Raw genomic sequence first — 57,671 nt, forward strand, 5'->3', positions numbered from 1 at the left:
ACCCCGCCGACGCTGCGGGGCGCTGTGGCACCCGATCTCGCGGCGAGGCCGAGGACTCGCGTACCGAAGTACGCTTCGCCCTCGCCCTCCCCACGATCTCGGGCACCACAGCGCCCCTCGCTGACTTACTGCGCCAACCCGCGCGCCCATTATGCGCCCTGCGGGCGCATGGGCGGGTCGCTTCGCTCCCGCCCGACCCCCCGCGCGGTTGTTCTCGCGCTGCGCGCGAGGCACGGGTCGCTTCGCTCCCGCGCGTTTCGCGCTTGTGCGCGAACGAATGTTTCACGTGAAACATTCGCCTCGATCCCCATCTCATCAGGAGGTCCCTATGTCGTTCGATCCTATCGCCTACATCAACGAGCCGCGCTGGTTGGAGTCGCGGCTGGGGCTCGACCGCATTCGCGAGCTGCTCGACCGGCTGGGCCGGCCGCAGGATCGTCTCAAGTTCGTCCACGTGGCGGGCACGAACGGGAAGGGCTCGACCTGCGCGTACCTGGCCTCCATCCTCCAGGCAGCGGGGCTGCGCACGGGGCTGTTCACCAGCCCGTACCTCATCACGTTCGAAGAGCGCATCCGCGTGGATGGCGCCAACATCACGCTCGACGAGCTGACCGAGGCGACGCTGCTCGTGAAGGGGCAGGCCGAGGCTATGGCCGACCATCCCACCGAGTTCGAGCTGATGACGGCGGTGGCGCTCGTGCACTTCGTGCGCCGAGGCTGCGATATCGTGGTGCTCGAAGTGGGCCTCGGCGGGCGCCTCGATTCGACGAACGCCATCGACGCGCCCGAGGCGGCCGTCATCGCGCGCATCGGCCTCGACCACACGAAGCTGCTCGGCACCACGCTGGCCGCCATTGCGGGCGAGAAGGCCGGCATCGTGAAGCCGGGGTCCGCCGTGGTGTCGTGGCCGCAGGACGCCGAAGCGATGGCCGTGGTCGAGCAGGCGGTTGCGGCGGCGGGCGATACGCTCACCGTGCCCGATTTCGCGTGCTTGAACGTGGGCCCGGTGGATTGGGGCGCTTCCGGCGCGCCCGCGCGCTCGTTCTCGTACGGGCGCTTCGCCGACCTGCGCACGAAGCTGCTGGGATCGTACCAGCCGGCGAACGCGGCGCTGGCCATCGAGGTGACCGAAGCGCTGCGCACGCGCGGATGGGCCGTCGACGACGACGCGGTGCGTCAGGGCGTCGCAGGCGCCGCCTGGCCGGGGCGCTTCGAGATCGTGCGCGCGGGGGAGGGCGAGCCGACCGTCGTCGTGGACGGCGGGCACAATCCCCAGGGCGCCCGCGCGCTCGTGGATTCGCTGGCCGACGTGTTCCCCGGTCGCAAGCCTGTGTTCATCATGGGGGTGCTGGAGGACAAGGACTACCCGGCCATGCTGGAAACCGTGATGCCGCTCGTCGGGGGGTTCGTGGCGGTGACGCCCGACAACCCGCGCGCGCTTTCCGCCGACAGGCTGGCGCGCGCCATCCGCTGGACGGGGCAGGACGTGCTGGGGTGCTCGGCGCACATGCGGCCTCTCGTCGCGCGCGACATGGCCGACGCGCTGGCGAAGGCGCGCGAGCTGGCGGGGGCCGACGGCCTCATCTGCGCGTTCGGCAGCCTGTACTCGGTAGGCGCGCTGAAAGAGCAGCTGGAGGGGTAGACGTCTTCTGCCCGGGCGCTGCGGGGGGGGGTCGGAATGCGTGCGTTGGGACAGCCCTTCCCCATGGCGCGAAAGGGCGTCTGCGGTCTAGCGACCGCACGTTGCGCCGATTCGGCAAGGAAGCGGCATGCGATCGGCGCGGAGCAAGACGCGCGCATGCCGAAGCTTCCGCCGCGCTAGGGAAGAGGATAGGCCTCTATTCCCTATTCTGCAGCAGGTCGATCAATTCCTGCTTCGAATGCACGTCGAGCTTCGTGTAGACGTTCTTGGCGTGCGTGCGCACCGTGTTCTCCGACAGGCACAGCGCCTCGGCGATGTAGGACTTGCTGCGTCCCTGGGCGATGAGCAGCGCCACTTCCGTCTCGCGCTCCGAGAGGTCGAACGCGTCGCGGAACCACTCCTGCGGGTCCGGCTGGGCCTGCGCGCTCGGCATCGCCGCGGGGGCCGGCGTCGAGGCTCCCGCCCCTTCCATCTCCGCTCGCCTCGCCTCGCGCGCCGCGCTCACCGCGCTTCGCCGGGCGGGAGCCGCCACGTCTTCGGTGAACAGCGGCCGCAGCTTCAAAATGCCGTCCGACAGCAGCAGCGCCATGCTGGCGGCCAGCGCGAACACCACGATGCCGATGACGGCGGTCACCGCGTACGACGAGGCCCCCATCGCGCCCAGCACCATGATCAGCACGCGGCCCGCGTCGCGCGACAGCACGCGCGACGCCCAGGCGAACCCATACACGGCGTACACGTCGGTGGTGGTGTGGCGCGCCACGTCCTGCAGCGTGATCCACAGCACGCCCAGCATGAGCGTGTCGGCGATGTTGACGGTAGCGATGGCCAGCCCCGTGAAGTGCCCGGGGAACACCGACAGGATCAGCATGCCCGCGGCCACCAGCATGATCTCGATGCGCCAGAGGAACGAGAAGCTCAGCCGCTTGCGCTTCACGATGAACCACCAGATGATGAACAGGCTGATCACCACGACGCCCATCTGGTGGACGACGCGTTGCAACGCGTCCATGGGCACGGGCTCGCCGGCGGGGAAGCCGCGCGAGATGCCCAGCGCCAGCCCGAACACGGCCAGGCCGCCGAAGATGAACAGCATGGTGCTGCGCGGCTCTTTGTCGTAGATCGGCTCGGGCGCGGGCTGCGGTCCCACGTCGGTCTTCATGGCGCGCTGGTAGCACAAGAGGGCGATGGTCGGCATGAACATGCTCACCGTGTAGCTGAGCGCCTCGGGCAGGAAGCTGAGCGCCAGGCCGCCGAGCGATCCGAGGGCCAGCGACAAGAACCCGTACAGCACCGACTGGCGCAATCCCAGCCGCACGTACGCCGCCGTCCACATGCCGCCGCCCAGCGCGCCGCCGATGCCGGCGCACACGCTGGCCACCGCCAAGATATCGACGGCACCGGTTTCCTTGCCCGCCAGGATGAGCACGGTGGAGAACGTCATGACGGCGAAGCCGAGCCACGCCACCGCCGTGCGGTTGCCCTTTGAGAACGGCTTGCGCAGCGCGATGGCCGCGCCGATGACCATCACCAGGCCGTACGCGAGGTTGTTGACCACCGTGAACAGCCCGTCGTCGCTTTGCGTGTACGACGCGAACAGGTTCACCTGCAGCCAGACGCGCGTGGCCGCCAGCCCCAGAAACGACGGCAGGAAGGCGCCGCCCATGAGGGCGCGCATCTGATTCGTTCGAGCGGTTGCGCTCGCGTGCGGCATCGATCCTCGATTCTTGCAGGGGGACGAAGTACGGCAACCAGTATATACGAGCACGCCCGAGCGCGTGCACTACGCGTAGAGCACGCCTCACACCTTCCGGGTGAAACCCGGCGGCATCGGGTGTTTTTCACCCGGAAGGTGGCTTCTGAGGTGCGCGCATCGTGCGTAGAGTGCAGGGCATGAAGCATCACCCTAGGGAGGAAAGGATCAATCATGACGGGAATCAAGACGGGACGCACCGCCACTGCTGCCACCGAGACGACGATGGCTTCCATGCCGCTGACGCGCCGGCAGTTCGCCCAGGCGCTGACGGGCGGTTTGGCCACCATGGCGCTGGGCAGCCTGTTCGGCTGCGCGCCGCAGCAGGCCGCGGCCGCCGAGGCGTACGAGACGGTGGACTTCGACGTGGTGGTTCTGGGCGGCGGCGGTGCCGGCGTGACGGCGGCGGGCCAGGCTGCGGCGGCCGGCGCGAAGACCGTGCTGCTGGAGAAGATGGCGTGGCTGGCCGGTTCCAGCTCGCTGGCCCTCGGCACGTTCTACGGCGCGGGCACGCAGCTGCAGAAAGCCGCGGGCATCGAGGACGATCCGTCGGGGCTGCTCGACTACTTCCTGTCGCGCGGCGGCGACAAGCTGGACTACGACGTGCAGAAGTTCTGCGCCGAGCACTTCGGCGAAACCATCGACTGGCTGACGGGCGAGCTGGGCGTGCCCTTCAAGGAGACCGTGTCGAAGAAGGGCAAGGACCCGGTGCCGCGCGGCCATAACTGCGTCAACAACGCCATGGACGCGTTGAGCGCCGTCACGGCGTACGCTCAGGAGCACGGCGCCGAGTTCCACTTCGGCACCACGGTGGAATCGCTCGTGGTCGATGACGGCGGCGCGGCGGCCGGCGTGCTCGCAAAGCGCGGGAACGGCTCGACGGTGCTCTACAACGCGAAGAACGTGATCGTGTCCACGGGCGGGTTCTGCCGCAACGTCGAGATGATCGATGGGTACTGCCCCGACTACTCGGGCGTGTACACCGAGGTGGGCGTCGGCTGCACGGGCGAGGGGCTGCAGATGGGCCTCGACATCGGCGCGGACTACGTGGGCCACGGCGGCACGAACGGCATCCTCGCCTGTCCCGTGGAGCCGGGCCAGTCGAAGCTCATCAGCAACAAGGCGCTGTGGATCAACTCCAAGGGCGAGCGCTTCGCCAACGAGGCCGGCCAGACGCACGACATCTACTACGACGTGGCGCACTTCGACGATCAGAAGTTCTTCGCGGTGTACGACCAGGCCATGGTGGACGCGCTTGACGAGGATCTGCGCAGCAAGCTCGACTTCGGCTTGGAGCAGGGCATGTTCGCGAAGGCCGACACGGTGGCCGAGGCGGCGGCAGCGCTCGGCATCGACGGCGCTGCGGCGCAGACGGCGCTCGACGCGTACAACGAGCTGGCCGCGTCCGGCGAGGATACCCAGTTCAAGAAGAAGGCCGAGAACCTCGTCCCGCTCGCGGAGGCTCCCTTCTACGTGCTGACGATGGGCGTGTGCACGCACGGCAGCTTCGGCGGCTATCGCGTGAACACCGAGTTCCAGGTGCTCGACACCGACGGTCAGCCCATCCCGCACCTGTACGCGGCCGGCGAAGTGTGCTGCGGCACGTTCATCTACGACGACTACCCGGCGGGCGGGTGCGGTCTGAACTGGTCCTACACCTCCGGTCGCTTCTCGGGCGCCAACGCGGCCAAGGCGGCGCTCGCGTAAGGTTTTCTGCTGGCCCGATTCTCCCTGGACAAGCGAAGGCCCGCCGATCGGCGGGCCTTCGCGGTGCTGCTGGATGGCGCTGCGTGCGCGGTCGCGCTTACAGCGAGTCGATGTACTCCACGAGGCTGCCCACGGTGTCGAGGCCCTCGGGTTCGCCGAAGTCCACGTCGCAGGCCTCTTCGAGGTCGCAGATCAGCTCCACCATGTCGAGCGAGTCGATGCCCAGCGAGTCGAACGTCGAGCTTTCCTCGACGGTGCTCGGGTCGATGTCGAGGTTCTCCTCGAGGATGGTCTTGATGGTGTCGATGGTTGCCATGCCGCTCCTATCGTCTGGTTTCGGTGGCACCCATTGTATCGGACAACGCGCGAAGAGTTAACCGACGGGCAGGAGTTCGGTAATCTCCACAAAGGTGCACACGGCAAGCTGCTCGTCGGCATCCTTCAGCTTCCCGATGACGGATTCGTCTTCCACGAGGGTCGCTTTCACCACCGAGCCCTGGTGGCGCAGCTCCTTCGTCTCGGCCGTCGGGTTCGGCACGTCGAAGGCGATCATGCCGATCTTCGCCCGCTCGAAGTTCGCCTTCGTCTGGTTTTCGGCCCAGGCGAACGCGACGTACGTTCCGTCGATCATGGCTGCGGGCACGAAGATGGCGATGTTCGGCGTGCCGTCCTCGTTCGAGGTGGAGACGACGCATTCGGTCTGGTACGCCATGACGGCGTCTTGCAGCTGCGTTTCGGTGAAGGTGGTGTACTTGTTCGTGGCCAAGCTCGCGGAGGATACCGCGTCGACCCACTCGTGCACTTCGCCTGCGCTCGCACCCGCCTCTTGCTGCGGCGCTTCGGCGGCGGCGCTTTGCTGCTGCGGCGCGCATCCCGACAGGCCCGCGCCCGCCATGATGCCGAGAGCGCCCGTTGCCGCGATACCCTGAATGAACGAGCGTCGGTTGAGCTGCTTGCCCTGAGATTGTTCTTCCATGGTTCATCCCTTCTGACAGAGGGGCGCGCATCCGCTCGCCCCGTACCCTTGCTTTCTGGATTCTGCCTCGAAGACGGCGGTTCACCTTGCCGCCTTTTGCGGTATTTCGCCCCGTTTCGTCTCTGCCCTGTTTTGCGGTATTTTTCGTTTTGGCCGTTTGAGGCGCGAGATGTGCGGGGCATCGGGGCCGTTCAACGGTTAGAATACGGAGGTACTTGACGCGAGAGGGGATCATGCAAGACAGCCGCTACACAACGCAGGCAGCAGACTACCGCCGGTTCTTCGTCAACGGTCGGACGCTGGCGCTTGCGCTGGGATACGGGCTGTTCCGGGGCGCCAATTCCCTGCTGTACTCTTCGGCGCTCGCTTCGGTTCCCACGTCCACGCTGTTCATCGCCGACATGTCGTTCTCCATGACAACCGCGCTGTCGTCGCTGCTGTGCGCGCTCGCGGTGATGGCGCTTGCGTGGAAGGGCCTCATTCTCGGCTTCCGCCTGCCCGTGGTGCTGCCGGCACTGCTGCTGCTCCTGGTTGCCGCCCCCGCCGTGGCTCCTTGGATCGCCCCCGGCTCATCGGGGGTGTTCGTGCTCCTGGCGCTGACGTACGGCGTTGCATCGACGTGCTTGAACCTCTCGTGGCTTGAGGTGGTGGCCCATCAGACGCCGGCGCGGATCGCGGGCATCCTAGCGCTGGGCATGCTGGTGAAAAGCGTGATCACGTTGGCGTGCGGCAGCCTCATGGGCGTGCCGTTCGTCGTCGCGGTGGGCGTGCTGCTCGTCGGCGCGGTCGCGTTGCTGCTGCGCGCGAGGGGCCGCGCGTGGCTCGATTCCTCCGAAGACGACGCGGCGCCCGCGACGTTCAAGGCGTATCGCCAGGGCGCGATGGGAATCGCCGACGCGTTGGTGGTCTCGATCGTCCTCGAGGCGACGGTGAGCATCCTCAACGGGTTCTTCCTCGGCGTCGCCACCGACGGGTCGGGCATCATCTCCGCCGTCGGGGCCATTTCGGCGGCGCTCGTGTTCTGCTTCGTCGTGGTCGTCGTCGCCCGCGCGGTGGACGTGGAGCGGCTGTACCGCTATCTGTTCCCGATACTGCTGGCGCTGGTGGTGCTGCTGCCGCTCACGCTGGGAAGCTGGGCTTCGCAAGCGCTCCAGGGCCTGCTGGTGCTCGTGTACGAGTTCATCTCGTTCAGCGCGCTGTACTTCATCCTGTGCCAGATACAGCGGAAGAAGCTCAAGACGTACGTGCTGTTCGCGTTCGCCACGGCGTGCATCCGCCTGTCGCAGCTGCTGTTCGGCATGGCGGGCTATTGGCTGGGAGGAGCGTCGGGCAGCGAGGCCGAGGGTTTGTACTGGATCGTCACCATCGCGGCGGTGTACGGGCTTTCCATGCTGCTGCTGTACCTGACGCGGCGGCGACCGTCGACCGACGAGAAGCGCGTGATCGTGGTCACCGAGGAGGATCGTTTCGCGGCGCGCGCCGAAGAGCTGGCGGCCGAATACCGCATCACGGCGCGCGAGTCGGAGATCATGCTGCAGCTTGCGCGGGGCCGCTCGGCCGCGTTCATCGCCGACGAGCTGGTGTGCTCGCCCGCGACGGTGCGCACGCACATGAAGAACATCTACGCGAAGCTCGGCGTGCATTCGAAGCAGGAGCTCATCGACCTGTTCGCCGACTGAGGGCGGCGCGCACGGCAAAGGAAAACGCCGGCGATGTGGAATCCGCCGGCGTTCGTTCGTGCGAGGTTGAGGAGGCGAAACCGCTTACTCCTCCGCCTGCTTCAGCAGGCCGTATCCGCCGTCGTCGCGACGGTACAGCACGTTCACGAGGCCGCTGTCGCGGTCGGTGTAGGCGAAGAAGTCGTGGCCCAAGAGGTCGATCTTCACGAGCGCTTCCTCCTCGGTCAGCGGCTCGAACTCGATCGTCTTCACGCGCACCACTTCGTCGTCGGACAGTTCCTGCATGAGCCCGTCAACGTCCAGCTCGCCGGCGGCGGAAGGCTCGATGCGGATGGTCTCGTCGGCGGCGCGCAGCTTGCGGTCGACCACCTTCGTCTTGTACTTGCGCAGCTGGCGGACGACCTTGGCGGCGGCCACGTCGATGGCGGCGTACATATCCTCTTCGTGTTCTTCGACGCGAATGATGTGGCCCTTCGTGCGCAGCGTGACTTCGCAGACGGCAGGGCGAGGATTGGCGGGGTTCTTCTCAACGAACAGCACGATTTCGGCTACGAGCGGATCGATGTCCATGACCTTCATGGAATTGCCGATCTTCTCCTCGGCGTACTCGCGCAGCGCGTCGGTTACAGGCATTTTGCGTCCGGTGACGGTAATGCTCATAGCGATCACCTCTTACCTCGTGGCGAATAAAAAAACAGCTCGGTCGTTGTCATCGCACCTGGTCATACGAGCGAATGGGTGATATGCCCTCCACGCGAATCCCAAGCCGACTCCTAACGCCTAAGCTGATGAGTACAGAATAGCGCAATTCATGATATTTTGGCCGGGCATTTTACTTTGTTGTGAAATCGATCTAAAAACGGGTAACAATCGAGCGGACGCACCAGGTAATTGGGGGATAATACGGCAAACGACGAAGCCGAAAGGGCGACATGACCGAACAGAATCAAGACGGAGCGCAGCGCATTTTCATCAACGAAGTGCAACGTCATCAGGCACGATACAGGAAACTCATCCAATTCACCCACTCGTCGACGAAGGCGGCCGGCGTCATGCTGCTGGCGGCCGTCGTGGCGCTCATCGTGGCGAACACGGGCGCGTACGAGGCGTTCTTGGAGTTCTGGCACACCGAGGCGGGCTTCTTCTTCGGCGATGCGTTCGCGGGCATGTCGCTGGCGCACGTGATCAACGATATCTTCATGGCCGTGTTCTTCCTGCTGGTGGGCTTGGAAGTGAAATACGAGCTGACGGTGGGCGAGCTGACGAACATCCGCCAGGCGCTGCTGCCCATCATGGCTGCCATCGGCGGCGTGCTGGCCCCCATCGGCATCTACCTGGTGTTCAACGCGACGAACCCCGAAACCGCCCAAGGTTGGGGCGTTCCCACCGCCACCGATATCGCGTTCGCGCTGGGCATCCTCGCCCTGCTGGGCAACCGCGTCCCCAGCGGCGTGCGCGTGTTCCTCAGCACGCTGGCCGTGGCCGACGACATCATCGCCATCCTGGTCATCGCCATCTTCTACGGCCACAGCCCGTCGATGTTCTGGCTGGCCATGGCCGCCGTCGTGCTGGTGGTGCTCGTGCTGATGAACCGCAACCACATCTACTCGCTCGTGCCGTACCTGCTGGTGGGCGCCGTGCTGTGGTACTGCGTGTTCATGTCGGGCGTGCACTCCACCATTGCGGGCGTGTTGCTGGCGTTCGTCATCCCCTCGGGGTCGCGCGTGAATCTTAAGAGCTTCATTACCTGGTCGGGCGACAAGGTGCGCGAGGCGCGCGATGCGTTCCAGCCTGAAACGCCGGTTATCGCGCAGGGCGACTACATCAAGACCGTGACGGCCCTCAGCCGCGTGGCGGGCCAGGTGGTGCCGCCGGCGACGCGTCTCGAGCACAAGCTGTACCCGTGGGTGTACTTCGGCATCCTGCCGCTGTTCGCGTTGACGAACGCCGACGTCAGCTTCATCGGCATGGACGTGGGCGCCATGCTCGCCGACCCGGTGCTGTACGGCGTCATGCTGGGCCTGCTGCTGGGCAAGCCGCTGGGCATCATGCTCATGAGCTTCATCATCGTGAAGAGCAAGCTGGCCTCGCTGCCCGAGAACGTGAACTGGTTCCATATGCTGGGCGCCAGCATCCTGGGCGGCGTGGGCTTCACGATGGCCATCTTCGTGGCGAACCTCGCGTTCACCGACGAGATGCACATCGCCACGGCGAAGCTGGCCATCCTGGCGGCGTCGCTGATCGCAGGCGTGCTGGGCTTCGTGTTCCTGCTGCTGCAGGCGAAGGCGGCGCAGAAGCGCGGGGTGGCGTACCTGTCGGCCAGCGGCGACGACGTGACGCGCCAGACGGCGGGCAGCGAAGCGGCGCGCGAGTCTGAGGAGCTGCTGCGCGAAATCGAGGACCCCGAGCTCAAGAGCGAGCTCGAAGAGGCGAAGAAGCGCGGCGGCGTGTTCGAGATCGTCGTCGACCTGGGACCGACGGGCCTGCTGGGCGGCGGCTCCATCGGCGATGTGCGCGAAGCGGTGCGCAACGAGGTGGTGCGCGTGCTCAAGGAGGAGGGCAAGGACGAGCTGCTGGAGCAGATGCAGAAGGACTTCGACGACGAGGGCAAGCCGCCGCTGCTCAGCGTGGAGGAGGCCCTGCTGCGCGAAGGCGGCGAGGAAGCACGCCAGCGCGCGCTGCGCCGCGAGGGCGAGGACGCGACGGGCATGTCGGGCGGAGCTGGCGACGCGGGCGTCCCCGGCGATTCCGACCCCGCAGGCAAACGGTGATCGCGCCGTTGCGCTATACTTTTTAGTTGACGATGGGAACTGCGTTGCGAAGGAGCGATATGGAAGCTGCCGCTATCGTGTTGGCCGCGGGTGCGGGCACCCGGATGAAGTCCAAGAAGCCGAAGGTGGCTCACGAAGTGCTGGGCAAGCCGCTCGTTCGCTGGGTGGTGGACGCCGCGCGCGACGCGGGCGTCGAGCGGGTGGTGTCCGTGGTCGGGCACGCGCGCGAGCAGGTGGAGCCGCTCGTCGCCGACACGCAGACGGTGGTGCAGGCGGAGCAGAACGGCACGGCGGGCGCCGTGGCCGTGTGCAAGGACGCGCTGGCCGACTTCGACGGCTCGCTCGTGGTGCTGTCGGGCGACTGCCCCCTTATCACGTCCGAGACTATCGCGCGCCTCGTCGCCGTGCGCGAGGAGGCGGACGCTGCTGTGGTGGTGCTCACGATGGAGCTGGACGACCCGTTCGGCTACGGGCGCATCGTGCGCGACGAGCAGGGCGCGGTGGCGCGCATCGTGGAGCAGAAGGACGCCGCGCCCGAGGAAGCCGCCATCTGCGAGTGCAACTCCGGGTTCTACTGTTTCGACGCCCGCGCGCTGTTCGCGGCGCTCGAGCAGGTGAGCAACGACAACGCCCAGGGCGAGTTCTACCTGACCGACGTGCTTGAGATCTGCCGTAACGCCGGCCGTCCAGTGCTGGCGCTCGTCTGCGAGGACCCTGCCGAGTGCCTCGGGGTGAACTCGCGCATCCAGTTGGCCGAGGCCACGAAGTTCGCGCAGCGACGCATCAACCGCGCGCATATGGCCGCCGGCGTGACCATGGTGGACCCCGAGCTCGTGTGGATCGGGCCCGACGTGACCATCGCGCAGGACGTGGAGCTGCTGCCGAACGTCATGCTCATGGGCGAAACGAGCATCGGCGAGGACAGCGTCATCGGCCCCGATTCGCGCCTGACCGACACCGCGGTGGGACGAGGCTGCGTCGTGGACGAGACGGTGGCCGTGGAGGCGCAGGTGGACGACGGCGCCACGTGCGGCCCGCGCGCGTACCTGCGTCCGGCGGCGCACCTGTGCGAGGGCGCGAAGGCCGGCACCCACGTGGAGATCAAGAAGTCCACGGTGGGGAAGGGCTCGAAGGTGCCGCATCTGTCCTACATCGGCGACACCACCATCGGCGAGGACGTGAACATCGGCGCCGGCTCCATCACCTGCAACTACGATGGCAAGAAGAAGCATGCCACCACTATCGGCGACGGCGCGTTCGTCGGCAGCGACACCATGATGGTGGCCCCGGTGAGCATCGGCGCGGGTGCCATCATCGGCGCGGGCTCGTGCATTACGAAAGACGTCGCGCCCGACGCCCTGGCCCTCACGCGCCCCGAGCAGCGCGAGATCCCCGGCTGGGCCGCCAAGAAGCGCAGTCAACAAGAATAGCATTGTCCCAATGGGGACAGTCCCCATTGGGACATCTACGCCATATCGGCTTGCAGCAGCGTGAGCGCGTCGCTGGGCGTGAGCGCGGCCACGGGGGCGTGCTTGATGAGCAGCTCGTCGCTGGTGATCAGGTACGTCGCGTTCGACCGTTGCGCCGCAGCGACGATCAGGTTGTCCTCGAGGTCGTTGTGGAGGTTGCAGAGGCCGCATGCCGTCCACAAGTCCGACTCGTCTGATCCTACGGCGGTGGCCTGTTCCCGCATGTTGCCCACGCATCCCCAAGCGATTTCGGTCGCTGCCGCCGCATCGCGTTCGGTGAGCCTGCCGTTCTCGTTGCACATGTCTCGCTTGAAGGCGTTCGCGGTCAGGTAGAACACGTCCTTGACGATGGCGGTGGGGTACAGCAGCGGATAGCCGTGCTCATGCGCGAATAGCATGAAGGACATCGCTGCGGCATGCGCTGGACGGTTGGCAAGAAAGTAGTCGAGCCAGATGTTCGTGTCGACCAGGAGGGAAGTTTGCTGGCTAGGCATCGAGGCCCCGTTCCCGAAGGCGCTCGAGCAGGGCGTAGTCGCGCATCTCTTCGTACGATGCGTTCATCGTCCAGTCGGAAGGCTTGATTCCGTGCCGCTCGTACGCATCGGCGACGATGTTCGCACCCCTGATCGTGATTTCCCGCCTCCGCGCGCGCTCCTCTTCAGCTTCTCGTTTCTCCGCTTCGTCTTCTGCGTCGAACAGGTTTTGTATGGCGCGCGGGTTGTGCGCGTTCTTCGCGGCGTAGTCCCACAGCTTGCGAACCGCCTGCGACGGCGAGTAACCGGCGCGCTCCAGCGCCGCATCGCCGCGCTCCTTGAGCGAGCGGCTGATGCGCGTGTTCATCTGCACCATATCCGTCGTCATCGCGTACCTCCTCATTCGTTGCTATACGTATAGTATAGCATGGGTGCTCGTTTGGGGCTCGTCTGCAGTTGGGGCTTTGGCGAAGAGCACCGGAGGGGCGATTCCGATTCCCGGGTTCCTCGGATGCGGTTCGATGTGTTGCAAAATCGGGCTTTTGGCAATTCGGAGACGATCGGAGGCGCTGCTCCGCAGTCGCGAAAATTGGTGACCTGGGGTTTTGTCCGAAAGAATCCCAAAAGGGAGTGCGGAGGCTGCCAAAAACCCGATTTCGCCACCTATAGCACTGCTGTTTCGAACACTTCGAACTGATGGGGAGCTTCGAGCGCATCGACGAACCGAGCTGCTGAAAGCATCCGTGCGACAATCCTCTCGGCGCGGGATTGGTGCGGAGCCTGTGAGCGACTCGTCGCGGGGATTGGTGCGGAACCTGTGAGCGAGACTGCGATACCCCCAGCTCAGCGCCATCGGTCATCCATTATTGGTGGCGTTTTCGCACCCTCGTTCACCCATAAATATCCGGGCTCATCGCGTTTTTTCACGAACAACGGACGTTTCCCCTCCGCTCGCCCGGCCGTAAGGTGAAGCTGCTCGAAGTCAGACGAGACGAGCAGAAACGGGGGAACCATGAGCAACGACACGCAGGCCGCGGCCACATCCGCATCTACAGCCGCGTCGGCCGCCGACGAGGCCGCCGCAACCGTCGACGCCATCGTCAAGCGACTCAACGCCAATCGCGCCAACACGCTGGCGCTGTGCGCCGTGCTGTCCGTGTGCGAGCAGCGCATGCCCTATCGCGATGCCGAGGCGCTCATCGACGAGCGGCCCGAACTGAGCCTCAGTACGCAGAACGCCCACGCGCTGCTGCGCATCATGGTGGACTGCGGCGGCGTGGATGCCGTCGAGGTTCCCGAGCCCGCGTACGCGCCGGGCGAGGAGAAGCAGGATCGGCCCATCGACTACACCGTGCAAACGACCGCAGCCGGCCTCGCCGCGCTCGCGCAATTCGAGCCCACGAGGCGGTTCGGTGAAACCCTGCGCGACGAACCTGCGGCCTACGCGCAAACGTACGCCACCGTGCTCGCCCTCTGCGAGGGCGGCGCGACGAAGGCCGCCATCGAGCGAGCGCTCGAAGGCGACCCCGCGCTCAGCGACCCCAAGCAGGTGTATCCCAGCTATTTCATCTCCAAATTGGAGACCGTAGGCGGTCTTGCATGGGACGGCTCGTGGAAGACGACGGATGCCGGCCGGCAGATGCTGGCCATGGTCGGGTAAAGCGCTGCCCGACCGCCCCGGCTCCGCCCGCGCGCGAGCGTCCCATTTGAGATAACCCCAAGCACCATCAGCAAAGACGAGATACAAGGAGGAGGGAACATGACACAGCCTACCATCACGCGACGCAGTTTCGTGAAGTCGGCGGCGGCGCTGGGCGCCGCATGCGGTCTGGGCGTTGCCGTGAGCGACGACCTCGTGCACGTCGATCCGGCGCATGCCGATACGGGCGGCGACGTGAAGATCGTGAAGACGGCCTGCCGCGCCTGCATCGCAAGCTGCGCCGTGCTGGCGCATGTGAAGAACGGTCGCGTCATCAAGATCGAGGGCAATCCCGAAAGCCCTATGAGCCAGGGCGGCCTGTGCGCGAAGGGCATGGCCGGCATCCAGGCGCTGTACCATCCCAACCGCAACAAGTACCCCATGCGCCGCGTGGGCGAGCGCGGCCAGAACCAGTGGGAGCGCATCACCTGGGACGAGGCCATCACCGAGATCGCCACGAAGCTCATCGAGATCGACGAGAAGTACGGCTCGGAATGCGTGGCCGTGTCCACCGGCGGTGGCGGCAACCCGCACTTCAGCAACGTGAAGCGCTTCGGCGAGGCCATCAACACGCCCAACGTGTGGGAGCCTGGCTGCGCGCAGTGCTACCTGCCACGCATGGGCGCCTCGCAGCTGTCGAACGGCATGGGCAAGCCGAACAACCTGTCCTTCAGCGACTCCAATGGTTGGGACTACTACTTCACCGACTCGCCGGTGGACTCCCTCGTGCTGTGGGGCACCGACCCGGCCAACAGCTCGGTTGCCACGGGCGGCCGCGCGCTGGCCGAGCTGCGCGCCCGCGAGCAGGGCTTGAAGACCGTGGTCATCGACCCGCGCATGACGATGGACGCCGCCAAGGCCGACGTGTGGCTGCCCATCCGCCCCGGCACCGACGCCGCGCTGCTCATGGCGTGGACGAAGTGGATCATCGACAACGAGAAGTACGACGAGGACTTCTGCACGAACTGGACCAACATGCCCTACCTCGTGAACCCCGAGACGCGCCTGACCCTCAAGCCCACCGAATGCGGCCTCGAAGGCACCGACGCCGATTACGTCATCTGGGATCCGGCGCAGGGCAAGCCCGTCGTGCTGGAGTACCCCATGAACGAGGGCGTCACCCCGCCGCTGTTCGGCACGTACGAGATCGACGGGAAGCAGTACCCCACGGGCGGCCAGCTGCTCAAGGAGAGCGTGGAGGAGTTCACGCTGGCGAAGGCGGCCGAGATCTGCTGGCTCGACGAGGGCCAGATCGAGAAGGCGCGGGAGATCTACACGACGGGCCAGTCCGGCATCATGCAGGGCGTGCCCATCGACCAATACGAGCAGTCGCAGCAGTGCGCGCTCGGCGCCCTCAACCTCGAGTACCTCATGGGCAACGTGCAGAAGCCCGGCGCCATGCTGCAAAGCTTCAAAGCCTGCCCGGCGCGCGATCAGATCCCCAACACGCCGCGCTTCCTCAAGAAGGAGAAGATGCTCAAGCGCTTGGGCGTGCAGGAGCACAAGGGCCTGCTGGACTGGGATATGGCGTTCATTCCCGCGGTGTTCAAGGCCATGAAGGACGGCGATCCCTACCAGATCCACGCATGGTTCGAGCGCTCCGGCAACAAGCACGTGGTGCTGGGCAACGCCACGTGCCTCGACGAGATCGTCCCGAACCTCGACTTCGTCTGCCACATCTTCATGTACCCGACGGCGTTCTCCGTGCTGTGTGCCGACATGCTGCTTCCCTCCGCGGAGTGGCTGGAAACCAACCTGGTCATCCCGCAGCTGAACGCCATCGTCATCCGCCAGGCGGTCACCCACCTGTTCGAGACGGTGGAGGAGGGCCTCATCTGGACGCAGATCGTGCAGAAGATGGCCGAGATGGGCAACGTGCATGCGCAGGAGGCCTTCACGGCCGAGGGCACGAACGGCATCCCGATGTACAAGAACGAGTACGAGAAGCAGAAGCTGCACCTGAACAACTTGAAGATGAGCTGGGAGGAGGCGGCCGAGAAGGGCGTGTTCGAGTGGTGCACCGAAGAGGAGTACCGCACGTACTACGGCTATAAGGCGGTTGACGAGGCCACGGGCAAGGAGAAGGGCTTCGGCACGCCTTCCAAGAAGTGCGAGGTGTACTGCGAGTCCAACACCATCCTGGGCCGCACGGGCTTCCCCTGGTCGCAGTGCTTCGAGGAGAAGAACCTGGTGCTGGAGCCGGCCTCGAAGGACTACGAGCCGCTGTGCTACTACAAGGAGCCGGCCGAAAGCCCGCTCACGGACACCGAGTATCCGCTGGTGCTGACCGAGGGCCGTCTGCCTATGTACCACCACGGCACGCTGCGCAACATACCCTACCTGCGCGAGATCTACCCCGTGCCCGAGATGTGGATCCATCCCGACGACGCGGCGACCTACGGCGTGGAGGACGGCCAGTGGTGCACCATCGCCAGCCGCCGCGGCGAGACGCACGGCAAGGCGCGCGTTACCACGGCCATCGCCAAGGGCGTCATCTACCAGGAGCGCTTCTGGGCGCCCGAGCTGCTGGACACCGACCCCGAGCGCGCTTACCGCGTGATGAACATCAACGTGCTGACCAAGAACGACGAGCCGTACAACCCCGAGTACGGCACCTATACCCTGCGCGGCTTCCAGGTGAAGGTCACGCCTGACGCCGCTGCTCCGGAAGGCGTGTGGACCGAGCCCGAGCAGTTCGAGCCCTGGATGCCGCAGCCGAGCGATCCTACCGAGGAGGTGTTCGATTATGGCGCATAACTGCATCGTGGTGAACCTCGATCGCTGCACGGGCTGCTATTCCTGCGAGATCACGTGCAAGATGGAGAACGACATCGCCCTGGGCGAGCATTGGAACAAGATGCTGCAGCGCGGGCCCTTCGGCGACTACCCGAACATGACGCGCTACCCGCTGCCCACCATGTGCCAGCAGTGCGCCGATGCCCCGTGCGTGCACGTGTGCCCCACCGGCGCCAGCTACCGCGATGGCAACAACGTGGTGCTCATCGACCGCGAGAAGTGCATCGGCTGCAAGTACTGCATGATGGCCTGCCCCTACGGCGTGCGCGATTGGAACAAGGCGTCCAAGACGGTGGAGAAGTGCACGCTGTGCGGCCACCTGACGGCGAACGGCGAGCTTCCCGCGTGCGTGAAGAGCTGCAGCGCCGGCGCCCGTTTCTACGGCGACTTGGACGATCCGAACTCCGACGTGTCCAAGGAGCTGGCGAAGTACGATGCGGCGGACATCCACGAGCTGCCGAACGTGGGCAACAACCCCTGCACGAAGTACATCATGACCAGCATGCACGGCGAGTGGATGGAAGGGGCTGAGTAGCATGGACATCCAATGGTCCCTCGTTCTGTTCACGGCGATCGCCAGCTGCGGCACATGGGTGTCGGTCGGCGTGGCCGTTGACGAGCTGCGTGGATTGACGCAGCGCACCAACCTGGTGGCTTCCGTTCTGGCGCTCGTGCTGGCCGTCGTGGGCGGCATCGCGTCGGTCACGCACCTGTCGCACCCCGACCGCATCATGGCCGTGCTGAGCCATCCCACGGCGGGCATCTTCCTGGAAGCGCTGCTCATCGGTCTGTTCATCGCGGCGGTGGCCGTGTACGTGATCCTGCTGAAGCGCGATGCGTCGGCCGGAGCCCGCAAAGCGGTTGCCGTGCTGGCCGCCGTCATCGGCATCGTGTTCAGCTTCGCCAGCGGCTACTCCTACATGATGGAGGCGCGCACCACGTGGAACACCATCACGCTGCCGTTGGGCTATCTGGGCTTCGGCGCGGCGAGCGGCTTGAGCCTGTACCTGCTGCTGGTCGCCTGCAAGAAAGAGAGCGCCGAGGCCGTGAAGCTGGCCGGCTTGGAAACCGTGATCGGCGGCGTTCTGGCGCTCGTGTCCGGTTTGGCCTTCGGCTTCGCGTCCGGCGCGGCGACGGGCGATGCCGCGGCCATCTTCTGGGTCGCACTCGTGTGCGGCGGTCTCGCGCCCCTCGTGTGCGGATGGCTGGCGCGCAGCAAGCCCGCGTCGGCCGTGACCATGGCGACCGTCGCGTTCGCCGGCGGCATCATCGGATCCATCGCGTTCCGCGCCGTCATGTGGATGGTGGGCACCGCGGTGGCCAACTACTTCGGCATCGTCCTGTAGACGATGCCGGCGGGGAAGGGGCCGTCCTGCGCGCGTGCGGAGGACGGCCCCCGACCGGGCCGCTCGATCAAGCCATACGCAACCCCCCCCCTCCCTCATGCGTATGGCTCGATCGGTCGACAACGGAACCGGTAACCAACGGGGAATGCAAGGAGAGCACCATGGAACAGCATGATCGCGAAGAGCTTGCCGAGGTGAACGCCGCGCGCAAGGGCTTTTACGAATTCCTGGCAAGCATGTACAAGCTGGAACTGACCGACGAGCAGATAGGGACGCTGACGAAGCAGGACCTGCCGACGGATGCCGAGTACGTGGGCGCGGGATACGCGACGGTGAAGGAGTACCTGCGCCATCGCGATTCGGGCACGCGCCAGGAGCTTGCCGTGGACTACGCGCGCGTGTTCTTGTGCGCGGGCATGTACGAGCAGCTGATGGCGCCGCCGTACGAGTCGGTGTACACGAGCGAGGAGCACCTGCTCATGCAGGATGCGCGCGATTCCGCGGTGGCGTTCTACCTGGGCGAGGAGCTGGGCCTGCCGGCCGACAACACCACGCCGGAGGATCATCTGTCGTTCGAGTTCCAGTTCATGGCGAAGCTGATCGAGCGCGCGGGCGCGGCGCTCGATGCTGGCGACGAGGCGCGCTACGCCGAGCTGTGCGCGAAGCAACGCGCGTTCTTCGACGAGCACCTGGCCAACTGGGTGCCGCGTTTGTGCGCTGACGTGCGCGCGTACGCGCAAACCGCGTTCTATCGGGGCGTCGCCGACATCACCGAGGGCTTTCTGCAGTTGGAAGACCAGATGATCGGCCAGAGCGCCCAGGCGGCGTAAGCCATGGCCGCGTACACGCGACGGGCGTTCGCAGGGTTCTGCGGCGCAGCGGCCGTATTCGCCGCGTTCGGCGGGGCGGTGAAGGCGGCCGACGGCGCGTCCGAAACCGCGCTCGTGCGGCCGCCGGGGGCGCAGGACGAGCTGCATCTGCTGGCCTCGTGCGTGAAGTGCGACCGCTGCCGCAGCGTGTGCCACACCGGGGTGATCGGCGTGGCGGAGGTTGGCGACGGCTTTCTACGCGCCCGCACGCCCAAGCTGAACTTCCATCGGGGAAGCTGCGACTTCTGCGGCGACTGCCAGCGCGTATGCCCCACGGGAGCCATCGGGGCGTTCGACCCGGAGGCCGACAAGATGGGCATGGCGGTGGTGCAGAAGGACCGCTGCGTGGCCTACTACCAGGGGTGCGTCGAGTGCCAGAAGGCCTGCCCGTTCGAGGCGATCGCGCTTGATGGAGACGGCCATCCCGTGGTGGACGCCGACCGATGCAACGGCTGCGGCGTGTGCGAGGACGTGTGCCCGGCGCTTGTGTACCGCAGCTTCTCGGGCGGCACGCGGCGCGGCATCGTGGTGGTGAGTCCCAGCGCGTACGCGCGACTGGGGAAGACGGTGGTGGAGGACGAGAGCGAGATGAGCGCGTGATGAAACGGAACTCCAAACTGCTGCGCACGCTGTCCGTCTTGGCGGTGATTGCGCTCGTGTGCCTGGGGCTGGCCCTGCACACCGGTACGGGCACGCCGTCGGCCTGGGGCATCTACGACATCGCGGCCATCTGTCCGCTCGGCGCGGCGGAGGCGGCGCTGGCCAGCAAGACCGTGGTGCCGCCGATGCTCATCGCGCTGGCCATCGGTATTGCGCTGGTGGTGCTGTTCGGCCGTGCGTTCTGCGCCTGGGGCTGCCCGATCCCCCTGCTGAGGCGTATCTTCGGCTTGAAGGAGCCGAAGCGCAAGCGTCGTGCGTCCGATGCGCTCGACGTGCCCGCCGCCCAGCGCGGCGGCGCGGCCGATTCGCGCAACTGGGTGCTGGGCGGCGCGCTGCTGTCCACGGCGGTGTTCGGGTTCCCGGTGTTCTGTCTCATCTGCCCGGTGGGCCTCACGTTCGCCACGCTCATCGCGGTGTGGCGCTTGTTCCAGTTCAACGAGGTGGCCCTGTCGTTGCTGGTGTTTCCGGCCATGCTCGCCCTGGAGGTGCTGGTGCTGCGCAAGTGGTGCAGCCGCTTCTGCCCGCTGGGCGCGCTGTTGTCGCTGGTGTCGCGGCTGAACAAGACGTTTCGTCCCGTCAGCAACGAGGCGACGTGTTTGCGCTCGTCCAAAGGCGAGCCCTGCCATCAGTGCGCCGACGTGTGTCCCGAGGGCATCGACCTGCACGACGCATCCGGCTCGGCGCCGATGCACGAGTGCACGAAATGCCGTGCGTGCGCCGACGCATGCCCGATGCATGCCATCTCGTTTCCGTTTCTTCCGAAACGCGTCGGCGAGGACGGCGACGGGGTCGAAGCGGGGGAGGACGAGCGGGTGTTAGAATAGGCCTTTGCGGTACGGGGAGCGCGGGCTGTTGCGAGGCCGCGTAAAGGGGAGGAACATGATGCGTGAGATGAAGGCTGGCGAAGAGCGGGATCGCGCGCGGTTTTCGGCGACGCGGCTGCTCGAGGACCTGGACGAGCAGTGGCCCAGCATGAAGTTCCTGGGCTTCGGAGCTTATTACGCGTGGATTTTCCTCAGCTACAACAGCGACGTGCTGTTCGGCTGGTCGGGGGCTTCCGTCGGGGGCAACGCCATGTCGGTGATGTACCTGGCTTCCACGACGGCGCTGGGCCTCGTGCTCATCGTGGCCGGGGCGTTCCAGAAGGTCACGGCGCGCATCGTGGAGTCGCGGCTGTCGGTGACGGTGCTGGCGGGAATGGCGACGCTGGCCACGCTGGTGGTGGCCTGGTCGGCGCCTGCCCAGGCCGGCGAGGCGCTGTACGTGGCGGGTTGCTCGCTCACCGGGGTGGGCACCGCGTTCGTCGCCTTGCGCCTGGGTTCGGTGTACAGCACGGTGGGCGCGCGCCAAGCTTTCATGTACACGGCGGGGTCGTTCATCTTCGCGGGCATGCTGTACTTCGTCTGCATCGGGCTGCCCCAGCCGGTGGGGCTGCTGATGGCGGCCAGCTTGCCGCTTCTGGCGGTGGTGTTCACCATGGCCGCGGTGCGCGCGCCGAGCGAGCCGGCGGAGGACGTCGTTCCCGTGCGCGAGCTTCCGCGCGGCTACTTCATCCGCCTCGTGGTGGCGGTGTCGGTGTTCTCGGTGATCGCGGGCGTGATCAAGGGGTTCATGGCGCTGCAGCAGCCGCTGTCGGCGGCCACGGACCAGGGCGTGATCATCGTGTTTGCCACGGCGTGCGCGGCCGTGCTGCTGTTCGTGCTGGTGGGGCTGCTGGTGCGCGAGTTCGACATCAGCCAGCTGTACTATCCCATCATCATCCTCACGTGTTTGGGCAACCTCGTGGTGCCGTTGTTCGGCGGCCTGGGCGTCATCCAGGGCGAGCTTGTGAGCATCGCGTACAACCTGTTCATCCTCATGGTGTGGTGCCTGCTGGCCAACGTGGCGAACCGCACCGACCTGTCGTACGTGCGCGTGTTCGGGTGGGGCCGCGGCGCGTCGGCGGCGGGCACCACCGTGGGCTGGTTCGCCGGGGCGTCGCTGGCGCCCGTGCTGGTGGAGAACCCCAGCAACATGGTGGCGCTTGCCATGGGCATGGTGTTCGTGCTGCTGGTGGTGTCGATGGTCATCCTCAACGAGCGCACCATCGGCATGGCGCTCAGGAAGACCCGCAACGCCCAGACCGACCAGGGGACGGGCGATTTCTTCCCTAGCGGCAGGGGGCCGGAGGGCGCTGGGGGCGCCAGCGACGGCGACGGCGCGCCGCGCGAGGGCGCCTGGACGAAAAGCTGCAACGCGCTGGCCGAGCAGGCGGGCCTGTCGCTGCGCGAGCGCGACGTGCTGTTCCTGCTGGGGAAGGGCTATACCATCGAGTACATCGCAGGCGAGTTGGGCATCTCGTTCAACACGGCGAAAAGCCACATCCGCAACGTCTACGCGAAGGCGGGCGTGCATTCCAAGCAGGAGCTGCAAAGCCTCATCGAGGACGGGAAGATCGTGCGCTGAGCGTTCTCCGTCCGGAGTTGGGCGCTTGCCTCTTGTCAGACCTTGCGGTCAATCTGCGAAGATGCCGAAGTTCACCCTGTGCGTGCGCGACGCGTGCGGATACAATAGTGCCGATGAGACAGGGGGCGACGGCTGCGCGGTGCGGCGGCCCTGAGGGTGAAGCGAAGGAGCGCGCACATGACGGAAGTGCAGAAGAGCATGGCCTTGTTCTCGGGGTCGGTCAACCCCGAGCTTGCCGAGGAGATCGCGAAGGATCTGAACGTGTCGCTCGGCAACGTCAAGCTTGAGAAGTTCGCCAACGGCGAGATCTACGCGCGCTACCAGGAAAGCGTGCGCGGCGCGGACGTGTTCCTGGTCCAATCGGTGTGCAGCGGCGCGGGCTACGACGTGAATGACGCGCTCATGGAGTTGCTCATCATGGTGGACGCCGCCAAGCGCGCCTCGGCCCGCTCGGTGTCGGCGGTGGTGGCCCATTACGGCTACGCGCGCCAGGATCGCAAGGCCGCCCCGCGCGAGCCTATCACCGCCAAGCTCGTGGCCGATCTCATGGCCGCGTCGGGCGTGGACAACGTCATCACCATCGACCTGCACCAGGACGCCATCCAGGGTTTCTTCGACTTGCCGGTGAACCATATGACCGCCATGCCCATCTTCGTCGACTACTTCCAGAGCATGGGCTTGGACAAGGACAAGCTGTGCGTCGTGTCGCCCGACGTGGGCCGCGCGAAGGCCGCGAAGAAGTTCTCCACCATGCTGGACTGCGACATCGCCATCATGCACAAGGACCGCCCGAAGCACAACCAGGCCGAGATCACGGCGCTCATCGGCAACGTGCACGGCAAGGTGTGCATCCTGAACGACGACATGATCGACACGGCCGGCTCGCTGGTTGCCGCCGCCACCACGCTCAAGGCGAAGGGCGCCGAGAAGGTGTACGCGTGCGCGACGCACGGCCTGTTCAGCGGCCCGGCGTACGAGCGCATCGCGAACTCGTCCATCGAGGAAGTGGTGGTGACGAACGCTGTGCCCGTGCCGCTGGAGCGCCAGACCGGCAAGGTGAAGGTGCTGTCCGTGGGCCCGCTGTTCGCGAAGACCATCAGCAACGTCTACAACAACGGCTCCGTTGCCTCGCTGTTCGAGTAGGGTCCGATGTTTTTGATCGTTGGCCTGGGAAATCCGGGCGAGGAGTACGAGCATACGCGGCACAACGCCGGGTTCGACGCCGTGGACCTGATCGCCGAGGAGGTGGGCGCGCGCTACTGGAAGACGGAATGCGGCGCGCTGACCACCAAAGGCGTGTATCGCGATCACGACCTGGTGCTGGCCAAGCCGCAAAGCTACATGAACACGTCGGGCGGTCCGGTGAAGCAGCTGATGAACGCGTACGGCGTGGATGCTGAGCACCTGATCGTCGTGCATGACGAGCTGGACATCGACCCCGGTACCGTGCGCGTGAAGTTCGGCGGCGGGCACGCGGGGCACAACGGCCTGCGCTCTATCTGCGACAAGCTGGGAACGCGCGACTGGCATCGCGTGCGCGTGGGCATCGGGCGCCCGCCGGGACGCATGCCCGTGGTGGACTGGGTGCTGTCGAAGCCGAAGAAGGACGCGGCCGACGACTTCGCCCAAGCCACCGACCGCGGCGCACAAGCGGCGTTGTCCTTGGTGCAGGTAGGGTTGGAGAAGACCCAGCAAGCGTTCAACTAGCGCGCACCCGTCGAAAGTGGCGGGTGCGTTTTCATTTCACCGTTACGAGTAATTCCACGAGGACGATGACGGTGAGGAATAGCAGCAAACCGCCGATGGCGCGCGCCTGCTGTTTGTCGGCTCCGGTGCGTTTCTCGAGGTCGCTCGTTCCGGGATGGAAGTTCACGAGCGAGAGGCCCTTGCCCGTGATCAGCATGTACAGGGCTGGCGTGAGTAGGGAGAGCGCCACGACGAGGCAGACGATCCCTCCGATGAGCGAGCCCATGTTCTCTGGCATCGAGAAGCCTCCCAGCTGGAAGGCGGCGAAGACGTAGGCGGCGTCGAGGCAATCAATGATCGCAAGGCAGATGGAGAAGACGGGAAACATGCTGGTGACGGGACCGTCGACGACGAGCCAATCCTCCCGCCCCGTTTCTCGTTGATGTTCGACCACGGCGTATACCGTCACGAGGACGAACGCGATGACGGTGATGATGCCGGCGGCAACGAACAGCTCGCCTTTCGATCCCCATCGATCCGGGCCGCTTGCTCCGTAGTGCAGGGGAACGCTATCCGGCAGAAACGGTTGGGCGAGCGCGGTCAACACGACCGGCAAGATGGCCAGCACCGCCAGCAGCGCAACGCGTCCGCGGCTCATGCGGTAGGCGGGCGCAGCGGCTGTATCGTCGATGTCGGGATCGCATGGTTCGTTTCGGTCGGTATCGTTTTCCGCCATGTGCGCTCCCTTCCTCTATAGCCTAGCAATACTAAATATAGATGAACTGGCATTATCATGCAATGGGGGCAAGGATGTCGACGCGCGCCAAAGCAGCGGCGTAATTGCGTCGGAGGACGTCCTCGTTGGCTGTCCCCAAATGGCAAGCTGTGGCAATTTTGGAGGCGATTTTGGACGGGTTGGACTGAATGCCAGGGCGGATGCACGACATAAGGCCAGGTCGTGAAGATCCCAACGCGAGTTCGCCGAAGCTAATTTTGTCATGGCTGCCAATTCGGGGACAGCGTTTGGCGTCCGTGCCTGCTGCTCGTTTGAGTTTTGGCGCTATGCGCTTTGGTGTCCATTGCGCATGTCGAGCTCCGCGATCTCTTTCTGAACTTGGTCGATGAAAGCTTGTCGATTGTGGACATCGAATTTGCGGTAGATATGCGTGATATGCGTTTTGACGGTGCCATCGGACAAGCAGAATACCTCGCAAATATAAGGACGGCTTCTGCCTTGAGCCAAAAGGAGGAATACCTCGCTTTCGCGGGAGGAAAGATTGTGCCGCTTCGCGATTTCCAGATGGTATTTCGTCAGGGTTTCGCTGACGCGTTGCTCTATCGAGGGTTCGTTGCGCTCTGTTGGCTCGCTTGCGCTTGTCAAACGATCGCCTTGAAGCTCCGCTGCGCCTTCGCAAGATGACAAAGAGAGCGAGCGCTCGATTTCCATGGGGCGCGTGCTCATGGGACGTATGGCGGCTACCATCACGAGGAAGATGGCTACGGCCATCAGGATTCTGATATCGACATGAGCTTCCTGAACGAGGAGCAGCCATGGTACAGCGACTAAGCCGAAAGCTGAATCGCTTATTCCTTGGAACAGCCAGGCCGGCGCCGATGCCGAGCGGATGGCGGTGATGATCATGGTTCCCGAGAGCAGGTGCCCGAACAACTCTACGGTCAGGTAGAGCCAGTCGAACACGGGATCTGCGATCCGTGCGAAAACGTACTCATTCTGAAGAACGTAGATGAGAAAGCCTCCGGCTAGGACAAGGAACGCAGGCTGGTATCGAACAAGCATCTGATTATTGCTGTTGCGAAGCAGGGTGAGGTATGCGCAAGCAGTCAAAGCGAGGGCGACTGTGAGGTAGCCTGCCGGAGTTGAGACGGGCGATCCCAAATGGTTGCTTCCCCAGAGTCCAAGATGGCTGGTGCCTCTCAGAGCCGCCAGTATCAACGATACGGCTACTAGCAGAAACACGAGGTCGTACATACCTTTTTTCGTCAAAAGTGGGCGAGAGCGGTATGCTTCGAGATAGCGTGATGTGCCGAAGCGCTTGAGCGCCTCCAGGCACGCGAAGGAGACCCAAGGCAGAATCGAAGCAAAAACCACTTGTGCCGACGAGGTCAGAGCCGTGCTTAACTCCGAGCCGACGATCGTTTTGAGAATCAAGCTCGCTGATAAGGCTCCTATTGCCATGACGAGGCGTTTCGTTTTTGCGAGTTCGCAATATATGAGCAAAGTCGTCGCGTAGTATCCGGCGCCGCAGCAGACGAGTCCCAGAAGCGCGATGATCTCCGACGGTAGCGCCGTTTGCAGGTAGGCGAAGCCGTATAGTCCTGTTCCAAGGAAAGCGGCTGTCGGAGCCGCCTTTGTCAGCACCTGCGTTTTTCTTTGTGGAGCTCTCGCTAAAAGCACGGATCCTATGGCGCAGAGGGTGAATCCTACGAGAAAGAAAAGACGGGCATTTCCCAGCTGTTGAATAATCGACGAAGACGGTGCGAATCCGAATCCGTGCCCCAAGAGGTCGGCCCATACTATCACGGCAGTCAATCCGATCGAAGATATGACGGAGACGGCTGCATCCGAACGAACAGCTTCGTCATCGAGCGAATAGGGCGTGACGTTCTTCATGGGCGCCTTTCTGCATTCCAGAGAGATTTGGAAGCCTGATTTCATTCGAACGACCAACCGTTGACCGTTTATCGCGTCGCGTCCGATTCAGGCCTTACGCTAGCGCGCGAAAACGCGTGCCGCTCTTCTTGGTCGTGCCTGGTTCGAGACGGTGCAGTTTCTGGTTCGATCCACTATAGAACATCGAGGTTCTCGCGGTAAGCGCGCAGATAGCGATATTGTCTCGCATAGTGCGTCCGGGACGAAAATCATCCGGTTCGGGGATGCGTTTCAACCTCGTTCGGACAGTTTGTCGGATGAACGGGCTCGGGAGGAAGGGTAAAAGTGGAAGCGGCAGGTTGCGGAAGCGAGCCTTGCCGTCTGTCGAGGCGCTGGCTTCGGCAGGCTAGCGATCGATGCAGAAAGGGATGAGATATGGAGGGGGAATGCGCGATGACGAATGAGAATCAGCAGGGAACCAAGACAACGCGCCGCAATTTCTTGAAGGGGGCAGGTCTGGCTTTGGCCGGGGCTACCGCTTTCGGTCTTGCGGGGTGCGCCAGCGGGGAAGCCGATTCGGCTTCTTCCAATGAGAAATGGGACGGAGAGTACGACGTCATAGTGGCGGGTGCCGGCATTGCGGGGCTTACTGCTGCGATAACGGTGGCGGACGAGGGTGACGGGGCTTCCTGTCTTGTCGTGGAAAAGGACTCGCTTCCGAACGGGAACAGCCCGTTCTGCGCGGGTTGGCAGCTGTATTTCGACGAAACCGACGGCCCGATGAACTACTTGGGACACCTTATAGGGGAAAGCACTCCGGAAGCAACCATCAGGGCGTTCGTGGAAGAATCGAAGGAAAACCTGAACTGGATTTTGGGTTTGGGGGCTAAGGAAGAGTGGCTGAACATCTACGAACCCGACCCATCGGGGGAGGAGACGAACGAATACGCCGAGTACCCCGACGACAACACGGTGGGCTTCCTTCTCTTCAAAACGGAGGGCGATCAGCCCCATCATATCCATGAGTTCTTGTTTTCCGAAATGAAGAAGCGCAACGACACGATAGAGTACAAGGCTTCCACGCCTTTGGAGTCGCTTGTTCGCGATGCCTCAACGGGCGAAGTGACGGGCGTTGTGGCGGGCGGCAAATCGTACCGTGCGAAGCGAGGCGTCATCATGTGCACGGGGGGCTTCGAAAGCGACCCGGATATGCTTCGCGACTATACGGGCGTCAAAGGCTATCCGTATGCAGGCAAGGCGAACACTGGCGACGGGCATCGTATCTGCATGAAAGCGGGTGCCGACTTCTGGCATATGCACGGAGGCGCCCAATACTGGCTCTCTTTGCGCAACATAGAGAACACCCGGTTCGTTTCGACGTTGTACTCGTTTACGGTGAAGCAGCACGGCATCACCGTCGGCGTGAACGGACGAAGGTTCTACCAGGACTTCGACGCATGCAGCAATTTCAAAAAATATGCGCTGCCCGATACCGACATAACTCGCAACGTCGGCTACCGACACGGCATCACGCAGTTCGGTGGAGATATGGCGCACCTTCCCTTGCCGGAAAAGGGTTGGTTCGTATTCGATCAGGCGGGTCTTGACGCGGGTGCGTGTCCGGAAGAGACTTCGACCGATCCCGTCGGTGACGGATGGGCGGTTTCAGCGGACACTCTCGAGGAGCTTGCCAAGGTTATCGAAGTTCCCGAAGACGAGCTGCTGAAAACGGTCAAGCAATGGAACGAGTTTGTGGACAAGGGAGAGGATCTCGCTTTCTACCGTCCTTCTGACACGCTCACCGGTTTGAACCAGCCTCCTTACTACGCGATGCTTTGCGTCCCTGCACTGCTCAATACCGATGGCGGTCCGGTTCGCAACGAAAAGGGCGAGATTCTCGACCCGTTCGGGCAGGCTATTCCGGGATTGTATTCTGCCGGTGAGTTCGGCTCGATTTGGGGCCATCTGTACCAAGGAGGTGGAAACGTGGGGGAGTGCGGTGCGTTCGGGAGGATATCGGCTAGAAGCGCACTCGCTCGTTCGTAGCGATAGGCGTTTCCGGAGTCGATTGCTTTCGGGTTGTTCGCTAAGATGATCCGATGGCCGCACGCATGTCTTTCAAGCGACCCGTCCAAGGAGGAGTCTCGTGCGCTTTAGCGATTTTGCATCGCGAAGCGCGAGAGGCTCCTCCTGCGTTCGCGCATATTTGGGATATACTGGAATGCGCTGGTGGGAAACGGAGGGTAGGCGACATGCGGGCATGAAACGAGTGAAGAGCGAGCGGATGGGCGTGTACGCGCTGTTCGCCATCGTCGTGCTGGCGTCGGCGTCGGGGAACCTCTCGCAGACTGCGGTCAACGCCATGCTGGGCGACATCATGCTGCAGTTCGGCCTGACGGTGGACTTGGGACAATGGCTGACTACCAGCTACATGCTGGTGCTGGGCATCACCGTTCCGGTGGCCACGTTCCTCTCGCGACGCTTCTCGGTGCGCCAGCACGTGTTCATCGCGCTTGCGTTCTTCCTGGTGGGGGCGCTGGCCGACCTGTTCGCTCCCAACTTCGGCGTGCTGCTGGCGGGCCGCGTGTTCCAGGCTATCTCCACGGGCATGCTCATGCCCCTCATGCAGACCATCGCCATGACGCGCTTCCCGCGCGGTCGTCAGGCCACGGCCATGGGCGTGGCAGGCATCGCGATGGGCTTCGCGCCGAACATCGGTCCCACCATCGGCGGGGCGATGAGCTTCTCGCTGGGATGGCGCAGCTTCTTCGTGCTGCTCGTGGTCATCATGTTGGCGCTTGCCGCTGCGGCGGCCGTCGCCATCAAACCCTCGGCGGCTCCCGACAAGAGCGCGCGCCTCGACGTGGTGTCGCTCGCGCAGTCGACGCTCGGGTTCGGCGGGCTGCTGCTGGCGTTCTCGAACGCGAGCAGCTTCTCGTTCGAAAGCCCGTTCATCTGGGCTCCGCTTGTGCTGGGCGCGCTGTTCCTCGTGCTGTTCGTGCGGCGGCAGAAGCGGGTGGACGACCCGCTGATCAGCATGGATATCTTCTCATCGCGCCAGTATCGCGCGGGCTTCATTGCGCAGAACCTGCTGAACGCCTCCTTCATGGGCGTGACGCTGATCGTGCCGCTGTACGTGGAAGGGCTGTGCGGCGGAACCGCGCTCGAAGCCGGGGTTGTGCTGCTGCCCGGCACCGTGGCCGCGCTCGTGCTGAACCCGCTGGCGGGCGTGCTCACCGACAAAGTGGGGGTGCGTCCCGTCGCGCTCGTGTCGGGCGCGTTTCTGGCGACCGGCGCGGTGCTCATGTCGTTTCTCGATGCGGACACGCCGTTGTATGTGACCACGTTGTGCCAGGCCGTGCGTGCGGTGGGCGTGTCGGGGCTGGTGGGGCCGCTCACGTCGTGGAGCCTCGCGCAGCTGCCGCGGCCTATCGTGGCCGACGGCTCGTCGTTCTGCATCTCGGCCCGCCAAGCGTGCGCGTCGCTGGGCACGTCGGTCATGGTGTTCCTCATCGCGGTGGCAGGCGCGTCTGCGGCGGGGCTCGCGAACCCCGCGCTGGCCTACCAGCTGGCCTTCGGCTTCTCCGCCGTCATGGCCGTGGCCACCCTGGGCTTCATCGTGGCGAAGGTACGCTAGCTGCGAAACATGCGCGATCGCAGCGAGCGGAGCCGTGCGCGGCCCATCATCGCCCGAAAAACACGTCTCAGGTGCGAAAACCGTGTTTTACGGGCGATGATGCGTTGTCTCGCTTTGCATAAGGCTGGGGAAGGTGAGCGTCTTTCGCCATGTCGTTCGCGCGCCGCGTCCGTCACGAATCGGCGCGGAACGCGCTCCTTCAGATCGCAAGCGCGACTTCGCGCCATAGGAGCGATCAGTACGCCAGCGGGGTGTCCTCGAGGCCGTATTGGGCGAGGCGCTGGGCATCGAAGATGCGGATGCGCGTGCGCGTGCGCTCGATGACGCCCTCGTTCTCCAGCGCCGCCACGATCTTCGTGCAGGTGGTAATGTGGATGGACAGCAGCTCGGACAGCTGTTGCAGCGTCAGCTTGCACTCGATGTCGTACACGCCGTGCTCGTCGCATTCCTGCGTGGCGCACAGCTTCTGCAGCCACATGATCATGCGCTTCGTCGACGATTGGTGGCCCGTGTTGCTGATGCGGTGTCCCATCTGCGCGAACGACATGTGTCACACGTTGATGAACTCGTAGAACAGCTCGGGGTCGTCCTGGCTCAGCTCGTAGAGCTGGCGCTGCGTGAACGCGAACAGCACGGTGTTCTGCGCGGCGATGAAGCGCGCTTTGTAGCGGCCGATGGACGCGTAGTCGTTGTACTCGGCGGAGAAGGCGTTGCCCGCGTTGCGCCAGTACAGCGGCGCCACCTCGCCCGATTCCTGCTCGAACGTGGCCACGATCTGGCCTTCGTCGATGTAGTAATAGTACAAGTCGTCGATGGTCTTGGCGCTCGTGCGGATGTACTCGCCCTTGAAGAGCTTTTTCTTCTTCCCCTGCGAAATGTAGTCGGCGATCTTCAGCCGGCGGAACGGCTGGTTCGGTATCAGGATGGATCGATACTCTTGCTCGGTTGCCATGGTTCCCTCTCCCTGCGGCTCGGCCAGCCGCGCTGCATGGTGAATCCCCAGGACAATACTATCACTTGTGGGGGTTTGCCGCCAACGCCGAAGAGCGTGTGTCGTGTGTCAAAGGGACGGGCGATTTGACACACATGCCGCTCGTCACCGACAAGGTTGAGGTGTGTCAAGTCGCCCGTCCCTTTGACGTGCTTAAACCTGGCGTACGCCAGAAACCGATGATGCCGCTGCCAGCCGCGCGGGAGGGCGAAATACGGAAATCGGTTGTTGCGGGCGCTTCTGGAAGAGGCCCTCGGTCCCGCGTAGAGTTCGCACCAGGAGATGTGCGAGCCGAAACGGCCGCGCCAGGGAGAAAGGACGAGGGGATGACAAGGTACGGAATGGCCATCGACCTGCGCCGATGCGCAGGATGCGGCGCATGCGTGGTGGCGTGCCAGATGCAGAACAACCAGCGGCCGGGGGTGTCGTGGAACAACCTGGACGTGTACGAATGGGGCACGCAGGCAGGGGAGAGCGGTCGGGCGTACGTGCCGAACGCGTGCGTGCAGTGCGAGAAGCCCGCGTGTGTGGACGCCTGCCCCACGGGAGCCAGCGTGCGGCGCGACGACGGCATCACCGTCATCGACTACGAGAAGTGCATCGCGTGCGGGCTGTGCCTGGCGGCGTGCCCGTACGGCGCGCGCAAGCTCAACCGCACGAGCGAGAACATGTTCGGCGCCGACGTGCCCGCGCCCTACGAGTCCTACGGCGTGCAGCGCGAGCTGGTGGCCGAGAAGTGCATCTTCTGCGAGGCCCGGCTGGCCGAGGGCAAGCAGCCGGCATGCGTGGTGAACTGCCCGGGCCGCGCGCGCTACTTCGGCGACCTGGACGACCCGGAGAGCCCGGTGTCGAAGTTCATCGCCGGCGACGAGGCGGTGCTGCGCGTGGACGAGACTTCGTTCTACTACCGCCCGGTCGATGGCATGCCGCTTGACGTGCTGCCGTCCAACGCGCTGGCCTCGTCGAAGAAGGGAAGGTAGGGGGATACTATGAGCGAGTATATCAATGTTTCGCGCCGCACGTTCCTCAAGGGGACGGCGGCCGTTGCGGGTGCCGCGCTGGCCGGTGGGGCGTACGAGATCGTGCATCCCGAAGGGGCCGTTGCGGAAGAGGCGCCCATCGAGGTGAAGAACACCTATTGCGACATGTGCAACCACGTGCCGAAGTGCGGCATCGCCGCGTCGGTGAAGGACGGCAAGGTGGTGCGCGTGGAGGCGCGCGACAAGTACCCGGCCGACCCCATTTGCGCGAAGGGCATTTCCAGCTTGCAGGAGTTGTACGATCCGCATCGCATCACGTATCCCATGGTGCGCACGAACCCGAAGGGCACGGGTGCGCCCGAATGGGAGCCCATCTCCTGGGACGACGCGTACGCGCGCATCGCCAGCGAGCTCAACCGCATCAAAGAAGAGAGCGGTCCCGAAGCGGTGCTGTTCTACTGCGGCGACCCGAAGGAGCCGCGCGGCGCTATGCAGCGCCTGGCCACGCTGTTCGGCTCGCCCACGTACGGCACAGAAAGCTCCACCTGCGCGGCGGCCACGTGGATCTGCTCGCAGCTGGTGACCGGCCAGCTGACCATGGGTTCCGATCCTACCGATGCCACGGCCAGCTGCCTGGTGTGGTCGCTCAACCCGGCATGGTCGCAGCCCTACCGTTTCGGCGACATGATGAAGCAGAAGGAGCGCGGCTGCAAGTTCGTCGTCGTCGACCCGCGCATCACGCCCACGGTGACCGGCTTGGCCGACGTGCATCTGCAGCTGCGCCCCGGCACCGACGGCGCGCTTGCGCTCGGGTTCATCCACGTCATGCTGCGCGACGGTCTGTACGACAAGGACTTCGTGGAGAAGTGGACGCACGGCTTCGACGAGCTGTCCGGTTACGTGCAGGAGTTCACGCCCGAGCGCGTGGAGGAGATCACCTGGGTTCCCGCTGCGAAGCTCGAGGAGGCCGTGCGCATCATCTGCGAGAACGCGCCCGCGACGCTGGTGTCCAGCTCGGCCGGCGCGTGCCACGCCACCAACGTGGGCAACTTCCAGCGCGCGGTGTACTCGATCATCGCGCTGACGGGCGATTTGGACGTGGCGGGCGGCCTGGCCATGGGGCCGGGGCTGCCGTTCGATTACTCGGCGTCCACTGCGGCGTTTCGACTCGAGGACATGTACGCCGAGAAGGGCCTGCAGGATATCCGCTACGACAAGGATGACTTCCCGGTGTGGGCGCACTATTTCAAGATGATCCAGACCGCGCACCTGCCCGAGCTGGTGGCCGACGGCAAGATCCGCGCCGGCGTGCTGCTGGGCGTGAACTCCATGATGTGGCCGCAGACGCCTGAGTACCAGAGGGCCATTAAGGACATGGAGTTCACCGTGGCCATCGACTACTATATGCGTCCTTGGACGCACGACCTGGTGGACATGCTGCTGCCGGCCGCCATGTGCTACGAGCGCATGGCCCCGCCAGCCATCTTCGGCCGCAAGATCTTCCATCGCGACCCGGTGGTGAAGCCGATGGGCCAGTGCCGCGAGGATTGGCAGATCATCCTGGAGATCGGCTGCGCGCTGGGCTTCGAGGAGGAGTGCTACGGCGGCAGCGTGGAGGCGGCGCTCGACGATATGTACCGGGGTGCGGGCATCGACATCTCGCTGGAGCTGCTGCGGGAGCATCCCGAGGGTTACGAGGTGCCGGGCGGCTCGAAGGACGAGAAGAAGTACGAGACCGGCGGCCTGCGCAAGGACGGCCAGCCCGGCTTCAACACGCCGACGGGCAAGATCGAGCTGGTGAGCGAGATTCTGAAGCAGTACGGCTTCGAGGGGCTGCCGGTGTACGAGGAGCCGGTGCATAGCCCGGTGAGCACGCCCGACGAGGCGAAGGACTACTCGCTGGTGCTGAACAGCGGCTCGCGCGTGCCGTACTACACCCACTCGAAGCTGCGCGATCTGCCGTGGCTCAACCAGTTCATGCCCGACCCGGTGGTGCGCCTGCACCCCGACGACGCCGAGGCGCGCGGCATCACGGACGGCGCGCAGGTGCGCGTGTTCAACCAGTTCGGTGAAGTGACGATGAAAGCCGAGATCACGAACCTCGTGCTGCCCGGTGTCGTGGACGTCTTCCACGGTTGGCACCAGGCCGATATCAACTTGCTGACCACGCGCGACTTCGACCCCATCACCGGATTCCCTCCCTTCCGATCCGGCTTGTGCGAGGTCGAGCGTACGGGCAAGGGCAAGATCACCGTATAGCGCGGCGATCTTGAGGAGGGGCGTTCCGTTTCGGGGCGTCCCTCCTACGCCGCGTGCCGCCTGCAACGACGGCGGGGTGTTTCATGTGAAGCGTACTCGGATGGCAGGGGTCCTTCTGCCAGCCTCCCGCTCGTGCAGCTCGAGTAGAAAAATCGAGCTTCTCTGCAACTTTTTCGACTTCGTGGCAGGTTGAGGAAGCCGCCGAAAGCGCCGACCAGGGGTTTTCCAAGAGCTTCTCGATTGGTTGCAGTCGATCGATCATCCGGAAGATCGTTTTCGACCCTGAAGCCTGCCACGAAGTCGAAAAAGTTGCAGAGGGGTCCTTGAAATCGGTTCGAGCCTCGCGACGCGAAATGATGCGAGGCTGTGCTTGCGCAGATGAATGGGTGCGTACTGCGCCGACGCCCTTTGCGTCCGCGGATCCCGCGCAGGCGCAGGGGAGGAGGGCGCCGGCCGTAGCGTTCGAAGAGCAAAGCGCGAGCTCGACCCCGCCCTCACTTCTTCTTGGTGCGCGGCGACCGCACCAAGTGCGGCGGGATGTTTCACGTGAAACATCCGTTCTTGTTATCCCGTTCGATGCTGAGCAAGGGGGTTTGGGTTCCGGTTCGCTTTCTTGGGGTGACGGGTTGGCGGGCGCGCTCGTCGACGCATCGGCCTCGGCGCTGTCCGCCCTCTACCTGTGCGCGGCGCTGCCCGCCGTCAGCGCCGTCGTCTGCCCGGTGATCAAGCGGTAGGCGCGTATGCTAGCTTGCCGTGCGGGCGAGGTCGGCTTTCGTCATGTCGTCGGGCAGGCCCGCCTGCGGCATAGCGAGGGTGCCGGCTTTCTCGCGGCGGTGCATATCCCACAGCATGAGGGCCGCGACCACGATGAACGCGCTGCCGCCGACGATGCCCACGGGCATGGGTCCCACGAAGGGGTTGCCGCCCGTGAGCGAGAACATGATACCCGCGCTGACGAACGCGTTGATCGCACCGTGGCCGACAGCCGCCGCCAAGCAGCTGCCCGTGCGCACAGTGACGTAGGTGAGGAAGATTCCAAGCGCCGTGCAGAACACGCACATGGCAGCGATGCCGGCGAATGGCCAGCCGGGATACCCCACGCCGTAGTTGTGCCCGATGATGGTGAGCGGCGCGTGCCACAAACCCCAGATCACGCCCGTGACCAGCAGCGTCGGCACGATGCGCAGGCGCGCAGCCGTCTTCGGCACCAGGTAGCCGCGCCAGCCCCACTCCTCGCCGAACGTCGTGAAGATGTTGAGCGCGGGGCCCAGGAACACGGCGAAAGGCAGCTGGGCCAGCAGCATGGCGCGCACTTGGTCGGCGGAGACGTCGCCCGCGCCCGCCGCCGCTGCGGCCTGCTGTTGCGTGGCGACGATGGTCGACATGCTGGGGTCGAAATCCTGCGGGAACGCCAGAAAGTACACCGCCGCGCCGATGGCGGCCAGCAGGGCGGGACCGAACCAGGCGACGACGAACCACGGCAGGGATTTCTTGAACCCGCGCGGCTTGATGAGGCTGTTCTTGAATCCCTCGCGCGTGACGAGGCGCGTGATGAGCACGCCCAGGGCGGGGAAGAACATGGCGGCGCCGGTGGCGAACTGCGCGGCGACCGGAGGAACGCCCACGAGCGCTCCCGACGATATCGGATACACCACCCCGAACTCGTACGCCCAGGTCAATATGAACGTGATCGCCAAGAAAATAGAAATCCGCTTCATGCTAGCGCCCCTTGTCTCTCCTGAATCCGATCCCCAGCACGGCTCTTGCATCTTTGTTCCATCTGTTATAGCATAAATATAACAAACAACCGCGGGAAGGTCAACAACCGCGAACGGATCGCGGATAGGGAAGGAAACGCGCATGACGGCAGAACAGAAGAAGGCCGCTCCGGTGCTTTCGGTCAACCATGTGGTGAAGGCGTTCGGCGCGAAACGGGCGGTGGACGATGTGACGCTCGACGTCATGCCGGGCGACATTTTCGGATTCGTCGGCCACAACGGCGCCGGCAAAACCACGCTCATCCGCGCTATCGTGGGCGTGACGGGCTTCGACGAGGGCGACATCCGCATCGCAGGTCAGTCGGTGAAAACCGACGCGCTGGCCTGCAAGCGCATGACCGCCTACGTGCCCGACAACCCCGACATCTACGAGTTCCTCACGGGCATTCAGTATCTCAACTACCTTTCGGACATCTTCGAGGTGCCCGCCGACGTGCGTGAACGCCGCATCCGGGCGTACGCGGACCGGCTGAGCCTCACCTCGGCGCTGGGCGACCTCATCTCCTTGTACTCGCACGGCATGCGCCAGAAGCTGGTGCTCATCGGCGCGCTCGTGCACCAACCGACACTGCTGGTGCTGGACGAGCCGTTCGTCGGTCTCGACCCCGAGGCGTCCTTCCACGTGAAGGAGATGCTGCGCGAGCTGGCCGATGGCGGCTCGGCCGTGTTCTTCTCCAGCCACGTGCTGGAAGTGGTGGAGAAGCTGTGCAACAAGGTGGCCATCATCAAGCAGGGCACGCTGCGCGCATGCGGCCCGACGGCCGACGTGGTGGGCGACGAGAGCCTGGAGGACGTGTTCCTCGACATGATCGACCGGAACGCGTAGGGGGTTTGCCATGAAACCGTTCATTCTGCTGCTGAAGATACAGCTGCTAGGGCTGTTCGGCATCAACAAGACGCTGCACGCCGACCCCGCGAAGGCGAAGCGCACGCTGGCGCTTGCGGCGCTGGTCGTGGCGGCCGTGGTGCTGTTCGCTTCGGCGTACTCGGCGGGCGTGGCGCAGGGGCTCGTCCAAATCGGCTTGGCCGAAGCCGTTCCCCTGGTCGCGGTGCTGGTGGGCGCGATCGCCGGCGCGGTTGCGGCGTTCCTCAAAACGAACGGCGTGCTGTTCGGCTTCAAGGACTACGACCTGGTGATGTCGCTTCCCGTGCCCACGTCGTCGGTGGTGTTGTCGCGTATCGCATCGCTGTACGCCATGAGCCTGCTGTTCGGCGTGCTGGTGATGGTGCCGGCTTTCGCCGTGTACGCGTCGGCTGCCGGGGTGTCGGCGGTCGGGGTCGCGTGCATGGCGCTGTCCATCGTGCTGGCGCCGCTTCTGCCCCTGGCCGCGGCCGTCGTGCTGGCGGTGCTGATCGCTGCGGTGTCCTCGCGCTTCAAGCACGCGAACGTCGCGGTCATCGTGCTGACGCTGGCCGCCACGCTGGCGGCGGTGTTCGGCTCGTTCGCGCTGTCCGGCCAATCCGACGACCTGGCGGCGTTGAGTGCGCTCGGCGCCCAGCTGACGGGGCAGCTCGCGGCCATCTTCCCGCCGGCCGCATGGGCGACTGCAGGCATCGTGCAGGGCGACCTCGTGCAGTTCGCCGCCTTCGCTGCGGTCAACATCGCGGCTGCGGCGGCAGTGTTTGCGCTGGTCGCGCGCCTATTCGTGCCGGTGAACTCGCTGCTCATGTCGTCCAGGCCGCGCGGGACGTTCTCGTTCGACGGCGATAAGGGCGCGGGTGCGAAGTCGTCCACGCCCTTCCGCGCGCTCATGGTGAAGGAGCTGCGGCTTTTGGCCGCCACGCCCATCTACTTCATGAACGCGTGCATAGGCTACGTGCTGGTGCTGGTTGCAGCCGTCGCGGTGGCGGTGGGCTCTGCCACGGGGATGCTGTCGCTCGATTTGCTGCCGCCCGCGTACGCGCCGTTCGTCGGCGCGCTGCTTCCGTGGGCGCTCGCGTTCTTCTGCGCTATCTCGTCCACGACGGCCGCGTCGGTTTCGCTCGAGGGCTCGGCGCGTTGGCTCATGCTGACGGCTCCCGTGTCGCCGGCGACGGTGCTGGGAGCGAAGGTGGCCGTCAACTTGGCCATCGCCGTGCAGTGCCTCGCGGTGTCGGCCGTGCTCATGGCGGTGTCGCTGCCGCTGGACGCCCTGTCTGTCGCAGCGCTGTTCGCGGTGCCGCTTGCGGCCAGCATGCTGGCGGCATGTCTGGGACTGGCGCTTGACGCGCGCAGCCCGAAGTACGACTGGACCAGCGTGTACGAGCCGGTGAAGCGCGGCGTTCCGGTGTTCGCCGTGATCATGATCGGCATGGTGTTCTGCGTCCTCGGCATGGGCGTCACGACGTTGCTAGGCGTGGGCGCGTCGCTCGTGCTGGCGCTTCTGGCGGCCGCGGTCTCCGTCGCGGCGTACCGCGGCGCGGTGAAGCGGGGGCTGAGGGCGTAGTCGCTCAAGGCGGCGCGGAGGACGAATGTGCGAGACGATAATCGCCTGCGCGATCGCCGCCTCTCGGTTGCGCGCGCTACAATACGACGAGGAAACGAAAGGGAGAAGGCGTGCGTATGGTTATTCGCATCGATCAGAAGTCGGAAGAACCGCTGTACCTGCAGATACGCAGCCAGATCATCGCGGCCATCGCCACGGGCGAGCTGGTGCCCGGCACGGCGTTGCCATCCGTTCGCGCGCTGGCTAGCGACTTGGGCATCAACCTGCACACGGTGAACAAGGCGTACGCCGTGCTGCGCGACGAGGGCTACGTGCTGATGCGCGGCCGATCGGGCGCCTACATCGCCGACCCGTGCGAGGACGATCGGGCCGACCGCGCCCAAATCGAGCTGGCGAAGATGGAGGACGGCCTGTTCGAGCTGGCGTTGGCGCACCGGGCGCGCGGCGGCACGTGGGGCGAGTTCCTGGAGTGCGCGCAGCGCCAGGCCGCGCGCGCCTACGGGGCGGGCGAACGATCCGATGCCCGAACTGCGCAAGCGAGCCGCGACGCGCAGGGCGAGAACATCGAGCGCGCCGCCTCGTGCGAACCGGCGTTCAAAGGGGGTGCGCTGTAGTGGAAGGGTTCGACCCGACCGTCATGATGGCCGTTACGGCATTGCTCATGCCGGTCATCGGCGCGTTCATGGCCATCACCCCGTACCTCATGCGCCGCGGCGAGGTGTTCACGGTCACCGTTCCCACCTCCGAGCAGCACGATCCGTACGTCGTAGGACTCAAGCGCCGCTACGCCGCCATCGTCGGGTCGGCTACGGCGGTGTTCACGGTCGTCGGCTTCGCGAGCGCCGCCATGGGCAACGCAGGCGGCGTGCTGGGCGCGCTGATCGTCGGGTCGCTGGCGGTGACCGCAGGCGGCTACGCGCTCATGCTGGCGTTCCGCGCCAAGATGTCCGCATACAAAGCCAAGCGCGGTTGGACGGCTGACGCGCAAGAGTCCGTCGCGGTGGTGGGCGAGCAGCCCGTGCCGCGAGCCATCTCTCTCAAATGGAACCTGTTGTACCTGCCCATCATGGCCATCACCTTCGCCGTGGGCGCGGTGGGTTACGTGCATATGCCCGACATGATTCCCATGCATATGGGCTTCGACGGCACCGTGAACGATTGGACTGAGAAAACCCCGCTCATCCTGTGGATGCCGGTACTCATCCAGGGGTTCATGGCCGCGTGTTTCGTGTTCTCCCACTGGACCATCGCTCGTTCGAAGAAGTGGGCCGAACCCGGCGCGCCGGCCACGTCGGCGCTGGCCTACGGCCTGTTCGCCCGCGCGCAGAGCATCTATCTGGTGGCGGGAGGCGTGGTGATAGCGGTGGCCATGATCGCCATGCCGCTGTCGTTCATGAACGTGATCGACCTGGGTCAGGCAGCCGTCTTCATCATGATCGCGGCTATCGTGCTGTGCGTCGGCGCCATGGCGATCAGCCTCGTGTACGGCCAGGCGGGTTCACGCGTGTTCAAGAACATGCAGACATCCGATCGGCTGCATGTGGACGACGACCGTTATTGGAAGTTCGGCGTGTTCTACTGCAACCCCGACGATGCCAGCCTGTTCCTGCCCGAGCGTTTCGGCGTCGGTTGGACGCTGAACTGGGCGCGCCCTGCTGTGTGGGCCATCGTCGCAGGCGGTTTCGTGGTGACGGCTGCTTTCGTGGTCGCGGTGATGCTGCTGTTCTAGGCGAGGCGCGTGCTACGTGCGCGGGTTGCATGCGCAAGCTGGGCAGCCGAGGCGAAGTCCCCCTGAAAATGAGACATTGACTCCGTCCTTTTGTCTTGTTCTACACGTTGTCCTCCAGATCGATTTGCATGAGCATCACGTTCTCGCGCAGCCGTTTGTACGAGAAGCGGGGCAGCGCCCCCTCCTCGTAGCGCGCCTGAATAGCTTCCAGCTCAAGCCGCAGTCCTTGGCGCTGGATGTCCACGGCTTTGTTCGCAGTGCTGGTCAGCACGGTGATGGACGGGCTTGCGGCGCTGTGAATGGTTTGCACGAGGCTTTGGTATTCCAGTAGCAGCTTGCTCAGGTTCTCGGTAGGCTCTTCCGAAGTGGGAGAGGCGAGCTCCGCCTGCAACTTTTCGATGACGTGCTCGTTGCTGCGGAGGCGCAGGTCGCGCTCGGCCTGCACGCGCTCGGAGAGATCGTCGCCGGGCAGCGCCTCCACGATACGATGCCATCCTGCGTGAGCGAGCGTGCGCACGCGCAGGTAGGCGATTTGCAGCGACACACGGTCGGCATGATGGCGCAGCAGATTTTCCGTGCGCGAGAGGCGCTTGATGTGCCGGTACCCTATCAGCTGATCCACTTCCTCGCGTTCAAGGAGATCGAGCGTGAAATCGCGTTCCCACCGGTTCGCTTTCAGGCGCAAGGGCGTCATGGACTCGTCGGGCAGTTCGCTTCTGTTCTTCAGGCGGGCTATGCGCTCGTTGTAGCCGTGGACGACCGCTTGCGTGGCCGCGCGGTTCTCGCCGGTTTGACGTGCCGCCAGCTCTTCGATGACCGATCGGAGTATCTCGATATTGGCTTGCTCCTCGTCGAAGCAATCCTCGTCGTCGGTATCTTTCTTCGGCGCGATCAGCGGCACGGCGAACGTGGCCAACAGCATGGTGACCACGATGACGCCGCATGCTAGGAACAGCAGCAGCTCGCGCTGCGGGATGGAGAACGGAATAGTGAACGCCACGGCAAGCGTGATGGTTCCCTTCGGGCCGGCCAAGGTCATGATGGCCGTCGAGCGAAGCTCATCCAACGTCATCCGGCCTCTGCGCTGGCGATGGACGCGCTCCATGATAAGCACCCAAAGGAAGCGGGCGGCCAGCATGAGCACGGTGATGCCCAGGATGTAGCCGATGAGAGCGTCGTTGTCGATGGTGACGTTTTCCCAGGTACGCTGCATGGCGCGCGGCAGCTGAGTACCCAGAAGCACGAATACGATGCCGTTGAGGGCGAACGTCAGCACGCGCCACACGCTGGCGGACACGATATTCATGCGCGAGACGGACGGGCCGATGGCGCGCGGCGATACGACGTTCAAAATGCCGGCGGCGACGACCGCGATGATACCGCTGGTGCCCAGCGCGTTGGCCACCAGGTACACGATGAACGGCACGAACACCTCGAACAGCACATGGAACGTGGTGTTCTCGAGGCCCCACGAGCGCACGCGGCGCACGATGAAGTTGCCCGTGAGCCCCAACGCTACGCCCACGAGTACGCCGCCGAGGAATGCGAAGAAGAAGTTCGCCGTGGCGCCGACCAGCGAGAATGTACCGGTGACGGCTGCGGCTATGGCGAATTGGAACGACACGATGCCCGAGGCGTCGTTGATGATGGATTCGCTTTCCAAGATATTGCGCGAACGTGCGGGGATCTTCACCTGCTTCGACAGCGAGGCGACCGACACCGCGTCGGTGGGTCCGAGCGCGGCGCCCAAGGCGAACGCCGCGGCCAAGGGGATGGATGGAACCAGCCAGTTGACGGCGAACCCGATGATCAGGGCCGAGGCGATGACCAGCCCGACGGCCAGCGACAGCACCGGGCGTTTGTTCTCCCACAGCGCCTTCTTGTCGAGGTTTTTGGCCTCGTCGTACAGAAGCGGGGCTATGAACAGCACTAGGAACAGGTTGGGATCGAAGGCGATGCTGATCTGCGTGCCCATGACCAGCGCGATGAGCAGGCCCAGCCCTATCTGGATGAGGGGCGATGACACTTTGGGAACCAGCTGGTCGATGACGGATGAGAGCAGCACGGCGGCCAGCATGAGCAGCGAGAATTCAAGGAGTTCCACGCGGCGCCTCCTTTTGCATGATGATCAGGGCTTGACCCCATTGTAACGCAATCGCTAGCTGGCGGGGCGTTGCGAGCCGGTCTTCCTGCTTGGGGTCGGGATTCGAGACGAGGCTTCGTATGGGCATGAGGCGCAAGATGAGGGCGGCCTTCTCGTGGATCGGCGGCTCGCTTTCCCGCCATGCGCTATAATCGGCCTTCCGAACTACATGAAGAAGGATGGCGGGCGATGGCGTTTCTGCTTGGATGCGAAAAGGTGCGGGTCGATTTCCCCACGAAAGAGGTGTTCTCCGAGGTGTCGCTGGGCGTTGACGAGGGCGACCGGGTGGGCATCGTCGGGCGCAACGGCGACGGCAAGTCGACGCTGCTGAACCTGTTGGCAGGCACGCTGGATCCCGACGAAGGCCGCGTGCTGCGTAACGGCGCCGTGCGCGTGGGCGTGCTGGGACAGGCCGACTCGCTCGATCCCGCTGCCACGGTGGGGCAATCCGTGGTGGGCGATCTGCCTGAATACGAGTGGGCCGGCGACGCGCGCATCCGCGACATCATTGCCGGGTTGGCCGGCGACATCCCTTGGGACGCGCAGGTGGGAACGCTGTCGGGCGGGCAGCGCCGTCGAGTGGACCTCGTGCGGCTGCTCATCGGCGACTGGGACGTGCTGGCGCTGGACGAGCCCACGAACCATCTGGACGTGCGCGCTATCACGTGGCTGGCGGACCATCTGAAAACCCGCTGGAAAAAGGGCGCGGGCGCGCTGTTGGTAGTCACGCACGACCGTTGGTTCCTCGACGAGGTGTGCCTGCGTATGTGGGAGGTGCACGATAAACGGGTGGAGCCGTTCGAGGGCGGATTCTCGGCCTACATCATGCAGCGCGTGGAGCGCGATCGCGTGGCCGCGCTAGCCGAGCAGAAACGCCAGAACGAGCTGCGCCGCGAGCTGGCGTGGCTCTCGCGCGGCGCACGGGCGCGTGCGACGAAGCCGAAGTTCCACGTGGCCGCCGCCCAGGAACTCATCGCCGACGTGCCGCCTTTGCGCGACGAGTTGGAGCTCAAGCGCATGGCCATGGCGCGCCTGGGCAAGCAGGTGGTCGACCTCGAGCACGTGAGCGTGCGCTTCGACGACAAGACGATCCTCGACGACGTGGACTGGATCATCGGTCCGGGCGACCGCTACGGCATCGTCGGCGAGAACGGCACGGGCAAGACCACGCTGCTGCGCGTGATCCAGGGCTTGCAGCGCCCGAACGCCGGCGAGGTGAAGATCGGCAAGACCGTGCGCTTCGCCGTGCTGTCGCAGCACTTGGACGACCTGTCCGAGCTGGGCGACGACCGCGTGCGCCAGGTCATCGGCCGCTACAGCCGTCGCACGATGCTGGACGGCAAGGAGATGACGCCCGCCCAGCTGCTGGAGAAGCTGGGCTTCAAGCGCGCCGACCTCAACGAGCCGGTGAAGGACTTGTCCGGCGGGCAGAAGCGCCGTCTGGCCCTCATGTTGATCCTGCTGGACGAGCCGAACGTGCTGATCCTCGACGAGCCCGGCAACGACCTGGACACCGACATGCTGGCCGTGGTGGAGGACCTGTTGGACGCCTGGCCGGGCACGCTGCTTCTGGTCACGCACGACCGCTACCTCATGGAGCGCGTCACCGACCACCAGTTCGCCCTGGTGAACGGGAAGATCCGTCATCTGCCGGGTGGGGTGGACGAGTATTTGAGGTTGTCCGACGCCGCTTCCGCGACGGAGCAGACCTCAGGGTCGCGTCCCGTGCGCGCTGCCGACGCGCAAGCTTCCGCGGTCGAAGCATCGACCGAAAGCCCCAAGCTTTCCGGCGGCGAGCAGCGCGCCCTGCGCAAGCTCATGCAGTCGAACGAGCGCAAGATGGACACGCTCAACGCCAAGATCGACGACGTCCGCGCGAGCATGGCTGCGGCCGACCCCACCGACTTCGCCGCCTTGGGAGACTTCCAGGCCCAGATCAACGACCTGCAACAGCAGATCGATGCCCTTGAGGAAGAATGGATGGAAGCCGCCGAGAAGCTGGGGGAGTAGGCTTCGATTGCCGGTCCTGCGCTATTTCCACGTGCGTCCCGCGGGGTCGTTGGCTTCGCGCGGGGCGGACGACGGGGTCGGCGTTTGGGACGACGCGGGGTCTTCGGGTCCCCGGGACCAGGGATCATCTTGCTGCGCGTACTTCACCCAGGCGTCCTCCTGGCGCGCTTCGGCGATCCAGTCTTCCTGGGTCTTCGACACCACGCTGCCGATCATCCACACGATGCCGCACAGGATGCCGCCCACCACGAAGGCGATCCAGCTGATGGCGAAACCGCCCGCGCCGCGGCGGATGGCGTCTTTGAGCGCGAACTTGTCGATGCCGTCCCAGCCGCCGATCTGGTCGAACAGCGGCACGAAGCCCCACACCAGGAACACGATGGTGGCCAGCAGCATGATGCAGCCGCAGATGACGCCCATCACGCGTTCGGCGCGAATCTGCTCGGGTGACTTGACGACGGCGGTAGAGGGCATGTCGGCACCCAGGTTGCGGCGATGCGCGATGTAGGTGAGCTCGGAGAGGTCGTACTTCGACTTTTGCATGCAGGCCCAGATGAGAATGCCAATGGCGATGGCGAGGATGAGCATGAAGGGGAACATGACGAGCTCCTCCACGTATGCGCCGTTGATCATGGAGCTACTGTTGTCGGGTACGAGGCCGATTAGCATGATGACGTCGATGAGGATGAGACCCACGCAGACGGCGATGAGCGTCGGGTAGCGTTGCCCGAACCGATCGAGCGTGTCGGAGGAGTACCGCGGCTCGATGGAAGGGTTGCGACGCTTGAATTCGCTGTGGTTGAGACTGCCGACGACCAGGATTACCACGCCGATGACGATGCAGGAAAGCAGGGCGACGGTCTGCAGGTTATCCGGCCAGCCGAAGGCTTCAAGCAGCGCGTTCAGACCCACGCCGACCAGGATGCAGGCGACGCCGGCTGCGATGGACAGGTCGAAGCGGTTCATGTGCTCGTCGTAGCGCTCGGTGTCGTTTTCTTTGACGACATGCACGCTGCCGCGCATGAGGTCGTCGAGGCTGGTATGGAACAGGTCGCATAATTGCAGCAGCTTGTCCATTTCAGGGTAGTTCGTGCCGGCTTCCCATTTGCTGACGGTCTGGCGCGACACGCTTAACTGCTCGGCAAGCCCTTCCTGCGTGATGCCGTAATGCTGGCGCAGGTACACGAGGTTGTCGGCGAAACTCATGGCGGTCCCTTCTTCGCGGTCGATTGCATGATACCCGAAGCGCGGAGCTGAGCGGCCGCGCTTCTGCGTTTACCATCATGCGGTTGCAGAGCCGCCCGCTCTACCAATCTGGTGTTGCGTTTTGGGATTTTCTCCGCACGCTCAGGGTGCGAAGCATTTTGAACTGGGGTTTTGTAAAACAGGTATCAAGTTCGTGCAAAGTAGTCGTGTAGGGTCACGCAGGTTGACGCGAGCGTCGTACAATGATCGGAACACGCGGTTATTTCAAGGAGGGCTTTCTGATGATCAAGCTTATCGCCAGCGATATGGACGGCACGTTCCTCGACGGAAACGAGTGCGTGCCGGAAGGCTCGTACGACCTCGTTATGCGTTTGCGCGATGCGGGGATCCAGTTCGTAGCATCGTCGGGTCGGCGCTTCGACACGCTGCACGAGCTGTTCGAACCGGTGGTCGACTGCATGGACTTCGTCGCGTCGAACGGCGCGCAGGTGATGGTCGCCGGCGAGCTGGTCGACTTGGAGGTGTTCTCTCATGCGGCCGTGAAGCGGTTGGCCCGTGTCGTTGATATGTTCGACACCATGCACCTTGCGCTGTTCGACGAGACGCGCAGCTACTTGTTGGACGACGAAGCGCGCTTCGAGCGAGAGGTGGACAAGAACCTGCCGAACCCCGTGCGCGTGTTCGACGTGCCCTCGCCGCAGACGAGCATCCTGAAAGCATCCGTGTATTGCGACGATGCCGTCATGGACATGGCCTACATCCTCACGCGCGAGCTGGACGACGACTTCGTGTTCGCGCCGTCAGGCCGTAAATGGATCGACGTCATGCAGCGCGGCGTGAGCAAGGCGACGGGCATCCAGCAGGTGCTGGACGCGCACGGCATCCAGGCGAGCGAGATGATGGCGTTCGGCGACTCCATGAACGACTACGAAATCCTGCGCATGGCGGGAACGAGCGTCGCCATGGGCAACGCTCGGTCGGCCATCAAGCAGATCGCCACGAAGGTGATCGGCACGAACGTCGACCACAGCGTCCAGCGCGAGCTTCACGCCCTGCTGGAGGGCGCGCGGTAGGACGGTTTTGAATTTGTGCAGACGGTGTCTGCACAAATGGGTTCGCTCTGCAATGGCATCCTTTTGGGTGGGACGTAAAATCCGTGCTGCAGAAGGCCTGCGCTCTTCGAAAGGCGCTTCGTTACGCGTGGATTACCAGCTCGCTTGTCGGGATGCGCTCGGTGGCGTGGCGGTCGGGGCTCTTCAGCTCGCCGGCGGGATGCCCGACGGCCAGGATGTTCACCGGGATCAACGTTTCCGGCAGCCCGAATTCCTCTCGGATGACCGTGGGGTCGAAGCGACAGATCCAGACGCTTCCCAGGCCCAGGTCGGTGGCGGCCAGCATCATGTGGTCGGTGAGGATGGACGCGTCCACATGGACGGCGCTCATGCCGTCGAGCGGACGCTTCCACGCCTTCTCGCCGTCGGCGCACACGACGAATGCGAGCGGCGCGTCGAACACGTTCGCGGCTTTCGCCAGGCTGGCGAGCCCTTCCTCGCTGGTCACCTGGAGGATGCGCACAGGTTGGCGGTTCGCGGCGGTCGGCGCGACGCGGGCCGCTTCGACGATGGCGTCGATGTGCTCCTGGCTGACGGGGACGGGCTGGTAGGCGCGGGTCGAGCAGCGCTTTTTGGCGAGATCGAGAAACGACATGGGTGCTCCTATCTCTGAGGCGAGCGACGGTTCGTTCTTCCTCCATACTACTCTTCGGTTTCTGCGGGGCAAGTAGATACTTTTTTGGAATATACTACCCGAAAAGAAAGTATTGGACGGAAGAGGCTGCGCATGAAAACCTGTCCCGACGCGTACCATTGCCCGGTCGAGGCAACCATCGACATCGTGGGCGGCAAGCACAAGGTGCTCATCCTGTGGCACCTGAGCAAGGCCGGCGTGCTGCGTTTCGGCGAGCTGCAACGCCGCATGTCGCAGGCCACGCCCAAGATGCTCACCCAGCAGCTGCGCGAGCTGGAGGCCGACGGCATGGTGCATCGCGAGCTGTACCACCAGGTGCCGCCCAAAACCGAGTACTCGCTCACCCAGCGCGGCGTCAGCTTCGTCCCCGTCCTCAACGCCATGTGCGCCTGGGGAAAGGACGTGCTGGACGAGGTGGGGAAGCCGTCGCCCGAAACTTCGGAGGTTCTGGCGGGTTGACCGCTTCGGCATCGCGCAGTATGCTGGGCGACGCTGTATCCGCCTCAACGAGAAGGCACACATGAAGCTTTGCAGAGTAGCGGCTCCGCGCATGATCGCCGATGAAGCATCGCACGGAGCCGAGGGGCATATTCATCGGCATCGATAGACGCGCCGCGCGAAACCCGGGCGCGCGTTTCCTTTGATGCCGGCATGACGGACTCGTTCAGCGCCGCAGGTGATGATTCATCTGCGGCGTTTTTTTGCGCCCTCGGGCGCTTCGTTACGTTTCCGCATTCCGAATTCTCAGAGGTGAACCTATCGTGTCAGATGCTTCTCTTTCCTTTACCGAAGGGCCGCTGTTCAGGCGGTTGCTGGCGTTCGCGTTGCCGCTCATGGCGGTGAACCTGCTGCAGTACGTGTACCAGGCTGTGGACATGGTGGTGGTCGGCCAGGTGGTGGGGCCGGTGGGGCTCGTGTCCATCAGCAACGCGACGAACGCCGCCTATATCGTGAACGCGTTCGTCATCGGCCTCACGGCGGGCGGCGGCGTGGTCGTCGCGCGGTTCGTGGGCGCGCGCGACGTGGCCGGCCAGCGGCGCGCGTACGCGGCCACGTTGGCGGTGGCCCTGGCGGGGTCGGCGGCCATCGCCGTGCTGGGCGTGGCGTTGGCGCGCCCAGCCTTCACGGCGAACGCCGTGCCTGCGGCATCGCTCGAAGGCGCCGTCGGCTACACCGTGGTGCTGTGCTGCGGCTGCGCGGGGCCGTTCCTCATGAACGCCGCAGCGGCCTTCCTCAAGGCGCAGGGCGACGCGCGCACGCCGCTTCAGCTGGTGGGCGTATCGGCGCTGGTGAACGTGGCGCTCGACCTGGTGCTGGTGGGACCGGCGGGCCTCGGCGTGGTGGGCGCCGCCTGGGCGACGGTGGTCGCGCAGAGCGTGGCGGCCGTCGGCGCGCTCGTCGTGGTGCGGCGGCGTTTCCCCGGCGGGCGCCTGGCCGGCGCGTTTTCGCGTAGCGGCGACGTGCCGGTTGGAGCGAGCGTGATCGAGGTGCTGCGCGTGGGCGTTCCCTCTGCCGTGCAGATGGCGGTGGTGAACCTGTCGTACGCGCTGGTCACCGGGTTGCTGAACCGCTACGGCACCGACGTGGCCGCCGCTGCCGGCGTCGGCCTGCAGATCAGCACCATCGCGGGACTGCCGTGCTGGGCCATCGGCCAGGCCATCACCACGGCGGCGGCGCAGAACGCAGGCGCGGGCGAGCTGCGCCGGGCCCGCGACGTGGCGCGCATCGGCGCCACGTTCAACGTGAGCGTGATCGTGGGCGTGCAGATCGCGGTGCAGTTGCTGGCGCCGGCGCTGGTGGTCGCGTACGGCCTGACCGAGCCGTTAACGATGGATACGGCCGTGCTGTACCTTCGCATCACGTGCAGCGTGAACGGGCTGTTCTACGCGGCCATGTACAGCTTCGACTCGTTCGCATTGGGGGCGGGCACGCCGCGGCTCGTGTTGGCGAACTCGCTGATCGACGCGTTCGTCGTGCGCTTCGGCCTGGCGTTTCTGCTGAGCGGCGTGCTGGGCTTCGGCTACGTGGGCATCTTCGTCGCCCAGGCGGCGTCGCCCGTGATGCCGGCGCTCATCGGCGCCCTCTACCTGCGCCACTGGACGCGCACACGGGACGTGTAGGGGGGAGGTAACTCGAAACCGTTGTCGCCCGAAACGTGCGCTTTTGAGCGAAAAAACGCACGTTTCGGGCGACAACGGCAATCGGGAGCAGGGCGCGACGCGTTAGTCGATCCCTCGGCGTGCTGGCTGGGCGGCGCCGAGGGCCGGCTTCGTCAGCGCTTGTTGAACGGCACGATGGTGGCGGGGATGCCGCCCTTCATGACGAGTTTCGGCTCGCCTTCGATGAGCGGCCGGAAGTACGCGACCGCTTCCGGCGTAATGCCCTGGTAGTTCGGCAGGATCCACTCGGCGGGGAAGCGTTTGACGAAATTGGCGAACTCGCTTGCGGGACCGGCGAACAGCTCGGCCTCGTAGCGGCCCTCGGCTGCGGCCTCCGGGTTGCGGCGGATGCCCACCACCTGGCCGGTGAAGGCGGGGTCGGCGCTGCGCATGTGGGCGCTCATTCCCAGGTCGTAGGCCTCGGTCACGTCCACGAGGCTCTGCGCGAAGTTGCTGGAGCGCGCCGCGCGCGACAAATCCTGCACCACGCCGCGCGGCACGATGCCCGTGTTGACAATCATTTGCTTGATCGTTTGCGCCGCCCCGCCCAGCACGGCGTGGGCGAACCCGTCGTGCGCAGTATCGCCGGCGGACAGATAGGTGCCGTCGGCGTAGCGCGCGCCCTCGGACACTACGATGTAGCACGAGCCGGTGGCCTCGAACTTCGCGCGCACTTCGGCGAGAAACGCGTCGCGGTCGAAGGCGACCTCGGGCAGCACCAACAAATCGACGTCGCCGGTGATGCAGCAGCTCGCCGCCAACCAGCCCGCGTCGCGTCCCATCACTTCCAGAACGAACACCTCGGGGCGCGTGTACGCGTCGTAGTCGAGGCGCGTCGCGTGCGTGATCTGGCAGGCCACCTTCGCTGCGCTGGGGAAGCCGGGGCAGTGGTCCACCGGTACCAGGTCGTTATCGACGGTTTTGGGGATGCCGACGAAGCGCTTGCTCGGCGCGTTCTCGGCCGCCCATTCGGCCAGTGCGTCCACGGTGTCCATGGAGTCGTTGCCGCCGATGTAGAACATGGTTTCGATGTCGTGTGCGTCCATCACGTCGGCGAGGCGGCGGAAATCGGCCTCGTCGTCGCGCTTCAGCTTGTAGCGACACGTGCCAAGCGCCGACGAGGGCGTCTGCTTGAGCAGGTCGAGCTCGCGTTCCGACAGGTCGGTGAGGTCGTACAGCTGGTCGGCCAGCACGCCCTCGATGCCGTGGATGCCGCCCAGCACGCGGTCGTACAGCGGGTTCAGCTGGTTCGCGCGGATGACGCCGGCCAGACTGGCGTTGATAACGGCGGTGGGCCCGCCGGATTGTGCAACAAGGCAGGTGCTCATAGGTCGATGCTCCTGTTCTCTCTGATCGCTTTGACGCATGCGCACCAGTATGATGCTGCCCAGGACGTGCGGCAAACTTTTTCTTGCCTTCTCCACTGGAGGAGCGTAGGATACATACCGTTGGTATGTAACGTGATGGAGAGGAGGGCCGATGGCCCGCAACAAGCATCCCGAGGAGACGGTGAACCTCATCCTCGACGTGGCCTTGGCCCTGTTCTTCGAGAAAGGGTACGACAATACCAGCATTCAGGACATCATCGATGGGCTGGGCGGCTTGACGAAGGGGGCGGTGTACCACCACTTCAAGTCGAAGGAAGACATCCTGTCGGCTGCGCTCGACCGCGACAATCAAGCGCTGTTCGACGAGCTTCGCCGCATCCGCGACGACGGCCGCATGACCGGTGCCGAGAAGCTGCAGGCGCTGTTCGCGGCATCCATCACCGGGCCGCAGATGGACATGTGGGCCAAGGCGGCCCCCGACGTGGATCCGGTGAAGAACGCGCGTTTGCTGGGCCTGCAGTACCAGGCGGTGCTCCAGGAGACGGTGCCCGATTTCGTGTTGCCCATCGTGGAGCAGGGGGTGCGCGACGGCAGCATCCAAACCGATCATCCGCGCGAGTTCAGCGAGGTCATCGTGCTGTTGGCGAACCTTTGGGTTAGCCCCATGTTCCGTTCCGCCACCGCCGAGGAGCTGCGTGCGCGCGTCGATTACTACCTCGATATCGTGAAGGCGCTGGGCGGCCTGTCCCTGGAAGTGGGCGGGTTGGCTACCATCCTCGAGGGGTATCGCAGGCAATTCCATGAAAGGCTTGATACTATGAGCTCGTAAATACGTACGAATGTTTCACGTGAAACATTCCGACAGCACGAAGGCGGGCAAGGGAAGGTCGAGCGAGCGGATGCTCCCGGCTGTCGTTGTGAGCGAGCGCGGCGAGTCGAAGGGCCCCGCTCGGGATGACGGCGCGTGCTTGCGGTTTCCTCTTGCGATGTCTTAGCGAACCCTGGTTGCCTGGCAACCTTCTTTTTTACCCAATATACATACCAACCGAATGTATGTAAAAGAAAGGAACAATCATGAACACCCTGCTCAACCGATCGTTCGTTTCGGTGATCTTCGCGCAGATTGCTTCGTTGTTCGGCGATGCTGTGCTGCGCTTCGCCCTGCCGCTGTACGTGCTGAACCAAACGGGCTCGGCTGCGCTCATGGGCGCGGTGTCGGCCTGCGCGTGGATCCCCTACATCGTGCTGACGCCCATCGGCGGGGTGGCCGCCGATCGCGTGAACAAGCGGCGCATCATGGCGGCGCTCGACATCCTTCTGGCGACGACGTGTGCGGCGTTTCTCGCGCTCGACGGCGTCATCGACCTCGTCGGCCTGTGCATCTGCGCGCTCATCGTCCTGTACGCCGCGCAGAGCGTGTACCAGCCCACCGTGCAGGCGGCGGTGCCGTTCATCGTCCCGCGCGACGGCATCGTGCGCGCCACCGCCGTCGTCAGCCAGATCAGCGCGCTGTCGGGCCTCGTGGGCCCGGTGCTGGGCGGCCTGCTGTTCGGCCTGTTCGGCATCGAGCCGGTGGTGCTCGTGTCGGGTGTGGCGTTCGCGGTTTCCGCCGTGCTCATCGTCACCGTGGTGCGCATCCCGCGCGACGCTATCGAGCGCAGCGGCGTGGGCGTGGTGCGCACGGTGGCGAACGACATCGCCGAGAGCTTCGCGTTCCTGCGCCACGAACGCACGGTCATCCTCAAGGTGATCTTCCTGGTGGCGGGCATCAACGTCACGCTGACGGCGTTCATCCTCATCGGCGCGCCGGTTGTGATCACACAGATCCTGGGCCTGCCGAACCAGTACATGGGCTTCGCCGAAGGTGCGTTGGCGCTGGGTGGTTTGGCGGGCGGCATCTCGGTGGGCGTGTTCGCCGGGCGTTTGCGCCTCAGCCGCGCTCCGCTGTTCCTGCTGGTGGCGGCCTTGGGATTGCTGCCTATCGCCGTGGTGCTGGGCGTGCAGATGGATGCGATGGCAGCGTACGGCTTGGTGGTGGCTGGGCTGTTCGTGTCCATGGCGTGCGCTACGATGTTCAGCATCCAAGCCATCTCGTTCGTGCAGCTCGAGACGCCCGGCCACCTGGTGGGGAAGGTGATCGCGCTTACCATGTCGCTGGCGAACTGCGCGCAACCCGTGGGGCAGCTCATCTACGGCGGCCTGTTCGACGCGCTGCGCGGCAACCTCGTGCCGGTGGCGCTGGGCACGGCGGCCATCGCATTCGTCATCGGCTTGGTTACGTTCCGCGTGCTGAAGAAGGGCTTGGCCGAGCTGCAAGCAGCCGTGCCGGGGGCCGCAGATGCGCGGTGAAAACCCTGATTTTTGGCAGTTTTCGACGGGATTCTGCCGTCTCTTTCTGAACTCGTTGCTTTATGCCGAGACAGAGCTTTTGCCTGGATGTATCGGGCCTGGTTAGGGAGCCGGACGCGGAAAGGCCGAAGGGCGCGGGCTTTCTCGATGACGGAATCGCGTCGATTCCTGCCGAAATTTCCGGTTTCCGATGCGCTGCCTGGTTTCGCGGGGTGTTGAGCGGTTCGTGTGCCGCGGGTTCCTCGATCGGCCGGAATTCGGGATCCGCAAGAGGCGCGTGCTTGCGGCATGCGAGGGCGCGGCCCCTCGCGGCCCTAGTCCACGCCGCGTAGCTGAGCGCCCGGCACGACGGCCTGCAACTCGGGCAGCAGTGCCCGCAGGTCGTCGGGGTCCCATGCGTGGAAGCGACCTTCACCTCCCAGCACGCTCTCCGCGTCGATGAAGCTTTGCAGGTGCCATGCTTGTACGCCTTCGACCCACGCAGCCAGCGCGCGCAGGTCGTCGGCTGTGTGCAGCTCGCGCACCACGGTGGTGCGCACCTCGTAGGGGACCGCGCCCGAACGCAGGAAGTCGAGAGACTCCTGCACCGGCGCGAGGTCGAACGCGGGGACGCCGACGGTTTCGGCGTAACGCTCTGGCGCGTTCTTCACGTCCATGGCCGCATAATCCACAAGGCCTTCCTCAACAAGCGCGCGCAAGCGGCCGGGGAAGCTGCCGTTCGTATCCAGCTTCACGGCGAACCCCAGCTCGTGCACGCGAGCGCAGAACTCATCGATACCGGGCTGCAGCAACGGTTCACCGCCTGTGATGCACACGCCGTCGAGCAGCCCCTGGCGTTTGCCGAGGAACGCGAAGAGCTCGTCGATCGATAGGGCGCTGCTGTCCGCGGCTGCGCCATCGCGCTCTGCCTCGCCCGTCACCAAGGCGGCGTTGTGGCAGAACGGGCAACGGAAGTTACAGCCCGGCGTGAACACCGTGGCCGCGGTCTTGCCCGGGAAATCGAGCAGCGTGAGCTTCTGCAAGCCGGCGATGCGCATGGTTCAGGCTCCTTCGCCGCCGAGGGCGGCGACTGGTTCCGCGCCCGCGACCGGGTTCGCCTGCCTGCCGGCATCCGTGCCGGCGCATCCGCCGTCGTCCGCGGCATCCGTGCGCCCGTCCCCGCACGCATCGCCACGTGGCCCCGGATGCGCTTTGCCGCTTATCTCTTCGATGTCGATGGCCCACACGGACGTGTGCGGCCCTTCCTTCTCCATCGCTTTCCCGATACTGCGCTTTGCCTCCGGCACGTACTTCATGCAGAGATCCACCAGCGCATGTTTGAACTCGGTCGCTTCGACGACCTCGCGGACGCGGCCGAATGTCATGGCCGACCGGAAGCTGGTGGAGAAATCGCCGTCTTCGAAGAACGCCCCGACGCCCGTCACCGCTGTCGCGCACACGCGATCGTCGCGACGAAAATCGACCGTCTTGTGCCCGTCCTCGTTTGTGGCGTGGAAGTACAGCGTATCGCCTCGCCGCACGAAGGAGAGCGGCACGCCGTAGGGCATGCCGTCATCGTCCACGGTGGACACGATGGCGAACTCGGCGGCGTCGAGTACGGCCAGCGCCTCGTCGCGCGGCATCGCGCGCTCGGCTCGGCGCAGGGGGAAGCGGGTCATGACGGATGCTCCTTCTAGTTGGTTGCGCAGGGGTCTATCATAAACCCGCTGCGCCCTGCGATCAAACGCGTTGCCGCTCGCCGAAAGCTTCGGCGTCGGGCATCTGCAAAACGGCCCGCGCGGTGCTTTGTTCTAAACCCGCAGGTCGCTTTTCGAAGGGCTCCATCCAGAGCTCGCACAAAACCCCAGATGGCAAAATCTACCATATATAGTTGTGTATTGTGGAGGCATATTCAACATATGGATTACAGTCATTGACTGGCCCGGTGGACGCTGCTAGGGTGTTTGAAGCCGCATGCGAGGCGCGGAACGGTTGGCAGTTGCCGCGCAAACGAAGCGAATCCACAGCAAAAGGAGCAAGCATGTACGAGGTCCAGAAGCGCGACGGAAAGATCGCGGAATTCGATATAGCCAAAATCTCAAGCGCCATCGCCAAGGCGTTCGACGCGTTGGAGAAGCAGTACCATCCGTCCACGATCGACCTTCTGGCCCTCAACGTGACCGCCCATTTCGAGCCGCGCATCAAAAACGGCATCATCAGCGTCGAGGACGTGCAAGACAGCGTGGAGGAGGTGCTGTCCACGGCCGGGTACGCCGACGTGGCGAAGTCCTACATTCTGTACCGCAAGCAGCGCGAGAAGGTGCGCAACGCCAACGCCACGCTGCTGGACTACAAGGATCTCGTGGACCAGTACGTCAAGGTGGAAGACTGGCGCGTGAAGGAGAACTCCACGGTCACGTACTCCGTCGGCGGCCTGATCCTGTCGAACTCGGGCGCCATCACGGCGAACTACTGGCTCAGCGAGATCTACGACGACGAGGTGGCGAAGGCTCACCGCAACGCCGACATCCACCTGCACGACCTGTCCATGCTGACGGGTTACTGCGCGGGCTGGTCGCTCAAGCAGCTCATCCAGGAGGGCCTCGGCGGCGTGCCGGGCAAGATCACGTCGAAGCCGGCAAGCCATCTGTCCAGCCTGTGCAACCAGATGGTGAACTTCCTGGGCATCATGCAGAACGAATGGGCGGGCGCCCAGGCGTTCAGCAGCTTCGACACGTATCTCGCGCCGTTCGTGAAGGCCGACAACCTGACCTACGAAGAGACGAAGCAGTGCGTCGAGTCGTTCGTGTTCGGCGTGAACACGCCTTCGCGCTGGGGCACGCAGGCGCCGTTCAGCAACATCACGCTGGACTGGGTGTGCCCGGCCGACCTGCGCGATCAGCCGGCCATCGTGGGCGGCAAGGAGATGGACTTCACCTACGGCGACTGCAAGGTCGAAATGGATATGGTGAACAAGGCCTTCATCGAGATCATGATCGAAGGCGATGCGAACGGTCGCGGCTTCCAGTACCCAATCCCCACGTACTCCATCACGCGCGACTTCGACTGGAGCGAAACCGAGAACAACCGGCTGCTGTTCGAAATGACCTCGAAGTACGGCACTCCGTACTTCTCCAACTACATCAACTCCGACATGGAACCGTCCGACGTGCGTTCCATGTGCTGCCGCCTGCGCCTCGACCTGCGCGAGCTGCGCAAGAAGTCGGGCGGTTTCTTCGGCAGCGGCGAGTCCACGGGCTCCATCGGCGTGGTCACCATCAACATGCCGCGCCTGGCCTATCTGTCCGCCGACGAAGCCGACTTCTACCGTCGACTCGACCATCTCATGGACGTTTCCGCGCGCTCGCTGCACACGAAGCGCGAAGTGGTCACGCGCCTGCTGGATGCGGGCTTGTACCCGTACACCAAGCGCTACCTGGGCACGTTCGAGAACCACTTCTCCACGATCGGCCTGGTGGGCATGAACGAGGCGTGCCTGAACGCGCAGTGGCTGCGCGCTGACATGACGCAGGAGCCGGCGCAGGCGTTCACGAAGGACGTGCTCAACCACATGCGCGCCCGTCTGGCCGACTACCAGGAGCAGTACGGCGACCTGTACAACCTCGAGGCCACGCCAGCCGAGAGCACCACGTACCGCTTCGCCAAGCACGACAAGGAGCAGTTCCCCGACATCATCACGGCCAACGAGCAGGGCAAGCCGTACTACACGAACTCGTCGCATCTGCCGGTGGGCTTCACCGACGACATCTTCAGCGCGTTGGACGTGCAGGACGAGCTGCAGACGCTGTACACGTCCGGCACCGTGTTCCATGCCTTCTTGGGCGAGAAGCTGCCCGACTGGAAGGCGGCCGCCACGCTGGTGCGCAAGATCGCCGAGAACTACAAGCTGCCGTATTACACCATGTCACCCACGTATTCGGTGTGCAAGAACCACGGCTACATCGCCGGCGAGGTGTACGAGTGCCCGTGCTGCCACGAGGAGACCGAGGTGTACTCGCGCATCACCGGCTACTACCGCCCGGTGAAGAACTGGAACGACGGCAAGTCGCAGGAGTTCGCCGACCGTGTGGAGTACGACTTGGGGCATTCGCATTTGACGCGCGACGGCGCCGTAGCCGTGACGGCCGCGGCCGAGACCGCCGGGCAGGCAGGTTCGCACGTGACGGTTCCGGGCATCGAGAAAGCCTCTGCGCCCGACCACAGCACGCTTCCCGCAGGCCTCTACCTCATTGCCACGCGGACGTGCCCGAACTGCAAATTCGCCGCAGCTGAAATGGATGCCGCCGGCATCGTCTACGAGGAGCTGCTGGCCGAAGAGAACGTGGAGCTGGCGCAGCGCTACCGCATC

The 57,671-nt window shown here is 64.7% G+C and carries 48 protein-coding genes (1 of these 48 cut by a window edge); 31 read left to right on the top strand and 17 right to left on the bottom strand.

Features of this window, described 5'->3' with window-relative positions:
* The first annotated feature begins 328 nt into the window (after nt 1-328).
* Nucleotides 329-1,642: a folylpolyglutamate synthase/dihydrofolate synthase family protein gene (locus GT613_RS00195; RefSeq protein WP_035585642.1), complete on the top strand. Its 1,314-nt coding sequence runs from the start codon at nt 329-331 to the stop codon at nt 1,640-1,642.
* A 196-nt stretch (nt 1,643-1,838) separates the two neighbouring features.
* Here the strand turns inward: GT613_RS00195 and GT613_RS00200 are convergent, their stop codons facing one another.
* Nucleotides 1,839-3,320 carry a LuxR C-terminal-related transcriptional regulator gene (locus tag GT613_RS00200; RefSeq protein ID WP_230309064.1) on the bottom strand — a complete coding sequence of 494 codons (1,482 nt, stop codon included), beginning with the start codon at nt 3,318-3,320 and terminating at the stop codon, nt 1,839-1,841.
* A gap of 249 nt (nt 3,321-3,569) precedes the next feature.
* Here GT613_RS00200 and GT613_RS00205 point away from each other — a divergent pair, with 249 nt between their 5' ends.
* On the top strand, nt 3,570-5,102 hold the full coding sequence (locus GT613_RS00205) for an FAD-dependent oxidoreductase (protein ID WP_114513301.1): 1,533 nt from the start codon (nt 3,570-3,572) through the stop codon (nt 5,100-5,102).
* Between the two features lie 97 nt (nt 5,103-5,199).
* Here the strand turns inward: GT613_RS00205 and GT613_RS00210 are convergent, their stop codons facing one another.
* Both GT613_RS00210 and GT613_RS00215 read right to left on the bottom strand, forming a co-directional pair.
* Nucleotides 5,200-5,418: an acyl carrier protein gene (locus GT613_RS00210; RefSeq protein WP_009609420.1), complete on the bottom strand. Its 219-nt coding sequence runs from the start codon at nt 5,416-5,418 to the stop codon at nt 5,200-5,202.
* A 57-nt stretch (nt 5,419-5,475) separates the two neighbouring features.
* Nucleotides 5,476-6,078, bottom strand: coding sequence for a Tat pathway signal protein (locus tag GT613_RS00215; protein WP_009609440.1), 603 nt, complete (start codon nt 6,076-6,078; stop codon nt 5,476-5,478).
* A gap of 233 nt (nt 6,079-6,311) precedes the next feature.
* Here GT613_RS00215 and GT613_RS00220 point away from each other — a divergent pair, with 233 nt between their 5' ends.
* Nucleotides 6,312-7,757 (top strand): response regulator transcription factor, encoded by a 1,446-nt coding sequence (locus tag GT613_RS00220; RefSeq protein WP_035585647.1) that lies wholly within the window; start codon nt 6,312-6,314, stop codon nt 7,755-7,757.
* 84 nt (nt 7,758-7,841) lie between these two features.
* Here GT613_RS00220 and hpf read toward each other — a convergent pair whose 3' ends face one another.
* A complete protein-coding gene (hpf, locus tag GT613_RS00225; protein ID WP_015761403.1) occupies nt 7,842-8,417 on the bottom strand; it encodes a ribosome hibernation-promoting factor, HPF/YfiA family in 576 nt (191 codons plus the stop codon).
* A gap of 272 nt (nt 8,418-8,689) precedes the next feature.
* Between hpf and nhaA the strand changes: the two genes are divergently transcribed.
* Nucleotides 8,690-10,528, top strand: a complete 1,839-nt coding sequence (gene nhaA, locus GT613_RS00230) for a Na+/H+ antiporter NhaA (RefSeq protein WP_015761402.1) — start codon at nt 8,690-8,692, stop codon at nt 10,526-10,528.
* 59 nt (nt 10,529-10,587) lie between these two features.
* Nucleotides 10,588-11,958: a bifunctional UDP-N-acetylglucosamine diphosphorylase/glucosamine-1-phosphate N-acetyltransferase GlmU gene (gene glmU / locus GT613_RS00235; RefSeq protein ID WP_015761401.1), complete on the top strand. Its 1,371-nt coding sequence runs from the start codon at nt 10,588-10,590 to the stop codon at nt 11,956-11,958.
* A 35-nt stretch (nt 11,959-11,993) separates the two neighbouring features.
* On the opposite strand, the gene GT613_RS00240 is transcribed toward glmU, so the two are convergent.
* Together GT613_RS00240 and GT613_RS00245 are read right to left on the bottom strand one after the other, a co-directional pair.
* A complete protein-coding gene (locus GT613_RS00240) occupies nt 11,994-12,491 on the bottom strand; it encodes a PIN domain-containing protein (protein WP_015761400.1) in 498 nt (165 codons plus the stop codon).
* The gene (locus GT613_RS00245; RefSeq protein ID WP_015761399.1) at nt 12,484-12,858 is read right to left on the bottom strand and encodes a translation repressor RelB; all 375 of its coding nucleotides are present in this window, start codon (nt 12,856-12,858) and stop codon (nt 12,484-12,486) included. The genes GT613_RS00240 and GT613_RS00245 overlap by 8 nt, the downstream gene beginning before the upstream one ends.
* A 624-nt stretch (nt 12,859-13,482) precedes the next feature.
* Here GT613_RS00245 and GT613_RS00250 point away from each other — a divergent pair.
* The 10 genes from GT613_RS00250 (at nt 13,483) to pth (ending at nt 23,992) form a co-directional block, all read left to right on the top strand.
* Nucleotides 13,483-14,130, top strand: coding sequence for a hypothetical protein (locus GT613_RS00250; protein ID WP_015761398.1), 648 nt, complete (start codon nt 13,483-13,485; stop codon nt 14,128-14,130).
* A gap of 99 nt (nt 14,131-14,229) precedes the next feature.
* Entirely contained in the window at nt 14,230-16,926 is a 2,697-nt protein-coding gene (locus GT613_RS00255) for a molybdopterin-dependent oxidoreductase (protein WP_161172448.1), read from the top strand.
* Nucleotides 16,916-17,500, top strand: coding sequence for a 4Fe-4S dicluster domain-containing protein (locus GT613_RS00260; RefSeq protein ID WP_009306881.1), 585 nt, complete (start codon nt 16,916-16,918; stop codon nt 17,498-17,500). Before GT613_RS00255 ends, GT613_RS00260 begins: the two co-directional genes overlap by 11 nt.
* Nucleotide 17,501: 1 nt before the next feature.
* Nucleotides 17,502-18,311 (top strand): DmsC/YnfH family molybdoenzyme membrane anchor subunit, encoded by an 810-nt coding sequence (locus GT613_RS00265; RefSeq protein ID WP_009306880.1) that lies wholly within the window; start codon nt 17,502-17,504, stop codon nt 18,309-18,311.
* A 161-nt stretch (nt 18,312-18,472) separates the two neighbouring features.
* Nucleotides 18,473-19,141, top strand: coding sequence for a molecular chaperone (locus GT613_RS00270; RefSeq protein WP_009306879.1), 669 nt, complete (start codon nt 18,473-18,475; stop codon nt 19,139-19,141).
* Between the two features lie 3 nt (nt 19,142-19,144).
* Nucleotides 19,145-19,780, top strand: coding sequence for a 4Fe-4S dicluster domain-containing protein (locus GT613_RS00275; protein WP_009306878.1), 636 nt, complete (start codon nt 19,145-19,147; stop codon nt 19,778-19,780).
* Nucleotides 19,780-20,664 (top strand): 4Fe-4S binding protein, encoded by an 885-nt coding sequence (locus tag GT613_RS00280; RefSeq protein WP_009306877.1) that lies wholly within the window; start codon nt 19,780-19,782, stop codon nt 20,662-20,664. Before GT613_RS00275 ends, GT613_RS00280 begins: the two co-directional genes overlap by 1 nt.
* Nucleotides 20,665-20,719: 55 nt before the next feature.
* On the top strand, nt 20,720-22,285 hold the full coding sequence (locus GT613_RS00285) for a helix-turn-helix transcriptional regulator (protein WP_226844209.1): 1,566 nt from the start codon (nt 20,720-20,722) through the stop codon (nt 22,283-22,285).
* A 177-nt stretch (nt 22,286-22,462) separates the two neighbouring features.
* The gene (locus GT613_RS00290) at nt 22,463-23,428 is read left to right on the top strand and encodes a ribose-phosphate pyrophosphokinase (protein WP_009306875.1); all 966 of its coding nucleotides are present in this window, start codon (nt 22,463-22,465) and stop codon (nt 23,426-23,428) included.
* 6 nt (nt 23,429-23,434) lie between these two features.
* Nucleotides 23,435-23,992 (top strand): aminoacyl-tRNA hydrolase, encoded by a 558-nt coding sequence (gene pth / locus GT613_RS00295; protein WP_009306874.1) that lies wholly within the window; start codon nt 23,435-23,437, stop codon nt 23,990-23,992.
* A gap of 31 nt (nt 23,993-24,023) precedes the next feature.
* Here the strand turns inward: pth and GT613_RS00300 are convergent, their stop codons facing one another.
* Nucleotides 24,024-24,707, bottom strand: a complete 684-nt coding sequence (locus GT613_RS00300; protein WP_009609410.1) for a DUF1648 domain-containing protein — start codon at nt 24,705-24,707, stop codon at nt 24,024-24,026.
* Nucleotides 24,708-25,031: 324 nt separating this feature from the next.
* Nucleotides 25,032-26,603 (bottom strand): LuxR C-terminal-related transcriptional regulator, encoded by a 1,572-nt coding sequence (locus GT613_RS00305; RefSeq protein ID WP_161172449.1) that lies wholly within the window; start codon nt 26,601-26,603, stop codon nt 25,032-25,034.
* Between the two features lie 432 nt (nt 26,604-27,035).
* On the opposite strand from GT613_RS00305, the gene GT613_RS00310 reads away from it, so the two are divergent.
* Both GT613_RS00310 and GT613_RS00315 read left to right on the top strand, forming a co-directional pair.
* Nucleotides 27,036-28,628: an FAD-dependent oxidoreductase gene (locus tag GT613_RS00310; RefSeq protein ID WP_015761391.1), complete on the top strand. Its 1,593-nt coding sequence runs from the start codon at nt 27,036-27,038 to the stop codon at nt 28,626-28,628.
* Between the two features lie 214 nt (nt 28,629-28,842).
* Complete coding sequence (locus GT613_RS00315; protein WP_009306870.1) at nt 28,843-30,219, top strand: DHA2 family efflux MFS transporter permease subunit; 1,377 nt, start codon at nt 28,843-28,845, stop codon at nt 30,217-30,219.
* A 235-nt stretch (nt 30,220-30,454) separates the two neighbouring features.
* Here the strand turns inward: GT613_RS00315 and GT613_RS15370 are convergent, their stop codons facing one another.
* Both GT613_RS15370 and GT613_RS15375 read right to left on the bottom strand, forming a co-directional pair.
* Complete coding sequence (locus GT613_RS15370; protein ID WP_240129820.1) at nt 30,455-30,766, bottom strand: helix-turn-helix domain-containing protein; 312 nt, start codon at nt 30,764-30,766, stop codon at nt 30,455-30,457.
* A gap of 3 nt (nt 30,767-30,769) precedes the next feature.
* The gene (locus GT613_RS15375; protein WP_240129821.1) at nt 30,770-31,171 is read right to left on the bottom strand and encodes a hypothetical protein; all 402 of its coding nucleotides are present in this window, start codon (nt 31,169-31,171) and stop codon (nt 30,770-30,772) included.
* Nucleotides 31,172-31,536: 365 nt separating this feature from the next.
* Between GT613_RS15375 and GT613_RS00325 the strand changes: the two genes are divergently transcribed.
* The 3 genes from GT613_RS00325 (at nt 31,537) to GT613_RS00335 (ending at nt 35,183) form a co-directional block, all read left to right on the top strand.
* Nucleotides 31,537-32,190: a 4Fe-4S dicluster domain-containing protein gene (locus tag GT613_RS00325; RefSeq protein ID WP_015761389.1), complete on the top strand. Its 654-nt coding sequence runs from the start codon at nt 31,537-31,539 to the stop codon at nt 32,188-32,190.
* Nucleotides 32,191-32,199: 9 nt separating this feature from the next.
* A complete protein-coding gene (locus GT613_RS00330) occupies nt 32,200-34,449 on the top strand; it encodes a molybdopterin-dependent oxidoreductase (RefSeq protein WP_009306867.1) in 2,250 nt (749 codons plus the stop codon).
* A 593-nt stretch (nt 34,450-35,042) separates the two neighbouring features.
* Nucleotides 35,043-35,183 carry a hypothetical protein gene (locus GT613_RS00335; protein ID WP_226844200.1) on the top strand — a complete coding sequence of 47 codons (141 nt, stop codon included), beginning with the start codon at nt 35,043-35,045 and terminating at the stop codon, nt 35,181-35,183.
* A 9-nt stretch (nt 35,184-35,192) separates the two neighbouring features.
* Here GT613_RS00335 and GT613_RS00340 read toward each other — a convergent pair whose 3' ends face one another.
* Entirely contained in the window at nt 35,193-36,167 is a 975-nt protein-coding gene (locus GT613_RS00340; protein ID WP_009609327.1) for a CPBP family intramembrane glutamic endopeptidase, read from the bottom strand.
* Nucleotides 36,168-36,309: 142 nt separating this feature from the next.
* Here GT613_RS00340 and GT613_RS00345 point away from each other — a divergent pair, with 142 nt between their 5' ends.
* From GT613_RS00345 to GT613_RS00360, 4 genes are all read left to right on the top strand, one after another.
* The gene (locus GT613_RS00345) at nt 36,310-37,053 is read left to right on the top strand and encodes an ABC transporter ATP-binding protein (RefSeq protein WP_161171094.1); all 744 of its coding nucleotides are present in this window, start codon (nt 36,310-36,312) and stop codon (nt 37,051-37,053) included.
* 10 nt (nt 37,054-37,063) lie between these two features.
* Nucleotides 37,064-38,653, top strand: a complete 1,590-nt coding sequence (locus GT613_RS00350; protein ID WP_009609400.1) for a hypothetical protein — start codon at nt 37,064-37,066, stop codon at nt 38,651-38,653.
* A gap of 116 nt (nt 38,654-38,769) precedes the next feature.
* The gene (locus GT613_RS00355) at nt 38,770-39,267 is read left to right on the top strand and encodes a GntR family transcriptional regulator (protein ID WP_009609402.1); all 498 of its coding nucleotides are present in this window, start codon (nt 38,770-38,772) and stop codon (nt 39,265-39,267) included.
* A complete protein-coding gene (locus GT613_RS00360) occupies nt 39,267-40,382 on the top strand; it encodes a DUF1648 domain-containing protein (protein WP_009306858.1) in 1,116 nt (371 codons plus the stop codon). The genes GT613_RS00355 and GT613_RS00360 overlap by 1 nt, the downstream gene beginning before the upstream one ends.
* A 100-nt stretch (nt 40,383-40,482) precedes the next feature.
* Here GT613_RS00360 and GT613_RS00365 read toward each other — a convergent pair whose 3' ends face one another.
* A complete protein-coding gene (locus tag GT613_RS00365) occupies nt 40,483-42,486 on the bottom strand; it encodes a sodium:proton antiporter (RefSeq protein WP_009306857.1) in 2,004 nt (667 codons plus the stop codon).
* Nucleotides 42,487-42,714: 228 nt separating this feature from the next.
* Between GT613_RS00365 and GT613_RS00370 the strand changes: the two genes are divergently transcribed.
* On the top strand, nt 42,715-44,535 hold the full coding sequence (locus tag GT613_RS00370) for an ABC-F family ATP-binding cassette domain-containing protein (RefSeq protein ID WP_161172450.1): 1,821 nt from the start codon (nt 42,715-42,717) through the stop codon (nt 44,533-44,535).
* Nucleotides 44,536-44,556: 21 nt separating this feature from the next.
* On the opposite strand, the gene GT613_RS00375 is transcribed toward GT613_RS00370, so the two are convergent.
* Nucleotides 44,557-45,741 (bottom strand): helix-turn-helix transcriptional regulator, encoded by a 1,185-nt coding sequence (locus GT613_RS00375; protein ID WP_114551560.1) that lies wholly within the window; start codon nt 45,739-45,741, stop codon nt 44,557-44,559.
* A gap of 281 nt (nt 45,742-46,022) precedes the next feature.
* On the opposite strand from GT613_RS00375, the gene GT613_RS00380 reads away from it, so the two are divergent.
* Complete coding sequence (locus GT613_RS00380; protein ID WP_114550020.1) at nt 46,023-46,814, top strand: HAD family hydrolase; 792 nt, start codon at nt 46,023-46,025, stop codon at nt 46,812-46,814.
* 121 nt (nt 46,815-46,935) lie between these two features.
* Here the strand turns inward: GT613_RS00380 and GT613_RS00385 are convergent, their stop codons facing one another.
* Entirely contained in the window at nt 46,936-47,448 is a 513-nt protein-coding gene (locus tag GT613_RS00385; RefSeq protein WP_161172451.1) for a nitroreductase family protein, read from the bottom strand.
* 132 nt (nt 47,449-47,580) lie between these two features.
* Here GT613_RS00385 and GT613_RS00390 point away from each other — a divergent pair, with 132 nt between their 5' ends.
* Entirely contained in the window at nt 47,581-47,946 is a 366-nt protein-coding gene (locus tag GT613_RS00390; RefSeq protein ID WP_009306852.1) for a helix-turn-helix domain-containing protein, read from the top strand.
* A gap of 302 nt (nt 47,947-48,248) precedes the next feature.
* The gene (locus tag GT613_RS00395) at nt 48,249-49,607 is read left to right on the top strand and encodes an MATE family efflux transporter (protein WP_009609364.1); all 1,359 of its coding nucleotides are present in this window, start codon (nt 48,249-48,251) and stop codon (nt 49,605-49,607) included.
* Between the two features lie 152 nt (nt 49,608-49,759).
* Here the strand turns inward: GT613_RS00395 and GT613_RS00400 are convergent, their stop codons facing one another.
* Nucleotides 49,760-50,974: a diphosphate--fructose-6-phosphate 1-phosphotransferase gene (locus tag GT613_RS00400; protein ID WP_161172452.1), complete on the bottom strand. Its 1,215-nt coding sequence runs from the start codon at nt 50,972-50,974 to the stop codon at nt 49,760-49,762.
* A gap of 151 nt (nt 50,975-51,125) precedes the next feature.
* On the opposite strand from GT613_RS00400, the gene GT613_RS00405 reads away from it, so the two are divergent.
* Entirely contained in the window at nt 51,126-51,803 is a 678-nt protein-coding gene (locus tag GT613_RS00405; protein ID WP_161172453.1) for a TetR/AcrR family transcriptional regulator, read from the top strand.
* 245 nt (nt 51,804-52,048) lie between these two features.
* Nucleotides 52,049-53,323: an MFS transporter gene (locus tag GT613_RS00410; protein ID WP_161172454.1), complete on the top strand. Its 1,275-nt coding sequence runs from the start codon at nt 52,049-52,051 to the stop codon at nt 53,321-53,323.
* A gap of 314 nt (nt 53,324-53,637) precedes the next feature.
* On the opposite strand, the gene GT613_RS00415 is transcribed toward GT613_RS00410, so the two are convergent.
* Both GT613_RS00415 and GT613_RS00420 read right to left on the bottom strand, forming a co-directional pair.
* Nucleotides 53,638-54,360: an anaerobic ribonucleoside-triphosphate reductase activating protein gene (locus GT613_RS00415; protein WP_161172455.1), complete on the bottom strand. Its 723-nt coding sequence runs from the start codon at nt 54,358-54,360 to the stop codon at nt 53,638-53,640.
* Nucleotides 54,361-54,363: 3 nt separating this feature from the next.
* Nucleotides 54,364-54,981: a pyridoxamine 5'-phosphate oxidase family protein gene (locus GT613_RS00420; protein WP_161172456.1), complete on the bottom strand. Its 618-nt coding sequence runs from the start codon at nt 54,979-54,981 to the stop codon at nt 54,364-54,366.
* 362 nt (nt 54,982-55,343) lie between these two features.
* Here GT613_RS00420 and GT613_RS00425 point away from each other — a divergent pair, with 362 nt between their 5' ends.
* Nucleotides 55,344-57,671 carry the 5' portion of a ribonucleoside triphosphate reductase gene (locus GT613_RS00425; protein ID WP_114516461.1) on the top strand. 114 nt of this gene lie beyond the right edge of the window, so only the first 2,328 of its 2,442 coding nucleotides appear in the window; the start codon lies at nt 55,344-55,346; its stop codon lies off the right edge, out of view.

The organism is Eggerthella sp. BIOML-A4 (assembly GCF_009875575.1).
Taxonomy (GTDB): domain Bacteria; phylum Actinomycetota; class Coriobacteriia; order Coriobacteriales; family Eggerthellaceae; genus Eggerthella; species Eggerthella lenta.

Bases quoted from the DNA above. Each gene is read 5' to 3' on its own strand.
- GT613_RS00195 (WP_035585642.1), top strand. From the start codon at position 329: ATGTCGTTCGATCCTATCGCCTACATCAACGAGCCGCGCTGGTTGGAG.
- GT613_RS00200 (WP_230309064.1), bottom strand. From the start codon at position 3,320: ATGCGCGCCCTCATGGGCGGCGCCTTCCTGCCGTCGTTTCTGGGGCTG.
- GT613_RS00205 (WP_114513301.1), top strand. From the start codon at position 3,570: ATGACGGGAATCAAGACGGGACGCACCGCCACTGCTGCCACCGAGACG.
- GT613_RS00210 (WP_009609420.1), bottom strand. From the start codon at position 5,418: ATGGCAACCATCGACACCATCAAGACCATCCTCGAGGAGAACCTCGAC.
- GT613_RS00215 (WP_009609440.1), bottom strand. From the start codon at position 6,078: ATGGAAGAACAATCTCAGGGCAAGCAGCTCAACCGACGCTCGTTCATT.
- GT613_RS00220 (WP_035585647.1), top strand. From the start codon at position 6,312: ATGCAAGACAGCCGCTACACAACGCAGGCAGCAGACTACCGCCGGTTC.
- hpf (WP_015761403.1), bottom strand. From the start codon at position 8,417: ATGAGCATTACCGTCACCGGACGCAAAATGCCTGTAACCGACGCGCTG.
- nhaA (WP_015761402.1), top strand. From the start codon at position 8,690: ATGACCGAACAGAATCAAGACGGAGCGCAGCGCATTTTCATCAACGAA.
- glmU (WP_015761401.1), top strand. From the start codon at position 10,588: ATGGAAGCTGCCGCTATCGTGTTGGCCGCGGGTGCGGGCACCCGGATG.
- GT613_RS00240 (WP_015761400.1), bottom strand. From the start codon at position 12,491: ATGCCTAGCCAGCAAACTTCCCTCCTGGTCGACACGAACATCTGGCTC.
- GT613_RS00245 (WP_015761399.1), bottom strand. From the start codon at position 12,858: ATGACGACGGATATGGTGCAGATGAACACGCGCATCAGCCGCTCGCTC.
- GT613_RS00250 (WP_015761398.1), top strand. From the start codon at position 13,483: ATGAGCAACGACACGCAGGCCGCGGCCACATCCGCATCTACAGCCGCG.
- GT613_RS00255 (WP_161172448.1), top strand. From the start codon at position 14,230: ATGACACAGCCTACCATCACGCGACGCAGTTTCGTGAAGTCGGCGGCG.
- GT613_RS00260 (WP_009306881.1), top strand. From the start codon at position 16,916: ATGGCGCATAACTGCATCGTGGTGAACCTCGATCGCTGCACGGGCTGC.
- GT613_RS00265 (WP_009306880.1), top strand. From the start codon at position 17,502: ATGGACATCCAATGGTCCCTCGTTCTGTTCACGGCGATCGCCAGCTGC.
- GT613_RS00270 (WP_009306879.1), top strand. From the start codon at position 18,473: ATGGAACAGCATGATCGCGAAGAGCTTGCCGAGGTGAACGCCGCGCGC.
- GT613_RS00275 (WP_009306878.1), top strand. From the start codon at position 19,145: ATGGCCGCGTACACGCGACGGGCGTTCGCAGGGTTCTGCGGCGCAGCG.
- GT613_RS00280 (WP_009306877.1), top strand. From the start codon at position 19,780: ATGAAACGGAACTCCAAACTGCTGCGCACGCTGTCCGTCTTGGCGGTG.
- GT613_RS00285 (WP_226844209.1), top strand. From the start codon at position 20,720: ATGATGCGTGAGATGAAGGCTGGCGAAGAGCGGGATCGCGCGCGGTTT.
- GT613_RS00290 (WP_009306875.1), top strand. From the start codon at position 22,463: ATGACGGAAGTGCAGAAGAGCATGGCCTTGTTCTCGGGGTCGGTCAAC.
- pth (WP_009306874.1), top strand. From the start codon at position 23,435: ATGTTTTTGATCGTTGGCCTGGGAAATCCGGGCGAGGAGTACGAGCAT.
- GT613_RS00300 (WP_009609410.1), bottom strand. From the start codon at position 24,707: ATGGCGGAAAACGATACCGACCGAAACGAACCATGCGATCCCGACATC.
- GT613_RS00305 (WP_161172449.1), bottom strand. From the start codon at position 26,603: ATGAAGAACGTCACGCCCTATTCGCTCGATGACGAAGCTGTTCGTTCG.
- GT613_RS00310 (WP_015761391.1), top strand. From the start codon at position 27,036: ATGACGAATGAGAATCAGCAGGGAACCAAGACAACGCGCCGCAATTTC.
- GT613_RS00315 (WP_009306870.1), top strand. From the start codon at position 28,843: ATGAAACGAGTGAAGAGCGAGCGGATGGGCGTGTACGCGCTGTTCGCC.
- GT613_RS15370 (WP_240129820.1), bottom strand. From the start codon at position 30,766: ATGTCGTTCGCGCAGATGGGACACCGCATCAGCAACACGGGCCACCAA.
- GT613_RS15375 (WP_240129821.1), bottom strand. From the start codon at position 31,171: ATGGCAACCGAGCAAGAGTATCGATCCATCCTGATACCGAACCAGCCG.
- GT613_RS00325 (WP_015761389.1), top strand. From the start codon at position 31,537: ATGACAAGGTACGGAATGGCCATCGACCTGCGCCGATGCGCAGGATGC.
- GT613_RS00330 (WP_009306867.1), top strand. From the start codon at position 32,200: ATGAGCGAGTATATCAATGTTTCGCGCCGCACGTTCCTCAAGGGGACG.
- GT613_RS00340 (WP_009609327.1), bottom strand. From the start codon at position 36,167: ATGAAGCGGATTTCTATTTTCTTGGCGATCACGTTCATATTGACCTGG.
- GT613_RS00345 (WP_161171094.1), top strand. From the start codon at position 36,310: ATGACGGCAGAACAGAAGAAGGCCGCTCCGGTGCTTTCGGTCAACCAT.
- GT613_RS00350 (WP_009609400.1), top strand. From the start codon at position 37,064: ATGAAACCGTTCATTCTGCTGCTGAAGATACAGCTGCTAGGGCTGTTC.
- GT613_RS00355 (WP_009609402.1), top strand. From the start codon at position 38,770: ATGGTTATTCGCATCGATCAGAAGTCGGAAGAACCGCTGTACCTGCAG.
- GT613_RS00370 (WP_161172450.1), top strand. From the start codon at position 42,715: ATGGCGTTTCTGCTTGGATGCGAAAAGGTGCGGGTCGATTTCCCCACG.
- GT613_RS00375 (WP_114551560.1), bottom strand. From the start codon at position 45,741: ATGAGTTTCGCCGACAACCTCGTGTACCTGCGCCAGCATTACGGCATC.
- GT613_RS00380 (WP_114550020.1), top strand. From the start codon at position 46,023: ATGATCAAGCTTATCGCCAGCGATATGGACGGCACGTTCCTCGACGGA.
- GT613_RS00385 (WP_161172451.1), bottom strand. From the start codon at position 47,448: ATGTCGTTTCTCGATCTCGCCAAAAAGCGCTGCTCGACCCGCGCCTAC.
- GT613_RS00390 (WP_009306852.1), top strand. From the start codon at position 47,581: ATGAAAACCTGTCCCGACGCGTACCATTGCCCGGTCGAGGCAACCATC.
- GT613_RS00400 (WP_161172452.1), bottom strand. From the start codon at position 50,974: ATGAGCACCTGCCTTGTTGCACAATCCGGCGGGCCCACCGCCGTTATC.
- GT613_RS00405 (WP_161172453.1), top strand. From the start codon at position 51,126: ATGGCCCGCAACAAGCATCCCGAGGAGACGGTGAACCTCATCCTCGAC.
- GT613_RS00410 (WP_161172454.1), top strand. From the start codon at position 52,049: ATGAACACCCTGCTCAACCGATCGTTCGTTTCGGTGATCTTCGCGCAG.
- GT613_RS00415 (WP_161172455.1), bottom strand. From the start codon at position 54,360: ATGCGCATCGCCGGCTTGCAGAAGCTCACGCTGCTCGATTTCCCGGGC.
- GT613_RS00420 (WP_161172456.1), bottom strand. From the start codon at position 54,981: ATGACCCGCTTCCCCCTGCGCCGAGCCGAGCGCGCGATGCCGCGCGAC.